This window comes from Micromonospora mangrovicola (assembly GCF_047200535.1).
In the GTDB taxonomy this organism is placed as follows: Bacteria; Actinomycetota; Actinomycetes; order Mycobacteriales; family Micromonosporaceae; genus Micromonospora.
In genome coordinates this window covers 1-57671 of record NZ_JBJZOG010000039.1, presented here as the reverse complement: position 1 = coordinate 57671, position 57671 = coordinate 1, and the positions used below count along the sequence as shown (strand labels likewise).

Here is a 57671-nt window from a genome sequence, read left to right as displayed (position 1 = left end):
GCCCGCCCCGGACGCCCCACCGGCGACCACCGCGAAGGCGCCGTCGGAGCGCGCCGCCAGCCCCCACACCCGGGCCGGCCGGTCCGTCCCCGCGCCGCCGAAGCCACCGCCGGCCCGCCAGCCGGCCGCTTCCCCCAGCCAGGCGCCCAGACCGTCACCGCGCCGGCCCACCGCCACCGTCCGCTCCCCCACCCGGACCACCCGCTGGAGATCCTCGAAGCCGTCCGCGGCGGAGAGCACCGCGCGCCGCCAGCCGCGCCCGTCCGTGGAGGTCCACACCACCGGATCCGACCCGGTACGCCCGGGCGGCAGCACCGAACCCACCATGAGCCAGCCCGCCGGCACCGCGGCGCCGTCCGCCACCCAGGGCCGCCCCGCCGCGTCGGCGGCCAGCTGCGGCAGCGCGCTGACCAGCTGGAAGTCCGTCCCGTCCGGGGACACCCAGGCCGCCGCCCCGGTGGCCCGGTTACCGGAGATCAACCACCCGCGCGGGCCGCCCGCGATCCGCCCCGCGTTCACCGCGTCCGGGCCGCCGAACACCTCGAACTCGGCCGGCACCTCCACCAGCGAGCCGTCCGCGACCTGGCGCCAGGTGCTGATCCGGGGATTGCCGTGCACCCCGCCGCTCTTGCCGCCCACCGCGGCCAGCCGGCCGTCCCGGCAGCCCGCCGCGGTCAGCAGGTTCTCCTCGCCGTAGGGGCTGCGCGGCACCGGACGCAGCGGGGTCCAGGTGACCGCGTCGGAGCTGCTCCAGGCGGCCGGACGGGTGGTGCCGGCTCCGTCCACCACCGCGCCCACCACGAACCAGCGGCCGTCACAGACGGTGACGTCCCGCAGCGCCGGCCGACCCGACGCACCGGGCGGGACGGGCAGGGTGACCGGCTGCCAGGCCGGACGCACCGGGGCGGGCGTGGGCGCCGGGTGGCCGGCCGAGCGGCAGCCGGCGAGCAGCACGACGAGCAGGCCGAGCACCGCCACGCCACGCCGCATGCCGGCGATCGTATCGACCACCGACGACACGTGGAACCCGTCGACGGGCGGGTCCGCGTCCGGCCCGCCGCGCGGCGCGGGCCACGGCGCCGTCCGGGGGGTCAGGAGGCCGGCTGCGCCACCTCGCCGCCGGCCGTCTCCGCGAGGATCCGCTCGGCGACCTCCTTCATGGTCATTCGGTGGTCCATCGCGGTGCGCTGGATCCACTTGAACGCCTGCGGCTCGGTCATCCCGTACGTGGTCATCAGCGCGCCCTTGGCCCGCTCCACGGTCTTGCGGATCTCCAGCCGGTCGTTGAGGCCGGCGACCTCCGCCTCCAGCGCGGCGATCTCCGAGTAGCGCGACAGCGCGATCTCCACCGCCGGCACCAGGTCGCTCTTCTGGAACGGTTTGACCAGGTACGCCATCGCGCCGGCCGCCCGCGCCCGCTCCACCAGGTCCCGCTGGCTGAACGCGGTGAGGATGATCACCGGGGCGATCCGGGCACCGGCGATCCGCTCGGCGGCGGCCAGGCCGTCCATGATCGGCATCTTGATGTCGAGGATGACCAGATCCGGTTTCAGCTCCTCGGCCAGCTTGACGGCGGTCTCGCCGTCGCCCGCCTCGCCGACCACCTCGTAGCCCTCTTCGACCAGCATCTCGGCCAGGTCCAGCCGGATGAGCGCCTCGTCCTCGGCGATCAGTACGCGCCTGCGCTCGGTCTCCGTCTCGGCCACGAGCCACTCCCACCAGTTTGAACCCGACACCCGCCGTGCCGGGTGTCGCCGCCCCTAGCCTAGTAGGTAACCTGATGGGGCCGAACTACAGAAGCCCCTGTAGCCCAACCGGCAGAGGCGCGATTCTCAAAAGATCGACAGTGTGGGTTCGAATCCCACCGGGGGCACCGGGAACGTCGTACGGGCGTTCGAGAATGCCGTCGTGCATCCACCTGAAACACGTGCTCAGGCGCGACGCCTGTACCTCGCCGGCGCGACCCTCGCCGAGGCCGCCCGCGCCGTCGGGGTCTCCTGTCCCACCGTCCGGCACTGGTGCAAAGCCCGGGCCGAGCCCAAGCGACAGCGCACGGCGCAGCGCTGCTTCCGGTGTCGCCCAGGCATCGCGGACCCGACAGATCTCGCTCCCTACGCCTACCTCCTCGGTGTCTGCCTGGGCGACGGACACCTGGTGACCACAGCCCGCGTGCCGGTCCTGAGGATCTCCTGCAGCAACAGTCGGCCCGGACTGATCGACGCCTGCGAGAGGGCCATGCGCGCCGTGCTGGCGGAAAAGGTGCAGCGCGTGCAGCAACAGGGTTGCGTCACTGTGCAGAGCTACGGCAAGCACTGGCCGTGCCTGTTTCCGCAGCACGGTCCGGGTATGAAGCACGAGCGCCCGATGGTCCTGACCGACTGGCAACGGAAGATCGCGGAGCAGCACGCCGGCGACTTCCTGCGGGGCCTCTTCCACTCCGACGGCTGCCGGTTCGCCAACCGGGTGACCGTCCGCGGCAAGTCGTACGTCTACCCGCGCTACCTGTTCACCAACGAGTCGTCGGACATCATGGGCCTCTGCCGGTGGGCGCTCGACCTGCTCGGCATCGCCTGGAGCATGAACCGCCGCAACTCGCTCTCCGTGGCCCGTCGCGACGCGGTGGCCGCGCTGGACCGGCACGTCGGCCCGAAGCCCTGAGGCCGATTCAGCCGCCGTGGTGCGCCAGGCCGGTCAGAGGACCGACAGCGCCTGCTCCAGGTCCGCTCGCAGGTCCTCCGGGTCCTCCAGGCCGACGGAGACACGCAGCAGCCCACCGCACGGCTTGGCCTCACCCTCGACCGGCCGGTGGGTGAGCGAGGCCGGGTGCTGGATCAGGGTGTCGACCCCGCCGAGGGAGACGGCGTGAGTGAGCAGCCGGCAGGCGCCGGCGACGGCGGCCGCGGCCGCGGCGCCGCCGCGTACCTCGAAGGCGAGCAGGCTGCCCGTCCCGGACATCTGCCGGCCGACCAGCCCGGCGGGGTCGTGCAGCGACGGGTGGTGGACCCGCTCGACAGCCGGGTGGCCGGCGAGCCAGGCGGCGATCTTCTCGGCGCCGGCCTGCTGGGCGCGGACCCGCAGGGGCAGGGTCTGCAGGCCGCGGTGCAGCAGGTACGCGCCGAGCGGGTGGAGGATGGCGCCGGTGACCGCGCGGACCTGGCGCAGCCGGGTCGCCCACTCGGTGTCGCAGGCGACGACGCCGGCGAGGACGTCGCCGTGGCCGCCGATGCTCTTGGTGGCGCTGTGCAGCACGAGCGCGGCGCCGTGCCGGGCCGGCCGCTGCAGTACCGGGGTGGCGACGGTGTTGTCGACGAGCAGCGGGACGTGGCCGGCGGCGTCGGCGAGGGCGGCGATGTCGACGAGGTCGAGGGTGGGGTTGGCCGGGGTCTCGACGACGACCAGGGCGGTGTCGGGGCGGACGGCGGCCGCCACCTCGTCGGGCCGGGCCCAGGTGACCTCGGTGCCGAGCAGGCCGGTGGCGAGCACGTGGTCGGTGCCGCCGTAGAGGGGACGGACGGCGACGACGTGACGCTTCCCGTCACGGGTGGCGGCGAGCAGGGTGGCGGTGAGGGCGGCCATGCCGCTGGCGAACGCGACGGCTTCGGCGGTGCCTTCGAGCTCGGCGAGGGCGGTCTCGAAGCGGGCCACGGTGGGGTTCCAGAGCCGCTGGTAGACCGCGCTGGCACCGGCGGGCAGGGTGCCGCCGGTGGCGAGGGTCTCGTACGCGTCGCCGCCGTCGTCGACCGACGGCAGCGGGTTGGTGGTGGAGAGATCGATGGGTGGCACGTGGACGCCGAGTCCGGCGAGGTCGTCGCGCCCGGCGTGCACGGCTCTGGTGTCCACGGCAGTCATGACCGGAAGCGTCGAATATGAGAGCACTGCGGGGCAAGAGAGACGAAGAAGATTCTGCTGTACACCCTTTCGATGTCAGCAAGTTCGGTGGAGGATGCTGGCATGCCCCTCGCACCGAATGATGTACGGCCGCCGTTCGCGGCCCTGGACGACATCGACCGCGCGATCCTGACCGAGTTGGCGTCGGACGGCCGGCTGCCGAACAACGCCCTTGCCGAACGGGTGGGGGTGGCCCCGTCGACGTGTCTGACCCGCACCCGGGCGCTGCGCGAGTGCGGGGCGATCCGCGGGTTCCACGCGGAGGTGGACCCGGCAGCGGTGGGCCTGCCGTTGCAGGCGCTGGTGTCCGTGCGGCTGACGGCGCACGAACGGGCGGCCGTGGACGCGTTCCGGGCGCGGTCGGTACGGCTGCCCGGGGTGGTGTCGGTGTTCCACGTGGCCGGCGCGGAGGACTACGTGCTGCACGTGCGGGCCGCGTCCGGGGACGCCCTGCGGGACTTCGTGCTGGACCACCTGGCGGTGGATCCGGCCGTGCAGCACACCCAGACGAGTCTGATCTTCGAGCAGGCGCGCGGCATGGGCTGAGCCAGCCGTGATCGACTCGGTGCGCGGCAAATCGCGGTGTCGACAGGGGTCCGACCGGCCGGTTTGCCGCACCCGGAGTGCCGGGGCAGGCGGGCCAGGCGGGGCAGCGGGGCGGGAACAAATCCGGCACGAAACGGGTTGGGCGTTCTCGTGATCGACGTACCGTTGTCTGTTCTTGATCTTGCACCGGTGGCCCGCGGCGCGTCCGCCGGTGAGGCGCTGGCACACACCACCGAGCTGGCCCGCCGCACCGAGGAGCTGGGCTACCGCCGGTTCTGGGTGGCCGAGCACCACAACATGCCGGCGATCGCCAGCTCCGCCCCGGCGGTGCTGCTCGCCCACCTGGCGGCGCACACCTCGACGATCCGGCTCGGTTCGGGCGGGGTGATGCTGCCCAACCACGCGCCGCTGGTGGTGGCCGAGCAGTTCGGCACGCTGGAGGCGCTGCACCCGGGCCGGATCGACCTGGGCATCGGCCGGGCGCCGGGCACCGACCAGGTCACCGCGCTGGCGTTGCGCCGGAGCATGGAGGGGCTGTCGGCGGAGCACTTCCCCCGCGAGCTGGCCGACCTGATGAACTACTTCAGCGGCGCCGAGCCCGGCCCGATCACCGCGACCCCCGGTAAGGGACAGTCGCCGGCGATCTGGCTGCTCGGGTCGAGCGGGTTCAGCGCCCAGCTCGCCGGGCTGCTCGGATTGCCCTTCTCCTTCGCGCACCACTTCAGCGCGCAGAACACGCTGCCCGCGCTCCAGCTCTACCGGCAGAGCTTCCGGCCGTCGCAGTGGCTGGACGAGCCGTACGCGATGGTGGCGGTCAACGCGGTCTGCGCCGAGACCGACGAGCGGGCGCAGTGGCTGGCCGGACCGGCCGGGTTGTCGTTCCTGAAGCTGCGCTCGGGGCGGCCGGAGCCCCTCGCCACGCCGGAGGAGGCGGCGGCCTACCCGTACTCGGAGCTGGAGCGGGAGTTCGTGGCCCAGCGTCGGGAGGGGCAGGCGACCGGTTCGCCGGAGACGGTGGCCCGGCAGCTCGGCGCGCTGCTGGAGCGCACCGGCGCGGACGAGCTGATGCTGACCACGATGGTGTACGACGGGGCCGACCGGGTCCGCTCGTTCGAGCTGATCGCCGAGCAGGTGGCCGGTGGCCTGCGCCGGAACGGCTGAAACACGCTCTTCATAGCCACGTCACCCCACCGTCGCGGAGCGCGCATAGCTTTGTCCCCGGTGGTGGTACGGCATTCCCGGTCGGGACGGGTCGGGAATGCTGCGGTGTGGTGCACCGGGTCGCCGGCGGAGCGGGTTCCGCGGCCGGCGACCCGGTGCCTGCTTTCCGGGCTGGTCGACAGACCGGCGTCGGCGAAGCGGGCCGGTCGACGGCGGCGGACGACGACCCGGCCCCGGGGCTGCCGGCCCAGGCGTCGTCGGAGACGCCCCGGCCGTTGTCCCCGTTCGACGCGGTCTGCCAGATGATCTGCCCGGTGCGCGCGTCGGCCATCCACAGGAGATGGGCCTGCTGCCGTCCTCGTCGACCTTGAAGACCTCCAGTCCGACCCGGGCCGGGTCGAGGTCGCCGACGTGCAGCGCGTCGCCGTGGCCGTTGCCGGTGGACCAGAGCAGCCGCCCGTCGTCGTCAATGGCGACCGCGCCGTACACGATCTCCTGCCGACCGTCGCTGTCGACGTCGGCCACCGCGAGGCTGTGGTTGCCCTGCCCGGCGGCGCCGTTGCCCGAGGCGTTGGAGTCGAAGGTCCAGCGCCTGGTCAGGGCGCCGTTGCGGAAGTCCCAGGCGGCGACGACCGCCCGGGTGTAGTGGCCACGCGCCATGATCAGTGAAAGGCGCTGCCCGTCGAGGTAGGCGGTGGCGGCGAGCAAGCGGTCGACCGGGTTGCCGTACGAGTCGCCCCAGGACGAGACGGTGCCGCGCGGCGGGTCGTAGTTCACGGTGGAGAGGGCGGCGCCGGTGCGGCCGTCGAACATGGTCAGGAACTCGGGTCCGGAGAGCACGTAGCCGCCGGAATTGCGGTAGTCGGCCGAGGTCGAGCCGATCACCTGGCCGGTGCCGGAGCGGGTGCCGACGCTGGCGTCGTTCGCGGAGTAGGTGTACGCCTCCCCGGTCGGGGTGGTGCCGCCCGGCGGGGCCTGGATCGGCACGTCCAGGTAGCCGCTCGCGAACTGGAGCGCCGGGGCGGACGCCGCCTGCTCGACGCCGTCGACCACCGGCCGCGCCGTGTAGGCCGTACCGGCGGCGGCGCCGTTGTCGAGGTAGCTGGTGGCGCCGGTGAGCGGGCTGCTGTTGACCTTGGTGGAGCCGCGGTACAGGTTGAACGACACCCCGGCGGTGTCGGTGCCGAGCAGCCGCCAGGAGACCAGGTTGCCGTTGCCGGAGCGGACGCTGATCAGACCCCGGTCGAGCTTCTCCATCTGCTTCGCACCGGGCGGCGGAATGGTGGGCGGCGGGGTGGTGGGCGGATCGGTGGTCGGCGACGCCGAGGTGGGCGTGGCGGTGGTCGGCGTGGTCGCGCCGGTGCAGGTGGTGCCGTTCAGCGCGAAGCTGGTCGGGTCCGGGTTGCTGACGTCGTTCCACGACCCGTTGAAGCCGAAGTTCGCGGTGCCGCCGGTGCCGATGGCGGCGTTCCAGCCGGCGTCGCGGGCACTGACCTGGGCGCCGGACTGGGTGACGGTGGCGTTCCACACCCGGGTGACCTGCTGGCCGGCGGGCCAGGCCCAGGTGGGTCCAGCCGTTCACCGGCTCGCCGAGGTTGGTGACGGTGACGTCGGCCCCGAAGCCGCCGCCGCACTGGTTGGTGACCCGGTAGTCGACCCGGCAGCCGAGGCGGCGACCGTGGTGAGGGCGCCGGCGACGAGGGTGGTCGCCGCGGCCGCGGCGAGCAGCGCGGTGCGGCGACGTGGGGTGATGGGGTGCACGAGGATGCCTTTCACGACAGGGCGGGCACGCGACGTGGCGCGCCGGCCTGCCCGGGCCGGCGGAGGAGGTACCGCGATGACGAGGGACGTTACTGATCGACGTCGGTGATTCGGCTGCGCGGGAGCAGCGTAGGACAACGCTTTCCTCCCGCACGACGCCCACACCCGTCGGGGCGGCCCGGCACGCCGAGCCCCATCGCCCGCGACTCGACCCGCCGGACGCCGGACCAGCCCGCCCACCCGGCCGGGCGGCGCGCGCCGGGTAGGGCGGGCGGGGGACGCCCCGGGCTCAGGAATCGACGGCGGCGGCGAGCCGGCGAGCGGCCGCCGGGGTGTCCGCGTCGGCCGGTGCGCCCGCGGACGCGCTGCCGGCGACCGGCGTGCCGCCGGGCGGCGTGGCGGCGAGGGCGGCCTGGGCGACGGCCCGGGCCCGGCGAACCCGGCGCAGTGCCCGGACGGCCAGCGCCAGCGCGACCAGCCAGCCGGCGCCGAGCACCGCGTAGACCACGGCCGGGACCGGGCCACCCAGCTCGCCGGCGCGCAGCAGGGTACGGGCGTTGGTCAGCACGATCACCCCGCCGATGGCGGCGCCGAGCAGTTGGGCGGGGACGCTCCGGACCAGCCAGGCAGCGATCGGAGCGGCGACCAGGCCACCGACCAGCAGCGCCGCCACGGTGCCGAGCAGGAAGCCCTCCGCGCCGAGGCCGATGAGGAACCCGGCGCTGGCGGCACCGGCGACCACGAACTCGGCGGCGTCGACCGAGCCGATGACCTTGCGCGGCTCCAGCCGGCCGGAGACCAGCAGCGCCGGGGTGGCCACCGGGCCCCAGCCCCCGCCGCCGGTGGCGTCGACGAAGCCGGCGACCAGCCCGAGCGGGGCGAGGAAGCGGCCGCGCAGGCGGCCGGCGGACCGGTTCGCGCGCAGCGGCCGGGAGAAGCGGACCAGGAGGTACGCGCCGAGGCTGAACAGGATGGCGGCCATCCACGGCGCGGCGGCCTCGGTGGAGATGGCGCTGAGGAGGGTGGCGCCGGCGAACGCGCCGACCGCGCCGGGCAGCGCGATCCGGGCGACCACCCGCCAGTCGATGTTGCCGAAGCGCCAGTGCGAGAGGCCGGCCGCGAGGGTGGTGCCGATCTCGGCCAGGTGCACCGAGGCGGACGCGGCGGCCGGCGCCACCCCGGCGAAGAGCAGCAGCGTCGAGGAGGTGAGTCCGTACGCCATGCCCAGCGCGCCGTCGACCAGCTGCGCGGCGAGCCCGACCAGGGCGAGGATCAGCAGCTTGCGCACGGGCGCCCCCCGACTTCTCGGCATCTCCTATCGACTTGGTCGACAATGCGGCACGGGGGTGCTCCGGGTCAATCCTCCATCCGACTGGTGGGACGCCGGGTGAGGTGAGGTGGGGCCCGCTGGCCGGGGCGGTCAGCTCCAGGCGGCCGGGTCGGCGGCCAGCTCGTTGACCCGGGCCGGCAGCGTCCCGCCGGCCACATCCGCGAGGGTGACCAGTTCGAGGATCTCCCGCTCACTGGCGCGCAGGGCGATCCACACGTCCTGCAGGGCGCGGGCGGCGCCCTGGTAGCCGAGCTGCTCGGGGCGCTGGCCCCGGATGTGCGCCAGTGGCCCGTCGATCACCCGGATCACCTCGGCCAGAGAGATCTCCGACGCCGGCCGGGCCAGCCAGTAGCCGCCCTCGGGACCGCGCTGGGCCTGCACGATGCCGCCCCGGCGCAGCTGGAGCAGGATGCTCTCCAGGAACTTCGGCGGGATCTCCTGGCTGCGGGCGATCTGCTCGGCGGTCACTGGACGGCTCCGTCCGGCCGCCGCGCCGTCGGCCACCGAGGCCAGCTCGGCGGACGCGCGGAGGGCGTAGTCGACCCGGGCGGAGAGACGCATGCCGGCAAGATTAGTCGGCGGCTCTGGTGCCGGGTTCCGCGCCCCGCGGCCGAACGGGCCCGCCCGCGCCGGTCAGGCGCCCACGCGACGCAGCAACCCCTCCTGCACGGCGCTGGCGATGTGCCGGCCGTCGGTGGTGAACATCCGGCCGGTGGCCAGGCCCCGCGCGCCGGAGGCGGACGGGCTCCAGCAGTCGTAGAGGAACCACTCGTCGGCGCGGAACGAGCGGTGGAACCACAACGCGTGGTCCAGGCTCGCGCCCACCACCCCGCCCGGACCCCAGACCTCGCCGTGCACGGACAGCACCGAGTCGAGCAGGGTCAGGTCGGAGGCGTACGTCAGGGCGCAGGCGTGCAGCAGCGGATCGTCCGGGAGCTTGCCGTCGAGACGCATCCAGACCCGCTGGTGCGGCTCGGCGGGACGGTCGCCGGGGCGTACCCAGCCGGGCTCGCCGAGATAGCGGACGTCCATCGGGCGCGGGATCTGACCCCAGATGCCCAGCCGCTCCGGGTAGCGGGAGAGCCGGTCGGCCATGGTCGGCACCTCGTCCGGACCGGGCACGTCGAGCGGGGCCGGCGCGTGGTGGTCGAGCCCCTCCTCCTGCCGCTGGAACGAGGCCGACATGAAGAAGATCGGCTTGTCGTGCTGGAGCGCGACCGAGCGGCGCACCGAGAAGGAGCGGCCGTCGCGGACGTTCTCCACCTGGTAGTCGATGGGCTCGGCCGGGTCGCCGGGCCGGACGAAGTAGCCGTGCAGGGAGTGCACGAAGCGCTCCGGGTCGACGGTGCGCCCGGCGGCGACCAGGGCCTGTCCGGCGACCTGGCCGCCGTATACCCGCTGCGGACCCACCGGGGGGCTGATCCCCCGGAAGCTCATCTCGCCCGTGTGCTCGAGGTCCAGCACCTCCAGCAGCTGGTCGACCGCGGCCTGGCCGGTCGCCGCCGGACGCCCGGTCACTGCGTCACCTCGATTCGCGCCTGCGGGGCTCGCCGGACCGGCGCACTCCGCGCGCTCACTGGAGGGCCCGCGCGGAGGCGGCGTCGACCAGCGAGCCGAGCTGGTGCACGCGCAGGGTGTTGGTGGAGCCGGGGGTGCCGGGCGGGGAACCCGCCACGATCACCACGTGGTCGCCGGGGTTGGCCCGGTTGAGGCCCAGCAGCGCCTGGTCGACCTGGCGGAACATGTCGTCGGTGTGCTCGACGAACGGCATCAGGAACGTCTCGACGCCCCAGGAGAGGGCGAGCTGGTTGCGCACCTCGGGCACCGGCGTGAAGGCCAGCAGCGGCAGGTCGCAGTGCAGCCGGGCGAGCCGCTTGACGGTGTCGCCGGTCTGCGAGAAGGCCACCAGGGCCTTCGCGCCGATGGCCCGGGCGATCGAGGACGCGCCGACGGTGAGGGCGCCGCCGTGCGTACGCGGGTCGTGCTGGAGCCGCGGGACGGCGATCGAGCCGGACTCGGTGGTCTGGATGATCTTGGCCATGGTGCTCACCGTGAGCACCGGGTACTTGCCGACGCTGGTCTCGCCGGAGAGCATCACCGCGTCCGCGCCGTCGAGCACCGCGTTGGCCACGTCCGAGGCCTCGGCGCGGGTGGGCCGCGAATTCTCGATCATGGAGTCGAGCATCTGGGTGGCCACGATGACCGGCTTGGCGTTCTCCCGGCAGAGCTGCACCGCGCGCTTCTGCACCAACGGGACCTGATCGAGCGGCAACTCGACGCCGAGGTCGCCGCGGGCGACCATGACGCCGTCGAAGGCGAGCACGATCGCCTCCAGGTGGTCGACCGCCTCCGGCTTCTCGACCTTGGCCAGCACCGGGCGGCGCACGCCCTCCTCGTCCATGATCGCGTGGACCAGCTTGATGTCCTCGGGCGAGCGGACGAAGGAGAGGGCGATCAGGTCGACACCCAGGCCCAGGGCGAAGCGCAGGTCCTCGGCATCCTTGTCGGACAGGGCCGGCACGCTGACCGCGACGTTCGGCAGCGAGACGCCCTTGTTGTTGGAGACCGGGCCGCCCTCGGTGACCAGGCAGCGGATGTCGTTGCCGGTGACGTCGCTGACCTCGACCGCCACCCGGCCGTCGTCGATCAGCAGCCGGTCCCCGGGCTTCACCTCCTGCGGCAGCTTCCGGTACGTGCAGGAGACCCGCTCCTTGGTGCCGAGGATGTCGTCGCCGGTGATCACGACGGAGTCGCCGGTGCGCCACTCGTGCGGGCCGTCGGCGAACCGGCCGAGCCGGATCTTCGGGCCCTGCAGGTCGGCGAGCACCGCGACCGGCCGGCCGGCGGCGTCGGCGGTCTCGCGGACCAGCCGGTACACCGCCTCGTGGTCGGCGTGACTGCCGTGGCTGAAGTTGAGCCTCGCCACGTTCATGCCCGCTTCGACCAGGCCCCGGATGCGCTCGGGGGAAGAGGTGGCGGGGCCGAGTGTGCAGACGATCTTCGCGCGGCGTGTCACGCCCATCAGGCTAGTCTCTCCTCCGGGTCGACCTGCCGGCCGACCCCTTTCGGACTGCGGAACATTGTCCGACGACGCGCGAAATCCGCGCAGCGGGCGGAACAACCGCACCGGAACGTCGTGAGCGGCGGGCAACGGCGACCGCGCGGCGGAAATGGTACCGCCCGCCCGCATCCCCCGACGCGGTGCTCCCGGGCCGCCTGCGGCCGGGGCCGGGCGCGCCGGTGCCGGCGCATCGACGAGGGCGACGGCCGGGACGGCGGGCGCGGCTCCGGTTCGGCCGCCCGGCAGGGGTCAGCTCTGCGTCTTGGCGAGGGGGAACTCCAGCGAACCGGCCGGGCAGAGGAAGGTCAGCACGTCCACCCGGTAGAGCCCGGCCTGCACCGCCGGGTCGGCCTCCATCACGCTGCGTACGTCGTCCACCGAGCCGGTACGGGCCAGGCCGAAGCCGATCGGCGGGTCCGGCTCGCGGGCCGGGCCGTCCACCGAGCCGTCGATCAGGATGACGCCCCGTCGCTGCAGCGCGCGCATGTGCTGGAGGTGCTCGGCCTGCAGGCGCTGCACCGTCTCCTCCGGCAGGGCCCGGCCGGACGGACCCGGGTAGAGCACGATGCACTCGTACGTGTCGAGCGCGAAGTCGACCCGCGGTGTCGCGGCCATGGCGCACCTCCAGACGTACGTCCCGCCTCCGGTTCAGCGTCGCACGGCGCACCCCGCCGTCGCGGTCGCTCGGCGCAACTGCCCGGCCGCCGGCCGGGTAGCCGACCCGCTGCGCCGTTTGTCCGCGCCCCGGGATCCCGGCAAGATCAAGAACCGCGCTGACCGCCGCCGCGCTGGTACGTTTCCGGGTACTGCCGACGCGCCCGATGCCGAGCGGAGGTCCCGGTGCACGACACCCCGCCGGACGGCCCCCGGTGGCTGGACATCCTCGCCACCGGCGGGGAGACGGGTGCCGCGATCGCCGCCCTCGACTGGTCCGGCACCCCGCTCGGCCCGATCGACTCCTGGCCGCAGAGCCTGCGGACCGCCGTGACCGTCTGCCTGCACTCCCCCGTGCCGATGCTGCTCTGGTGGGGTGAGGAGCTGCTGGTGCTCCACAACGACGCGTACCTGCCGCTCCTCGGCGGCCGGCACGGCGCGTTGGGCCGGCCGGCAGCCGAGGTGTGGCCGGAGCGGTGGGACGTCATCGGGCCGATGGTCACCGGCGTGCTGGCCGGCCGGGGCGCCACCTGGCACGAGGACCAGCCGCTGCTGCTCGACCGCTCCGGCTTCGTGGAGGAGTGCTGGTTCACCTACTCGTACAGCCCGGTCCTCGACGAGTCCGGCACCCCGGGCGGGGTCCTCACCACCGTCACCGAAACCACCGACCGAGTGGTCGGCGACCGCCGGCTGCGGCTGCTCACCACCCTCGTCGGAGCGCTGGTGGACGTGACCGAGCCGGACGAGGTGGGCCGGCGCACGGTCAAGGCCCTGGCCGGCAGCGCCTCGGTGCCGTTCGTCCGGCTCCATCTGGCCGGCGAGGCGGGCCCGCGGCTGGTCGCCGGCAGTGACGTCGAGCCCCCGCCGGGCGCCGCGGAGTCCTGGCCGATGGCCGAGGTGCTGGCGAGCGGGAAGCCGCGGGTGGTCCCCTTCGACCCGGCCGACGCGGACCGGCCGGGCGGGCCGAAGGTGGCCCTGGTGCCGGTGCCCGAGTCCGGCGGGGCCGCCCCGACAGCGGTCCTGGTCACCGGGTTCAACCCGCGCCGCCCGGTCGACGCCGACTACCTCTCGTTCATGGAGCTGCTGGCCGGGCATGTCGGCACCGCCCTCGCCGGGGCCCGGGCCTACCAGGCGGAGCACCGCCGGGCGGAGGCGCTGGCCGAACGGCGGCGGACCGACGCGATCAGCCGGGCGTTGCTGGACAGCGCCCCGGTCGGGTTCGGCCTGGTCGACACCGAGCTGCGCTACGTCCAGGTCAACCCGGCGCTCGCGCTGATGAACCACGCGCCGGCGGCGGCGCATCTGGGTCGGCGGCCGGCGGAAATGGTGCCGGAGCACGGTGCGCGGATCGAGGAGCTGATGCGCCGGGCCCTGGCGGACGGCCCGCTGGTCGGCGTCGAGTTCACCCACGGCCCCGCGGACGCGCCACGGCGCACGGTGGCCAGCTACTTCCCGATCCGGATCAGCGCCACCGACGAGCTGGTCGGGCTCGGCGTCAGCGTCGTGGACGTCACCGAACGTACCCGGCTGCTGGAGGCGCTGGGCACCGAGCGGGCCCGGTACGAACGGCTCGCCGCCACCGACGTGCTCGCCGTGTTCGGCGGCGAGGACGAGCGGATCACCGAGGCGAACGAGGCGTTCCTGGCGATGCTCGGCTACACCCCCGAGGACGTCGCCCGGGGGCGGCTGAGCTGGCCCGCGATCACGCCCCCCGGCTGGGAGGAGGCGGATGCGCGGGCCCTGGTCGAGCTGGCCGAGACCGGCCGGGCCCGGGCCTTCGACAAGGAGTACCTGCACGCCGCCGGGCACCGGGTGCCGGTGCAGATCGGCTTGGTGGCGTTGCACCGCGAGCCGCTGCGCTGGCTGGCGTACGCCCTGGACCTGAGCGCGGAGCGGGCCGCCCAGGCGGAGCTGCGGCTGTTCCAGGCGTTGGTGGAACGCTCCGCCGACTTCATCGCGGTGGCCACCCCCGACGGCCGGGCCGTCTACGTCAACCCGGCCGGCCGGGCGCTGGTCGGGCTCGGCGACGCCGACCGGGTGGACGGGCTCGCGTTGGTCGACTTCGCCGCCCCGGACGTCCGCGAGCTGTGGCGCACCGAGCTGATCCCGACCGCGCTGCGGGAGGGCCACCACCGGGCGGAGAGCCGGCTGCTCCGGCTGGACACCGGCGAGCAGCTCGACGTGGACCACCAGACCTTCACGGTGACCACCGGCGACGGGCGGGACACCACCGCCTTCGTGGCCACCGTGGCGCGGGACGTCAGCGATCGGCAGCGGGCGCTGCGGCAGGCGGAGGCCCTCGCACGGCTGGCCGGGGCGCTCAGCTCGGCCCGGGGGCGGCCGGCCATCGTGGACGTGATGACCACCGTGGCCCCGGCGGTGGTGGACGCCACGACGCTGCGGGTGGCGATCGCCCGGCCGGGCGTCACCGTGCTCGACCTGGCCGGCGGGGACTCCCCGGCCGGGCCGCTCCCGCTCGACGCCGACGAGCCGCTGGCCCGGGCCGTACGCGAGAACACCGCGCTTTCGCCGGCCGGCGGGGGTGACCGGACCACGGGCGTCTGCCTGCCCCTGCGGTACGGCGACGGCGGCGCGCTGGGCGCGCTGGAGGTGCGCTGGGCCCGGCCGGTCGACGACGACGAGGCGCTGCGCAACCTGCTGGACGCGGTGGCCGGGCTGTGCAGCCAGGCGTTGCAGCGCGCCGAGCTGACCGGCTCGGCGCAGGCGATGGCGGAGTTTGCGGCCCGGCTGAGCGTGACCCGGTCGACCGCGGAGGCGATCGACGTGATCCTCGACGCGGCGCCGACCGCGCTCGGGGCGGTGCTGCCCGGGCTGGCCATGCGGGACGAGGGCCGGCTGGTCCGGCTCTGGTACCACGACGTGCCGGAGAGCCTCTCCGCCACGTTCGACGACCTCACCATCGACGACCCGCGGCCGATCGTCCGGGCGCTGCGCGACGGCGAACGGATCGTCCTGCGCGACCGCGCCGAGTTCGCCGCCCGGTTCCCCGACCTGCCCGACCCGGTCGGCGCGCACGGCCTGGTCACCACGGTCGCGCTGCCGCTGTTCGACGCGCAGCGCCAGCCGATCGCCGGGCTGGCCTTCGGTTGGCTGCGGGAGCGGCCGCTGCGGGACAGCGACCTGGCGCTGCTGGACACCATCGCCGACCTGTGCGAGCAGACCCTGGAACGGGTCCGCCTCGCCGCCGCCGAGCACAACCTGGTGACCCGGCTGGCCGGGCGGCTGCGCAGCTCCGCCCTGACCACCCCGGACGGGCTGGAGATCGCCACCCGCTACCAGCCGGCCATGACCGGCCTGCACCTCGGTGGCGACTGGTACGACCTGGTCCGGCAGGACGACCACCGGCACGCCGTGGTGGTCGGTGACGTGGTCGGCCACCAGGTCGAGGCGGCCGCCGACATGGCGCAGCTGCGCACGGTGCTCAACACCCTGATCCGGCTGGGCGTCCCGCTGGAGGAGGTGTTCCTCCGGCTGACCGAGCTGCTCGGCGTCGGCTTCCTGGGCACCTGCCTCATCGTCGTGGTCGACCCGGCGAACCGGTCGGCGCACGTGCTGCGGGCCGGGCACCCGCACCCGGTGCTGGTGCCCGCCGGTCAGGAACCGCGGACCGTGCAGACGCCCAACGCGCGGCCGCTGGGCCTGGTCGACGCGCCGATGGCGGTGACCACCGTGCCGTTCGAACCCGGCGACCTGCTGGTGGCGTACACCGATGGGCTGGTGGAGCGGCGCGACAAGCCGTACGACGAGGGCGTGGCAGCGCTGCACCGGGCCCTGGTCGCGGTGCGCGACGAGCCGGTGGAGGCGATCGCCGACGCGCTGCTGCGGGACCTGCCGGCGGCGGACGACGACCGGGCCCTGGTGGTGCTCCGGCACACCGGGTGAGGCGTTCCGAGGGGCGTCCCGGCCCGCGTTCGGCGTCGGCGACGTTGAAGCCGACGATTCGCGGGAATGTCTCTCGATCGGTGGCGGGTCCGCCGCCGACGACGACGCACAGGAGGACCGGCATGGCGACCAGTGCCAGCACCCAGCCCGCGAAGGCCTCGGGCACCTACCGGATCGGGGGCGACCTCCAGGTCGACCGGCTCGGCTACGGGGCGATGCAGATCACCGGTCCGGGGGTCTGGGGCGACCCGAAGGATCCGGCGGAGGCGGTCCGGGTGCTGCGCCGGGCGTACGAGCTGGGGGTGACCTTCGTCGACACCGCCGACTCCTACGGGCCCTTTGTCAGCGAGATGCTGATCAAGGAGGCGTTGCACCCGTACGCCGACGACCTGGTCATCGCCACCAAGGCGGGCCTGACCCGGTCCGGCCCGGGCGACTGGCGGCCGGTCGGCCGTCCCGAGTACCTGCGCCAGCAGTGCGAGCTGAGCCTGCGCCACCTCGGCCTGGACTGCATCCCGCTCTACCAGCTGCACCGGATCGACGAGAAGGTGCCGCTGGACGACCAGCTCGGCGAGCTGGCCCTGCTCAAGCAGGAGGGGAAGGTCCGGCACATCGGCCTCTCCGAGGTGACCGTGGAGCAGATCGAGGCGGCCCGGCGGATCACCCCGATCGTCTCGGTGCAGAACCTCTACAACCTGGCCGACCGCAGCGCCGAGGCGGTGCTGGACCACTGCGAGCGCAACGACCTGGGGTTCATCCCGTGGTTCCCGATCGCCACCGGCAACCTGGCCCGGCCGGGCGGCCCGCTGGACGCGATCTCCGCCGAGCACGGCGCGACGCCCGCGCAGCTCGCCCTGGCCTGGCTGTTGCGCCGGTCGCCGGTCATGCTGCCGATCCCGGGTACGTCCTCGGTGGCGCACCTGGAGGAGAACGTGGCCGCCGCCGAGGTGCAGCTCACCGACGACGAGTTCGAGGCGCTCGCCAAGGCCGCCTGACCCGGGCACGCGCGGGACCGCCGACCGACGGGTCGGCGGCCCCGGCGCTGCTACAGGGCGAAGCAGTTGGGGTGGATGGCGGCGTCGGCGAGCGCCTGCCGGACGATGGTGTACGTGGTGCCGTCGAGCACCAGGCCGAGGTGGCCGACGATCCGCAGCGGGCACCATGCCTGCACCAGGACGTTGCTGGCGCCGTCGGCGAGGGCGGCGTTGCCCACCGGGCGGACCAACTCGTCCTGCCAGGTCCGGACGGTGGTCCAGCGGACCGCGCCGGGGGTGTCGTCGCCGCCGTTGAGGTCGGCGAGGAGGCTCGATCCGATGGACATCTGCTGGCAGGCGACGATGCCGGCGCAGCTGCCCAGGCCGAGGAAGTTGACGATGTTGGCGACGTACGTGCCGTACTGCGGGCTGCCGAGGCTGATGTAGTGGTCGACCTTGGCGGCGCCGCCGAGGAACTTCACGTACCAGCGGCTGACCAGGCCGCCCTCGGAGTGGGTGACGAGGTCCACCTTGGCCGCCCCGGTGGCGGCGCGGACCTGGTCCACGTAGGACGACAGGGACCGGGCGGAGTCCCGGATGTCGCCGAAGCCGAGGCCCGGCAGCTGGTAGATCGAGACCCGGTAGCCGTCGGCGCGCAGCCGGGCGGCGATCGGCTCGTACGCGATGGAGATTCCGATCAGGCCACCGACGACGACGACCGGGTTGGCGTCGGCGGCGGCGAGGGGCGCCGCGTCCGCCGTGGTGGCGGCGTCGACGGTGACGGTGGTGGCGCGTTGCGGGACGGCCTGGGCCGCGGTGGCGGGCACGAGCAGGGCGGCTGCGGCCGTGGTGGCGGCCAGGATCATTCGGGACAGCATGGCTGCACCTCCGATGGGAGGCACCCGGGAAAAGCCCGGGAGGGACGGGTGGGGGAATCCGATCGACCGTGGCACCGATGATGCGTGTCCGATTTCACACACGTCAATGAAAAGTTACGCGCTGGTAACCCGTTATCGCGCTGGAAGCGCAAACCGGCGAATCGGATCGCGGTCCGGACGGGACGGACGACGCCCGGGCGTCTCACGCTCACCGGTTGCCTCGGCTCGGCCACCCTGCCGCCGCCTCCGCTCCCGTGAGCTGTGATGAACTGCGCACGCCGAGGGTCGGCCCGTCACGAGTGCCCTGCCCTACGGTCGGGTCATGAGCACTGGCGTTGACCTGCGGGCCTGGCTGCGCGACCGAGGGGCCGAGCACATCGAACATCCCGGCGGCACCCTCTACGCCCACCTGTGTCGCGTGCGGCAACGCCTGGCCGAGCTGGGCCAGCAACCGGACGTCCAGTCAGCAGGTCTGGCGCACGCGGTCTACGGAACCGATGGTTTCGACCTCGCGTTGCTCGACTGGACCGACCGGGGCCGGCTGCGCGAGCTCATCGGGACCGACGCCGAGGCCCTGGTTTACCTGTACGGCGCGTGCGACCGGAAGCGTTCGTGGCCGCGGCTCGCGACAACCGGGGAGGTCCACGACCGGTTCACCGGACGGACCAGGACGGTCGGCCCCGAGCAGCTGACCCCGCTGGTCGATCTGAGCATCGTCAACGAGCTGGACGTCATCGCCCAGCTGCCCGCTCTGCTCGACCGGCATCGGGCCTACTTCAGCGAACTGTTCTCCGCCTGGGCGCCGGTCGCGTCCGCGGCCGTGCGCAGCGAGGTCGAACGCGTCCTCGGCGGGTAGCCGCCCTGCCTCAGCCGCCCGTCCCGACTCTCGTCACCGCCCTGGCCACGGCCGCCAGGATCGGGCCGTCGTGGTACTCCGGGTCGACCAGGACGTCGACCGCGAGGCCCGGCTCGACCAGCCAGAACGCCTCCCCCGCACCGATCAGGCCGGGGCCGTCGGGGTGCGGGAACGCGTCCCACTTCCCGCCGTCGGGCGCCCGCTCGTGGTACTCGCCGAGGAAGTCGCGCAGGGCGGCGAGATCGGCGATCCGGGCACCGCGCAGCACGTGCACCCGCAGGTCGACCCGGTAGCCCTCGTCGACGTGGCGCTCCCAGACCCGGGTGGCGAAGGTGACGTCGTCCCACTCGGTCGCGAAGTCGGTCACCTCCGCGCCCACGCCGGCCGGCAGGTGACCGACGCGGAAGCCGTCCAGCTCACCGCCGCCGACGGCGCCGGACCGGTCGTTGTCGCCCAACCGTGCTCAGCTCCCCAGCGCCTGGACCTTGGCGATCGTCTCCTGCACGTGCTGTCGCGCGGGATCGCCGCCCTGAGCGGCCTGGGCCAGCGCCTGCCGGTAGGCGTCGATCATGCCGAGCAACGGTCCGGCCGCCACGCCCTCCAGCGCGCCGGCCACCAACGCCCGCGCCTCGGCGGCGTCCTGGGCCGCGGCGGCCGTCCTCGCCTTCGCCTCGTCCAGCTTCTGCGCGGCCGCCGCCAGCCTGGCGATGATCTGAGCTGCGCTCACACACCCTCCCCGATGTCGCCTCGCGTCGCCCGACCCGCGCCACCGCACCGGCCACCGAGCAGCCTACGAGATCACCTCGCCGCCGGCGACAACACGACCACCGGGGCCGGGGCGCCCGCGCCCCTCGATCAGCGCAGCAGGCGGAAGGCGACCAGGTAGAGGCAGAACAGGCCGGAGGAGAGCAGGGCGCAGAGGACGAAGCCGAGCGGCACGTACCGCGACGGCGGGTTGCCACCCCCGATCACCGGCTTGCCCCAGCGGGCCAGCACCACCTGTCCGGCCAGGAAGGACAGCAGCGGCACGCCCGCACAGGCGGCCGCGGCCACGAGGTCCAGCCCGGACACCGGGACCGGCGAGCCGACCAGGGTGGCGAGCATCAGCAGCGAGCCGGCCAGCGCGCACGCGGCGTACACCGCGACCGCCCGGCCCAGCGGCGACCAGGTGGGCAGCAGCACGGGCCGGTGGGCGAGGGCCTCGGCCTGCTGGCCGCAGCGGTCGGCCTCGTCGGCGAGCTGCCGGACCGCGGCCAGCTCCGCCGTCGGGTCACCCGCCCGCTGGCCGGGCGCGGCCCCGCCCGGGTATGCCCCGACCCCGGGCGCGGCGGCCGTGCCACCCCCCACCCCCGTCCCGGACCCGGGCGGCGGGTCCGCCGGCGCCGCCGGAGCGGCATCCGACTGCCCGGCCACCGACGGCGGCCCGGTTGCGGCACCGACCGCGGTGGTCGGTGCGCCGACCGCCGTTGCGGTGTCGTCCGGGATCGGGGACACGCCGATGGCCCAGCCGAGCTGGTCGAGCCGCTGCCCCTGGGCGGCCAGCCGCCGGCCGAGCTCGTCGACGGCGGCCTGCAGGGTCCGGCGGCGCTGCGCCTCGGCGGCGACGGCCTGCTCCCCGCCGCGCTGCCGCGCGGCCAGTTCCCGGGCCACGGCCGCGTACTCCTCGAATCCGGTCACTGGTCGTCTCCGTCGGCCACGAAGGGCGCCATCAGCACGGTCCGCTGGTCGTGCCGGTCGACCAGCAGGGCCCGGCCGTCGCGGGGGGTGTAGCTGAGATCATGCGCGTTCAGGTGCAGGCCGAGGTCGGCGCCGGGCACGTTCAGCACGACCAGGCAGGCCACGTCGTCGCGGTGCTGCGTCCCGCCGAGGTCCTCACCGAGCCGGCGCAGCCCGCGCCACCAGCCGAGCAGGTGCACACCGTGCGCCGGGCCCTCCCGCAGCACGGCCCGCAGGTCGTCGTGTCCGGAGCGGAACGTCGCCGGGTCGGCGGCGGCCAGCGCGCCGGCCGCCGCGTCCATCCCGAACACCACCAGGTAGATCCGACCGCCGGGCCGGTCGGACCCGCCGGCCGCCTCGGCGAGGTGCGTGCGCAGCTCCGTCGCGTCGAGGCGGCGGACCGGGTGCCGGGCGGCGGCGAGGGTCATCGCCAGGTCGTCGGCGAGCACGGTGGTGCCCGGCGCGAGGGGGGCGAGCAGGAAGCGGGCCGTGCCGGGGGTGTGCTGCCGGGCCAGGCTCAGCGCGGCCGACCGGAGCACGTCCGCCCCGGCGGCGGCGGTACCGACCACGGCCAGGTGCCGGCCGGGAGCGGCGTCGAGGCGGAACGCGGCAGTGCTGCCGGACACGTCGACGGTGCGGCCCACCAGCGCGAGCGGCGGCTCGGCGCCGGGTCGCAGCCCGGCCCAGGTGAGGTCGTCGGCCAGCCGGGGCGTCTCGTACCCGCGGAAGACGGTCGGTGGCGGCGAGCCCGCCGGCCGGGCCTGGAACAGCTCGTGCCGCAGGGTGGCCAGGTCGGCCGTCGCGGCGTGCGCGTCGGGGAAGTGGACCACGGTGTCCGCGCCGGCCGCGCCGCCGGCGGTGTTCAGCACGGCCGTACCCACGGCCAGCGTCCTGGCGGCGTCGCCGGGCGCGTCCAGCACCGCCGCGCCGCCGGGCAGCGCGATCCGCAGCGGGAACTGGCCGAAGATGGCCTCGGCCCGGCCGTAGAGGGCCGCCACACCGGTGGTGCTCTGGCTGGCCAGCACCAGGTGCAGGCCGTACGAGCGACCCTTGCGGGCCAGCTCCTCCAACAGGTCGACGGCCTGCCGGGCGAGCGCGTCGTTGCCGGCGAAGAGCACGTGGAACTCGTCGACCACGGTGACGGTCCGGGGTGGCCGGACGTTCGGCGGCAGGTCGGCGAGCTTCGTGACGCCGTGCCGTTTCAGCAGGTCGGCGCGGCGGGTCAGCTCGTCGCGCAGCTCGCGCAGCACCGCGACACCGTACTCGCGGTCGGACTCGATGCCGACCGCCAGGGCGTGCGGCAGCCAGGACGGGTCGCGCTCGGTGGGGACGAACTCGGTGAAGCTGACCCCCTCCTTGAAGTCGAGCAGGAGCAGCTGCAGCTCGCTGGGGGCGTACCGGGCGGCCAGGCCGTAGAGCACGTCGAGCAGGAGGACCGTCTTGCCGGCGCCGGTGCGCCCGCCGACCAGCCAGTGCGGGGTGGCGTCGTCGAAGGCGACCGTGACCGGTTGTCGCCCGCCCCGGCCCAGCACGGTGCGCAGCCCCGTCTCGGACGACTCGGCCCAGCGCCGGTCCGGGAGCAGCTCGGCGAAGGTGACCGCCTCGGCCCGGCGGGTGGCCCCGGCGAGCCGGCGGGCCAGCCCGGTGACCGTGGCGTGCGACGGGTCGCCGTCCAGCACCACCGGGGCCGCCAGTCCACTGCCGTCCCCGCTGTACGGCCGCCCGGGCGGGTCGCCGATCAGCGCGTACCGCCCACCGAGCCGGAGCCGGGTGGTGGCGCCGAGCGGCGGCGGCGCCTCGCCCGGGCCGGCCGCCGGGTAGCCGGCCAGCAGCACGCAGACCGCGGCGGCCGGGCCGGCGTGGGTCAGCGCGGCCAGCCGGGCCAGCTCGCGGGGCGCCGGGGTGGACGCCGCGACGAGCAGCAGCAACTCCTGGTCGTCCCCGCCGGTGTGCTGGGCGGCCCGGGCGTGCCGTTCCGCCTCGTCCAGCAGGGCGGCCACCTCGGCGGCGGTGGTGGCGGTGGGGGCGAGCACGCCGGCGTCGAGCAGCGGGCGCAGCGGCAGGAAGGCGGCGCCGAAGGCGGCCGGGTCGATGCCGGCGACCCGGACCGTGCCCGGCGGGGCGGCGGCCAGCAACTGGGTCACCACGGCGCGCAGCAGCTCACCGACCCGGGGATCGCGCGCGTCGGCGTCGACCACGAGGTGGGTGCCGCCGGCCAGCGGGACCAGCGCCGGGAAGCCACCGTCGAAGGTGGTCGCCTCGCCGACCCGTACCGGGACGGGGGTGGTGGCGGGACGGGCGGTGCCGGGCGCGGGAGTGGCCAGCGCGGCCCCGAGGCGGGCCAGCCGGGCGACCAGCTCCGGGCTGCCGGGGGCGACCGGCTCGGCGGCCGCGAGGGACCGGCGCACGGCCTCCCAGCGCCGCAGCGCCTGCCGGTGCACGGCCAGCGCCTGCCCGTACGCCGTCGCGAGCCTGCCCACCGTCCGCCCTCCGACGCCGCCGCGGTCCCCGATCGAGGGAACCCTAACGGACGCGCGCCGACCCGGCACAGTACGCGGGCGCACCCGACGTTGACCCACTGTTCACCCGGCCGCAGTCGTTTTCACCGCCCGCCGTTCCCCCGGCCCGACTTGCCTGCTCGCCATAGGCAAGTGAACAGGAAGGCGACGACGTGACCTCCTCCCCCATCTCCCGCCGCTCGCTGCTGCGCACCGGCGCGGCCGGCGGCCTCGGCATCGTGGTGGCCGGCAGCCTGGAAGCGATCGCGGGGCCGGCGGCGGCCCGGGCGGCCTGCCGCCCCGCGGTCGGCTACGGCGAACTCGTCCCGGATCCGGCCGGCCTGCTGGCCCTGCCGCCCGGCTTCTCGTACACCATCGTGGCCCAGGCCGGCGAGACCCTGCTGGAGTCCGGCCAGCCGACCCCGAGCGACGCCGACGGCACCGGCTGCTTCCGCGGCCCGAACGGGTCCGTACTGGTCAACAACCACGAGATCGGTGGCGGTGAGCCGTACGGGGTGCCGGCGCTGGCGGGGCTGACCTACGACCCGGGTGCCCGGGGCGGCACCACCACCATCGAGGTGGACGGGCAGGGCCGGCGGCTGCGCGAGTACGTCAGCGTGGCCGGCACCCACAACAACTGCGCCGGCGGCATCACCCCGTGGGGCACCTGGCTGACCTGCGAGGAGACCGAGCAGAAGGCGGGCGGGCAGTACCTGAAGGACCACGGGTACGTGTTCGAGGTGGACCCGCACGACCGGGCCGCCAACCAGAACCCGGTGCCGCTGAAGTTCCTCGGCCGCTACGCGCACGAGGCGGTGGCGGTGGACCCGTACACCCACTCGATCTACCTGACCGAGGACGCGAGCGGCCCGCACGGGCTGTACTTCCGGTGGACGCCGCCGTCCGGCTTCGGGGGCGGCAAGGGCACGCTGCGCGCCCTCGCCGAGCGCCCCGACGGGGACACCGCGGGCCGCCTCCAGGCGATGCGGTGCCTGCGCGGCAGCCAGCACGTCGCCGACCTGTCCGAGGCCACCACCCCGGGCACCCGGTACAAGGTGGAGTGGGTGGACGTGCCGGACCGGGACGCGAAGACCGTGTCGGTGCGCAAGCAGTTCACCGACGAGCAGGTGACCCGCAGCCGCAAGCTGGAGGGCGCCTGGTGGGGCGACGGCGGCGCGTACTTCGTGGCCAGCTTCGCGCGGCACGACGACGGCAGCGTCAACGAGCACGACGGCCAGGTCTGGTTCTACGACCCGCGCACCGAGACGGTCACCCTGAAGACCATCTTCGGGGTGAACGCCGACCCGGAGGCGGACAACGGCAACTTCGACGGGCCGGACAACATCACCGTGTCGCCGTACGGCGGGGTGATCCTGGCCGAGGACGGCGAGGGCGTGTCGCACCTGGTCGGGGTGACCGAGCAGGGCAAGGCGTACCCGCTGGCCCGCAACGAGCTGAACGACAGCGAGTTCACCGGGCCGACGTTCAGCGCGGACGGGACGATCCTGTTCGCCAACATCCAGACCCCGGGCTACGTCTTCGCGATCACCGGCCCGTGGGGCCGGCCGAGCAACGCGGACGTCGCGGCGTCCTGAGTGGTCCGGGCGGCCGGCGGTCTCCCCGTGGGGAGCCGCCGGCCGTTCGTCTTTTCGGGGCGGGACGGCGCGCCCCGCGCGAGGTCAGCCGTGCGCGGCCGGCGAGCGCAGGCCGTCCAGGGCGATGGCCAGCACCCGGTCGCGCTGGGCCGGATCGGGGAACTGGTACGCCGTCACCCCGCTGATCAGCCGCACCACGTCGTCGAAGCCGGCGTCCGGCCGGGCCACCCCGGCGTCCTGGGCGCGCCGCAGCAACGGCTCGCCGGCGGCGTAGATCTCGGTGCGGCAGCTGCGGAACACCTCGGAATCGTGCACCAACTCCTCGGCGAGGGCCCGCTTGGTGGCGACGTACGCGACGAACCGGTTCAGCCAGCCGACCAGGGCGTCCCACGGCGGCAGGTCCACCAGGCCGGCGGCGGACCGGCTGAGCGCGCGCACCTCCTCGACGTAGACCGCCTCGAACAGGTCGCGCCGCTTGGGGAAGTTCCGGTAGAGGGTCCCGATGCCGACCCCGGCCCGCCGGGCGATCTCCTCCAGCGAGGCGCCCGCGCCGCACTCCCCGAACACCTCTCGGGCGGCGGCGATCAGCGCGTCGTAGTTGCGCTGGGCGTCGGCCCGTTTCGGGCGCCGTGCGAAGACCTTCCCCAGCTGGTCGTCGCTGGCCATGACGGGCGTCACTCCTCTCGCCTTGCAAGCGGAGGCACCCCTCCGCTACGTTAGTGGAGGCACCCCTCCGGAACCGACCGGAGCCATGCCTCCGGATAGCTTACCCCGGATCGCCGCCGATCCCACCTGCGCGATCGGCAGCTCGGACACCGGACCCAGGAGGTCCCACCATGCCCGCAGCCCGCTGACCAACCGGCAGCCCACCCGCCTCGACCGGCGCGGGGTTCGCCCCGGCCGCGTCCGCGCGCCAACCGTCGCCCGATCCGCGCGGGCGACCCCCGCCAGTCACTCCGGCCGCACATTCACCGTCGGCCTTGACAGACCCTTTCGTACCCGAACGGGAGTTTTCTCCGTGATCGAAACCGTCCGGCGCGACTCGCGCCGGTTGACCTTCCTCGTCCTCGCGGCCGGTGCCGGCTTCTTCGCGATGCTCCAGTCGCTGATCACCCCGGTGCTGCCCACCATCCAGCACGACCTGCACACCTCCCAGAACACCGTGACCTGGGTGCTGACCGCCTACCTGCTCTCCGCGTCGATCTTCACGCCGGTCCTCGGCCGGATCGGCGACATGGTCGGCAAGGAGCGGATGCTGATCGTCTCCCTCGGCGCGCTCGCGCTGGGCTGCCTGCTGGCGGCCGTCGCGCCCAACATCGGCGTGCTCATCGTCGCCCGGGTCGTCCAGGGCGTCGGCGGCGCGGTCTTTCCGCTCTCGTTCGGCATCATCCGGGACGAGTTCCCCGCCGCACGGGTGAGCTCGGCGGTCGCGGCGATCTCGGCGATCGTCGCCGCCGGCGGCGGCCTCGGCGTCGTGCTCGCCGGCCCGATCGTGGCCACCCTGGGCTACCGCTGGCTGTTCTGGATTCCGATGGTCGTCGTCGGGCTCACCGCGCTCGCGGCGCACCTGTTCGTGCCGGAGTCGCCGGTCCGCACGCCGGGCCGGGTCAACTGGGCGGCGACGCTGCTGCTCTCCGGCTGGCTGGTGGCGCTGCTGCTGCCGGTCAGCAAGGGCGCCGCGTGGGGCTGGAGCTCCGGCCGGGTGACCGGCCTGCTGGTGCTCGCCGGCGTGCTGCTGGTCGCCTGGCTGGTGGCCGAGACCCGCTCGGCGAACCCGCTGATCGACATGCGGATGATGCGCCTGCCGGCCGTCTGGACGACGAACCTGGTCGCCCTGCTCTACGGCGCCTCGATGTTCGCCGTCTACGCCTTCCTGCCGCAGTTCGTGCAGATCCCGCGCAGCGCCGGGTACGGCTTCGGCGCGAGCATCACGCAGGCCGGCCTGCTGATGCTGCCGATGCTGGTCGCCATGTTCGTGGCCGGGATCGTCGCCGGCCGGCTGGCGGCCCGGTTCAGCGCCAAGGCGCAACTGGCCACCGGCGCCGTGTTCAACGTGCTCGCCGCCGCGATGCTGACCGGCGCGCACGACACCCGCTGGGAGATCGGCGTGGCCGGCGCGCTGGTCGGGCTGGGCATCGGCCTGGCGTTCGCCTCGATGGCAAACCTGATCGTGGCCAACGTGCCGGCCCACCAGACCGGCGTGGCGACCGGCATGAACGCCAACATCCGCACCATCGGCGGCGCGATCGGCGCCGCGGTCGCCAGCAGCGTGATCACCGCTCACCCACAGGCCGGCGGGCTGCCCCGGGAGGCCGGCTTCACCATGGGCTTCCTGCTGCTCACCGGCATCTCGGTGGCCGCCGCGCTGGCCGCCCTGGCCGTGCCCTCCGGCCGGCGGGCGGTACGCGGACCGCGTGGTCCGCTGCCGAGCCGGGGCGCCGCGCCGGAGCCGGCCGCTGAACTCGCGACGGCGGGACGCTGAGCCACGGCGGCCGGCGGCCCGGGTCCACCCGGCGGCGGCCATCGACGGCACCACGGCGCACCCGGCGGCCGGCGGTCCATCCCGGACCGCCGGCCGTCGGGCCGTCAGCCGGGGCGGCAGCCCGGGTCCGGGCCGCCGTCGGCACCGCGCGGCGCAGCAGCCAGAGCAGCAGCTGCAAGGCGGGGCAGGCGGGCGAACAGGGCGAGGCTGCCCGCCGGGAGTCGCTCGCACCCCGGGTGGGGCCGCGGCCGGGTCACCGGTTCGCGCATGGTCACCTCCGCGTCACTCCAGGTATCGCGCCATTGTCGACGCCCGGCGCAACGCCGCGGGCGGCCGACGGCCCGCGGTGGGACCGTCGGCCGCCGGTCCGGGTCAGCCGATGGCGGCGGTCAACGCGGCCAGGTAGCCGCGGCGGTAGCCGTCGGCGTCCGGGTGGTACGCCTCGATCAACCCGCTGACGTCGTGGATCCACGGGTCGGCGGCGCAGACGCCGTGGCCGGCGAAGAAGGGCCGGGCGTCGACGTAGGTGGCGCCGGCCGCGCCGGCCCGACCGGCGATGACGCTGTCCAGCACGTCCGCGGCCTGGTTGAGGATGGTCCGCTTGTAGCTGCTCATCGCGAGCAGCCCGCACCAGCCGGTCTCGAACAGCCGCGGGTAGCCGAGCACCACCAGCCGGGCGTCGGGGGCCCGGTTCCGGATCGCGGCGTACGTGGCGTCGAGCCGTCCGGGCAGCGCGCCGGTGGCGAAGGCCTTGGCGCCGTTCACCGCGTTCTCACAGTCCGAGGTGCTGCCGAAGCGGCAGCTGGTCATGACGTCGGCGAAGCCGGCGTCGTTGCCACCGATGGTGATGGTGACCAGGGTGGTGCTGGCGCTCAGGGCGCCGACCTGGCCGTTGATGACGTCGGCGGTGACCGCGCCGCCGCAGGCGGGGAAGCGGAAGCTGGCGACCGAGTGGGCCGTGGCCCAGAGCGGGGCGTACGACTTCTCGCTGCGCAGGCAGGTGGAGAAGTCGTACGGGCCGGCGCCGACGCCGGAGGAGTAGGAGTCGCCGAGGGCGACGTAGTTGACGGTGGCCGCCTGGGCGACACCGGGGACGGCGACGGCGCCGAGGACGGCCGCGAGCAACGCGGTCAGCACGGTGCGGACGCGACGGGACATGGCAGGACCTCCACGAGGCAGGTGGTGGTGGAGCCCGTGGTCCGCGCGCGTGGCCAGGGGGTGGGTGGCTTGTTACTAGGCGGTAATGCTATCGAAATATTTCCACGAACTGAATAGCCGGAGCCCTCGGAACGGGGCAGATGCGTTCACAGCCATCGATTAGTTTGGCGGTGCGTACACCCTTGATGGAGGGAGTCCACCCCGTGCGACACCTTCGACATCTCGGTCTCCGTGCCCACCGGCGTCGAGGTGATCAGCAACGGGGTGCAGCCGCGCGCCCCGCGCCCTGAGGCCGGCAACCGCACCCGGTGGAGCTGACGCAGCACCAAGCCGGGCGCCACCTACCAGGCGTTCATCGCCATCGGTCAGTACGACATCGTCACCGACACCGCACCGAACGGCCAGCCGGTGGTCAACGCGTACAGCACCACCCTCGGCGACCGGGGCGGGGCGGCGCGGGCCAGCATCGAACGGACCGCCGAGGTCGTCGACTGGTGCAGCGGCGTGTTCGGGCCGTACCCGTTCGAGGCGCAGGGCGGGGTGGCCGGCCCGATCGACGGCATCGGCTTCGCCCTGGAGACGCAGACCCGCCCGGTGTACGGGCCCGGCTTCTGGCGGCGCGGGTCCAACCCGTACGTGGTGGTGCACGAGAACACGCACCAGTGGTTCGGCGACTCGGTCTCGGTGGCGGACTGGAGCCAGATCTGGCTGAACGAGGGCTTCGCCTCGTACGCCGAGTGGCTCTGGTCGGAGGAGCAGGGCGAAGGCAGCGCCCAGGAACTCTTCGACCTCACCTACGGCTACTATCCGGCCGACGCGGACTTCTGGCAGGTCCTTCCCGGTGACCCGGGCGCCGGCGACATCTTCCACGACGCGGTCTACGACCGGGGCGCGATGGCCCTGCACCAGCTCCGGCTGGCCGTCGGCGACGACGCGTTCTTCCGGATCCTGCCGGCCTGGACGGCCGAGCACGCCTACGGCAACGGCAGCATCGCCCAGTTCCAGGCGCTCGCCGAGCGAATCTCCGGCCAGGACCTGGACGAGCTCTTCACCACCTGGCTGTTCACCGCCGGGCGTCCCGAGCCGACCGCCGCCACGCGCACCGCCCTGGCGCCCGCGCAGCCGAGGTCGTGGGCGGGGATCCGGGCGGCGCACCAGTTGCTGGACCGCTGACCGGCGCCGGCCGGTGCCCCTCCACCAGCGGAGAGGCCCCGGCCGGGTCAGCCGGCGGCCGGCACCGGCATCGCCGTCGACGCCCGCGCCGCCTCGATTGCCCGGATGTGCCGGTAGGCGAACCAGAGCGGCGGGAACGCGCCGACGGCGAAGGAGAGGTCGACCAGCGTCCAGAACCAGGGAATGTCCCGCACCGGGCCGCAGATCAGCGCCAGCGGCACGATGCCGGCGCAGGCGATCATCCCGAGCTGGACCACCCAGACGTTGCGCACCGGGTCGCGCAACGGCCCCCAGAACGCCACCGCCAGCACCAGGTGGGCGAAGGCCAGCCAGTCGGTGCCGTACAGCATGAACGGATAGCGGTCGCCGGTCTCGACGAGTCCGGTGTGGACCCGGGCGATCCAGTCCACCAGCGCCGGGAACTGGCCGGCGAGCGGATCGAGCGCCCGCAACAGCCACCGCACCTCGATCTCCAGCGGGAACGCGGTCACCCCGCTGAGGAACAGCCCCACCACCACGACCCACAGCCAGCGGCGGATCCGCCGCAGGCGCTCCTCGACGTCCATACCCGCAGCGTAGTGATGATCTTCGCGCCGCTCGGCCCCACCGGCCTTGACGTCGCTCACCCACGGGCGGCCCGGCCGACTGCCGGCGACGGTCAGGCGCGGGGGCAGCCGTCCCGGTGAGCGGCGACCGGCCGGGGGGCACCGGTCAGCCGGGACCGACGGCGGGACCGGCGGGGCGCGCAGGCGGCGCAGTCCTGCCCCGCGCGGGCGGCCCGGCTCGACCGGAGCCGACCGGCGCCGGGACCCGCCGTGCCCGCGGGCCCGCCGGCCAGGACCGCCGGGAACGCACCCGACAGGGCACCCGGAGCGGCACCGGCCACCGCCGGGGACAGGGCGGGGCGGGGCAGCGACGCGTGGCGCGCGGCGCCGAGCCCCACGTCCGCCGGCCGTACGACGCGGGCGGCCGTGGCGGCGACCCGGCGGACCGGCAGCACGGCGCGACCGGCCAGCACCCGGGTGAGCCGGCGACGCAGCCGGCGCTCACGCAGCCGGTCCAGGGTCACCCCGGCCACGGCGGTGGCCAGCGCGGCGACCGTGCCGGCCAGCACCAGCGTCTGCCGGGGGCCGACGTGCTCGGAGAGCCAGCCGAGCAGCGGCGCGCCGACGGCGGCGGAGACCGAGCCGGTGACCGCGATCGCGGCCAGCACCCGGCCCCGCAACGCGTAGTCGGTGTCGAGCTGGGCCCGGGTGCCGACCGTGGTGTCGATCACGACCGCGGCGGCCGCCACGGGCAGGATCACCGCGGCGAAGCTCAGCGTTCCCGGGGCCAGGCCGGCGACGACCTGCAGGCTGCTGGCCAGCAGACCGGCACCCACCAGCACCCCGTAGCCCAACTCCCGGCGGCGGGCCGCGGCCAGCGCGCCGACCACCGTGCCGACGGCGAAGACCGTGGACAGGAAGCCGTAGCCGGAGGCGCCGCCGTGCAGCGGGCCCTCGCTCATCGCCGCCATGGTCACCTGGTAGTTGCGGCCCAGGCTGCCCAGCACGAACGACAACGCCAGGGCGACCAGTACCACCGGCTGACGCAGCAGGTAGCGGAAGCCGGCCCGGATGCCGCCGTCCGCCGGGGCCGGATCGGCCGACGCCGCCCCGCCGGCGTGCCGCTCCCCCTCGCGTACGGCGAACAGGGCGGCGACCACGGCGACGAAGCTGGCGGCGTTGGTCGCGAAGAGCAGGGCCGGGCCGACCGCGGCGACCACGACGGCGCCCAGGCTCATGCCGAGGATGCGGCCGGCCGAGTTGGTGAGCGAGCCCAGCGCCAGGGCATTGCCGAGGCTCTCCCGGTCCACCAGGGTCGAGGACCAGCGGCCCATGACCGGACCCTCGATCGCCGAGACCGCCCCGGTGACCAGGGAGATCGCGTAGATCGCCGGCAGCCCGCCGACGCCGGTGACGGCAACCGCCGCCAGGCCGGCCGCCAGGGCCGCGTGAGCCGCCTGGGCGACGATCAGCAGCGGCTTGGCCGGCAACCGGTCGGCCAGCGCGCCACCCCAGACGCTGAGCACCAGGGTGGGCAGCGCCTGGAGCAGGACGGTGAGCCCCATCGAGGTCGCCGAGCCGGTTTCGGACATGACGTACCAGTTGACCCCGAGTACCTGCATCCAGGTCCCGATGACCGATACGAAGCCGGCCCCGGCCCAGATCCGGTAGTTCCGGTGGCGTAGCGCGGCGAACGTGGCGCCGAGAGCCACGACAACCTCCCCGTCCAGACGGTGACACGACGAAGCCGGACCCGCGGTCCGGCCAGCGGCCAAGTCTGACGACACGCAAACCTCATGACTACAGATCGTGAGGGGGTTCACCCGGCCGACCGGGCGTCCGGCCCGACCCGGGCAGGAACCGGACCCGGAGCCGGCGGCACCCCGGTCCGGGCGGACCGGGGTGCCGTGGGCCGGGTGTGGTCAGCGGGCCGCGAGGGGCTGCCGGGCCGGGTCGACCGGCGCGGGCAGGGTGCCCACCCCGCCGAGGTACGCGTGGATGGCCGCGGCGGCGGCCCGCCCCTCGGCGATCGCCCAGACGATCAGCGATGCACCCCGGTGCATGTCACCGGCGACGAAGACCCCGTCGGCGGCGGTCCGCCAGTCGGGGCGGGCGTCGACCGCGCCCCGCGCGTTGCGGGTCACCCCGAGCTGGCGCAGCAGCGGCTGCTCCTCGGTGCCCTCGAAGCCGATGGCCAGCAGCACCAGGTCGGCCGGGAGCTCCCGCTCGGTGCCGGGCAGCGCGGTGACGATGCGCCGCCCGTCCCGCTTCTCCACCGTCACCTCGGCGATCCGCACCGCCTTTACCTGACCGGTGCCGTCGTCGACGAACTCCTGCACCGCCACGGCGAAGACCCGCTCGCCGCCCTCCTCGTGCGCCGGGTAGTCGCGCAGGACCCACGGCCAGGTGGGCCACGGGTCACGGCCGGCGTCCCGGCCGGTCGGGGGCTCCGGGTAGAGGTCGAGCTGGTGGACGCCGGCCGCGCCCTGCCGGTGGGCCACGCCGAGACAGTCGGCGGCGGTGTCGCCACCGCCGATGATCACCACGTGCTTGCCGGCCGCGTCGATCGGGGTGCCGTCCGCCAGGGCGGCCGCGGCGGGCCGGCCGGCCCCCGCCGCGGCGACCACGCGGTTCGCCGCGACCAGGTGCGCCATCGCCTGGTGCACGCCGCGCAGCGCCCGACCCGGCGTCTCCGGGGTGTCCCGGCCCGCCAGCGCGCCGCAGGCGAGCAGCACGGCGTCGTGCTCGGCGCGCAACTGCTCGGCGGTCACGTCGACGCCGACGTTCACCCCGGTACGGAAGCGCACCCCCTCGGCCTCGATCTGGGCCACCCGCCCGTCGACGTGGTGCTTCTCCAGCTTGAAGTCGGGGATGCCGTACCGGAGCAGGCCGCCGAGCGCGTCGTCCCGCTCGTACACGGTGACGGCGTGGCCGGCGCGGGCGAGCTGCTGCGCGGCGGCGAGCCCGGCGGGGCCGGAGCCGACCACGGCGACGGACTTCCCGGTCGGAGCCGGCGCCGGGCGGGGCCGCAGGCCGCCACGGGCCACCGCCGCGTCGGCGATCTCCACCTCGACCTGCTTGATGGTGACCGGCTGCTGCCCGCCGAGGCCGAGCACGCAGGCCGCCTCGCAGGGCGCCGGGCAGAGCCGGCCGGTGAACTCGGGAAAGTTGTTGGTGGCGTGCAGCGACTCCACCGCGGCGTCCCAGTTGCCGGTGCGGACCAGGTCGTTCCAGTCCGGGATGCGGTTGCCCAGCGGGCAGCCGTCGTGACAGAACGGGATGCCGCAGTCCATGCACCGGGTGGCCTGCTCGCGGATCAACTCCTCGCCGGCCGGCGGGTACACCTCCCGCCAGTCCATGATCCGCACCGGGACCGGGCGGCGGGCGGGCAGCCGCCGGTCGTAGCGCAGGAAACCGTTCGGGTCAGGCACGAGCCACCTCCTGGGCGACCGCCCGCGGGGCGGGCGGCACCGGCATGGACGAACCGGACGGCGCCGCGAGGGCGCTCATCACCGCGTCGTCGACGTCGTGGCCGGCGGCTTCGGCGGCCCGCATGATCTCCAGCACCCGGCGGTAGTCCCGGGGCACCACGGCGGTGAACTCCTCCACCGCCTCCGGCCAGCGCTTGAGCAGCTCCTCGGCGACCGCCGAGTCCGTCTCGGCGAAGTGCCGCTGGACGAGGTCGTGCAGCCGGTCCCGCTCCTCGTCGCGCAGCGCAGACAGGTCGACCAGCTCGGTGTTGACCAGCCGCCGGTCGAGGTTCCACACGTACGCCGTGCCACCGGACATGCCGGCGGCGAAGTTGCGCCCGCAGCCGCCGAGCACCACCACCGTGCCGCCGGTCATGTACTCGCAGCCGTGGTCGCCGACGCCCTCGACGACGGCCACCGCGCCGGAGTTGCGCACCGCGAACCGCTCGCCGACCCGGCCACGCAGGAACACCTCACCGCCGGTGGCCCCGTACAGGATGGTGTTGCCGGCGATGATCTGGTCCTCGGCCCGCTGCCCCGGCCCGGCCGCGTCGCCCACGAACGGCGCGGCCTCGTCCGGGCGGATGACGATCCGGCCGCCGGAGAGACCCTTGCCGACGTAGTCGTTGGCGTCGCCCTCCAGGCGCAGGGTGATCCCGTGCGGCAGGAACGCGCCGAACGACTGGCCGGCGGTGCCGTGCAGCAGGATCTCGATGGTGTCGGCGGGCAGGCCGGCACCGCCGAACCGGCGGGTCACCTCGCCGCCGAGCATGGCGCCGACGCTGCGGTGCTCGTTGCGGACCGTCAGCTCGATCCGGACCGGCGCGCCGTCCCGCAGCGCCGGCTCGGCCATCGCGACGAGCTGGTTGTCCAGGGCCCGCTCCAGACCGTGGTCCTGCGGCCGGACGCCGCGCAGGGCGGCCCCCTCGGGCAGCTCCGGCAGGTGCAGTACCCGGCTGAGGTCGAGCCCGTGGCCCTTCCAGTGGTCGATGGCCGGAACGACGTCGAGCAGCTCGGTGTGCCCGATGGCCTCCTCGATGCTGCGGAAGCCCAGCTCGGCCAGGTAGCCCCGGACCTCCTCGGCGAGGAAGAGGAAGAAGTTCTCCACGAACTCCGGCCTGCCGGTGAAGCGCTCGCGCAGCACCGGGTTCTGCGTGGCGATGCCGACCGGGCAGGTGTCCAGGTGGCAGACCCGCATCATCACGCAGCCCTCGACGATCAGCGGGGCGGTGGCGAAGCCGAACTCCTCCGCGCCCAGCAGCGCCGCGACCAGCACGTCGCGGCCGGTCTTGAGCTGGCCGTCGACCTGGACGGTGACCCGGTCGCGGAGCTTGTTGAGCAGCAGGGTCTGCTGCGCCTCGGCCAGGCCCAGCTCCCACGGGGTGCCGGCGTGCTTGAGCGAGTTGAGCGGGGACGCGCCGGTGCCGCCGTCGTGGCCGGAGATCAGGATGACGTCGGCCTTGAGCTTGGCGACACCCGCCGCGACGGTGCCGACGCCGACCTCGCTGACCAGCTTGACGTGCACCCGGGCGGCCGGGTTGACGCACTTGAGGTCGTGGACGAGCTGGGCCAGGTCCTCGATCGAGTAGATGTCGTGGTGCGGCGGCGGGGAGATCAGGCCGACGCCCGGCGTGGCGTGCCGGGTCCGGGCGATCCACGGCCAGACCTTGTTGCCGGGGAGCTGGCCGCCCTCGCCGGGCTTGGCGCCCTGGGCCATCTTGATCTGCAGGTCGTCGGCGTTGACCAGGTATTCGCTGGTCACGCCGAACCGGCCGCTGGCGATCTGCTTGACCGCCGAGCGACGCCGCGGGTCGTGCAGCCGCTCGACGTCCTCGCCGCCCTCGCCGGTGTTGGACCGGCCGCCCAGGCGGTTCATCGCGATGGCCAGGGTCTCGTGCGCCTCCGCCGAGATCGATCCGTACGACATGGCGCCGGTGGCGAACCGCTTGACGATCTCGCCGGCAGGCTCGACCTCGTCCAGCGGCACCGGCGGGCGTACGCCGGTGCGCAGGGTGAACAGGCCGCGCAGCGAGCCGGCCCGGGCGGCCAGCTCGTCGACCTTCGCGGTGTACTGCCGGAAGATGTCGTACTGGCGGCTGCGGGTGGCGTGCTGGAGCAGGAAGACCGTCTCCGGGTTGAACAGGTGCAGCTCGCCCTCGCGGCGCCACTGGTACTCGCCGCCGACCTCCAGCTGGTCGCTGTGCTGCGCGCCCGGGGCCGGCCAGGCCAGGGCGTGCCGGGCGGCCACCTCGGCGTGGATCTCCGCCAGCCCGATCCCGCCGATGGTGCTCGGGGTGCCCCGGAAGTAGCGCTCCACGAGGCGGGTGTCCAGGCCGACCGCCTCGAACACCTGCGCCCCGCAGTACGACGAGACCGTCGAGATGCCCATCTTGGACATGATCTTCAGGACGCCCTTGCCGAGCGCCTTGACGTAGTTGCGGACCGCCTTGGCGGCGTCCGCGCCGACCAGCGCTCCGGTGGAGATCATGTCCTCCACCGACTCGAAGGCCAGGTACGGGTTGACCGCCGCCGCGCCGTACCCGATCAGCACGGCCGCGTGGTGCACCTCGCGGCAGTCGCCGGACTCGACGATCAGCGCCACCTGGGTCCGCGTCTGCTCGCGGACGAGGTGCTGGTGCACCGCCGCGGTCAGCAGCAGCGACGGGATCGGGGCGAGGTCGGCGTTGGAGTCCCGGTCGGAGAGCACCAGGATCCGCACGCCGTCCTCGATCGCCTCGGAGACGTGCCGGCAGATCTCGGTGAGCCGGGCCTTGATGCCGGCCCCGCCGTCGCGGACCCGGTAGAGCCCGGAGACCCGGACCGCCTTGAAGCCGGGCAGGTCGCCGTCCTCGTCGATGGAGAGGATCTTGGCCAGCTCGTCGTTGTCGATCACCGGGTAGGGCAGCACGATCTGCCGGCAGCTCGCCGGGCCCGGGTCGAGCAGGTTGCCCTCCGGCCCGATGGTGGACGCCAGGCTGGTCACCAGCTCCTCCCGGATGGCGTCCAGCGGCGGGTTGGTGACCTGGGCGAAGAGCTGGTGGAAGTAGTCGTAGAGCAGCCGCGGCCGGGTGGACAGCGGGGCGATGGGGGTGTCGGTGCCCATCGAGCCGATCGGCTCCGCGCCGCTGCGGGCCATCGGCGCGAGCAGGATCTTCAGCTCCTCCTCGGTGTAGCCGAAGGTCTGCTGCCGGCGGCGGACCGAGTCGTGGGTGAAGACGATGTGCTCGCGCGGGGGCAGCTCGTCCAGCCCGATCAGGCCGGCGTGCAGCCACTCCTCGTACGGCTGGGCGGCGGCCAGCTCGGTCTTGATCTCGTCGTCGGAGGCGATCCGGCCGTTGACCGTGTCGACCAGGAACATCCGGCCGGGCTGGAGGCGACCCTTCGCCACCACGGTGGCCGGGTCGAGGTCGAGCACGCCCGCCTCGCTGCCCAGCACCACCAGGCCGTCGGCGGTGCGCCACCAGCGGCCGGGGCGCAGGCCGTTGCGGTCGAGCACCGCGCCGACGATCTCGCCGTCGGTGAAGGCGACCGAGGCGGGGCCGTCCCAGGGCTCCATCAGGCTGGCGTGGAACCGGTAGAAGGCGCGCTTGTCGGCGCGCATCTCCGGGTCGTTCTCCCAGGCCTCCGGGATCATCATGAGCACCGCGTGCGGCAGGCTCCGCCCGGCCAGGTGCAGCAGTTCCAGGACTTCGTCGAAGTTCGCCGAGTCGGAGGCGGCCGGGGTGCAGACCGGGAAGATCCGGCGGATGTTGCCCGGGATGTCCGGGGAGCGCAGCAACGCCTCGCGGGCCTGCATCCAGTTGCGGTTGCCGCGGATGGTGTTGATCTCGCCGTTGTGCGCGATGTACCGGTACGGGTGGGCGAGGGGCCAGGACGGGAAGGTGTTGGTGGAGAAGCGCGAGTGCACCAGGGCGATCGCGCTGACCACCCGGTCGTCGGTCAGCTCCGGGTAGAACGCCGGGAGCTGGTCCGGGGTGAGCATGCCCTTGAAGACCATGGTCCGGCCGGACAGCGACGGGAAGTACGCCGGCAGGCCCCGCTCGGTGGTCTCCCGCTCGACCTGCTTGCGCAGGCAGAACGCCACCCGGTCCAGGTCGAGCCCGGTCAGCGGGGAGCCGGCCGGGCCGGCGGGCGAGTCGGTGAGCCGGCGCGCGGCGATGAAGAGCTGCCGGACCCGGGGCATCGCCGCGAGGGCGGTCTCGCCGAGGCCGCTGGGGTCGGTGGGCACCTCCCGCCAGCCGAGCACGTCCGCCCCCTCGACCAGCGCGTACTTCTCCACCACCTGGCGGGCCCGGGCCTCGGCGGAGTCGTCGTCGGGGAGGAAGACCAGGCCGGTGGCGTACTGGCCGGCGGGCGGCAGCGGGAACTCGACCACCGCGCGGAGGAACGCGTCCGGCACCTGGATCATGATGCCGGCGCCGTCACCGGTGTTGTGCTCCGCGCCCCGCGCGCCACGGTGGTCCAGCCGGCAGAGCGCACCGAGACCGTTCGCGACGACCTCGTGCGATCGGCGTCCGTGCAGGTCGGCCACGAAGGCCACGCCGCACGCGTCGTGCTCGTTCGCGGGGTCGTACAGCCCCGTCGCCTGGGCGGCCGGCTGCGGGCTCAGAGGGTACGGAAAGGCCACCGGGCCTCCTGTCGTCACTCAGGTTGGATCATGGTCGGGACGACGTCGGCCCTACGTGGGTTTTATTGAGTCTACGTTAGGGCGGCGGGCGCAAGGCCAGTTCAGATTGATCACACTTCCAGAATCTGGGACATGTAGTCTCGCGCGGTGGATGTCGTACGCGCTGACGTGCTCGACCGGTTGGAGCGGTTCTACGACGCGGTGCCCCGGGACGCGGCCCGTGCGGAGGAATACGGTCCGCTGGTCCTCTTCGTCCGGGACGGCGCGGGTTGGCCGTTCTACGCCCGCCCCCGACCCGGCGCCACCGAGCCGGCCTCGCTCGCCGACGTGACCGCGATCCGGGCCCGGCAGCGGGAACTGGGCCTGCCGGAGGTGTTCGAGTGGGTGCACGAGGTCACCCCGGACCTGCTCGCCGTCGCCCGCTCGGCGGGGCTGTCCGTGCTGGAGGCGCCGCTGATGGTGCTGGATCCGGAGCGCCTGCCCGACCCGGCGACGCTCAGCGACGTACCGGTGCGGGTCCTCGACCCGGCGGATCCCGGCTTCGCCGCCGACGTGGCGGTCCGCCGCGCGGTCGCGTCGGTCGGCTTCTCCAACGGCGGCACCGCCCGGGGCGAGGCCGGGCCGGCCGACCGGGACGCCGCGGTCGCCCGGCTGGACGTCGCCGCGCTGGAGGAGGAGGCCGTCCGGATCGCCGACGGCCGGCGGATCTCCGTACTCGCCGGCACGCCCGAGGACGGGGCCCTCGCGAGCGGGATGGCGATGCGGGTCGGCGACGTCGCGGAGATCGCCGGGGTGGCCACCCTGCCGGTGGCCCGCCGCCGGGGCCTCGGCGCGGCGGTGACCGCCACCCTCGCCCACGAGCTGCGGACCGCCGGCACCGATCTGATCTTCCTCTCCGCCGGCAGCGAGGAGATCGCCCGGGTCTACCTGCGGGTCGGCTTCCGCCGGGTCGGCACCGCCTGCATCGCCGAGCCCGCCGCCGTCATCTGAGCCCCGCCGGGCCGGTCAGCTCGGCGGCTGCCAGGAGGCGGCCGCCGCCGCCGCGGTGCTGCGCAGCCGGGGGCTGATCGTGCCGAGGGCGGCGTCGCGGGCACGCAGCGCCAGCCGGCCCCGGGTCTGCAGAACCGCCGACATCCGGCGGGTCTGCCGCACCATCGTCGCCGCACGCGGCCGGCGCAGCCGGTCGTACGCGGTCACCGCGTCCGGGAGCCGGGACTCGCGCAGCAGGGCGGAGAGGGTGGCGGCGTCCTCGAAGGCGAGGCAGGCCCCCTGCCCGAGGTGCGGCGGCATGGCATGCGCGGCGTCACCGAGCAGCACCACCCCACCGGGGCCGGCCGGGAACCCGTACGCCCGGGGCAGCGGCCGCAGCTCGCGGATCTCCTGCTGCACCAGGTCCGCCGGGTCGGTGGCGTCGAGCAACTCGGCGATCGGCGCGGGCCAGCCCGCGAACCAGCGCTTGAGCAGGGCGAGCTGGGTCTCCGGCGGCTCTGGGCGGGGCGCGCCGGCCGCGGTGGCGACCCAGTAGACGCCGCCCCGGCTGGATCCGCCGGCGGCGCCCCGCTCGCCCAGCGAGGCGGCCACGAAGCGGTAGCCGGCGCCGAGGATCTCGCCGCCCACCTGCTGCTCGGCGGCGAGCCGGGGCACCCGGTACCAGGGGATCACCGCCCGCCAGGCGGCGCACCCGGAGCTGACCACCTGCGCCTCGGGGGCCAACTGCCGGCGGATCTCGCTGTCGATGCCGTCGGCGGCGACCACCAGATCCGCCTCGACGGTGTGCCGGCCGTCGCCGACCACCGGACGCTCCCCGGGGACCGCCCGGGCGGTCCGCACGGTCACCCCGGTGCGCAGCTCGACCTGGTCACCCAGCCCGGCGATGAGCGCGTCGTGCAGGTCCTCCCGGTGCACCACCACCGGCATCCGCTCGGCCGGGGTGGGGCGGGGCTGCACCAGCCAGTGCCCGTCGGGGCGGCGCACCCCGCCGTCGGCCAGCGGGGTGGCGATGGCGTCCAGGCCGGCGCCGAGCCCGAGGGCGCGCAGCGCGCGTACCCCGTTGGGCCAGAGCACCACGGCGGTCGGCTCCGGGCGGACTCGATCGGCGCGTTCCAGGAGGGTGACCCGCCAGCCGGAGCGGGCCAGCACGCCGGCCATCGCCAGCCCGCCGAGACCGGCGCCGACCACCACCGCGGTACGCATGACTCCCCGCTCAGCTGTCCCGGTCGGCGGGGCGGGAGCCGGTGGCGTCGGCGGCCCGCTCGTCGGTGGCCTGCGCGTCGGCCGCGTCGGTGCTCGCGTCACCGGACGGCGCGGAGCCGACCTCAGCCGGGCCCGCCGGGCGGGCGTCCAGGCCCGCCCCGGCGTCCGCGTCGGGACCGGTGGCGTCCGTCGGCGCCTCGGCGGCGTCGCCCGCCGCCGGCTCCTCGTCGGGCACCGCCCCGGTCTCCCGGTACGCACGGAACTGCTCCTCGGTCACCACCCGGTAGCCCTCGGGGGCGACCGGCTGCGCACCGGCTTCGCGGGCGGCGAGGTCGACCTGCGACACGTCCCCACCGGCGGGCGGAACCGGGGCGGCGGGGAACCCCACCGGGACCAGGTAGTCCCGGGGGCCGCGGACCCGGAGGAAGTAGGCCAGCGCGCCGAGGAACACCAGCAGCGCGGTCCACACGTTGAGCCGCAGGCCGAGGATGTGGTTGGCCTCGTCGGTGCGCATCAGCTCGATCCAGAACCGGCCGGCGGTGTAACCCATCACGTAGAGCGCGAAGGCCCGGCCCCGGCCGAGCCGCAGCCTGCGGTCGAGGACGTAGACCAGAGCGGCGACGCCGATGTTCCACAGCGCCTCGTAGAGGAAGGTCGGGTGGTAGAGCCCTGGTTGCAGGACCGCGTTGCCGGCGTCGTCGCGCAGCGCGTGCCCGGGGTTGTCCGGGTCCATCACGTGCACCTGGAGCCCCCAGGGCAGGTTGGTGCGACCGCCGTAGAGCTCGTTGTTGAACCAGTTGCCGAAGCGGCCGACCGCCTGGGCCAACGGCAGGCCGGGCGCCAGCGCGTCGGCCACCACGGTGAGCGGGATGCCGAGCTGCCGGGCCGCGATCCAGGCTCCGATCGCGCCACCGGCGACCGCGCCCCAGATGCCCAGGCCGCCCTCCCAGATGGCGAACGCCTTGAGCGGCTGGCCGTGCTCGCCGAAGTACTTCTCCGGCGAGGTGATCACGTGGTAGATCCGCGCGCCGACGATGCCGGTGGGCACCGCCCAGACCGCGATGTCGAGCACCGCGCCGGGGGCGACGCCGCGCTGACGGAGCCGATACTCGGTCACCACGCAGGCCAGCACGATACCGACGATGATGCAGAGCGCGTAGGCCCGGATCGGAACCGGTCCGAGCTGCCAGACGGCGGTGCTGGGGCTGGGCAGGGCCGCCAGTGGGGTCATCGGGGCGAGGGTCACGGGTGCACACGGTACCGGTGCGGACCGTGCTCGCGGCACCCCGGTCCGGTCGGGTTCACCGGCGGGATGACTTCTGGTTTGCACCGCCGTAGGCTCTTTGTCCATGAGCGCGCTCCGCTGGGCGGTCGCCGCGGTCGTCGTCGACCAGGCCGGTCGGGTGCTGCTCTGCCGCCGGTCCGGCGCCGGTCGGCGTTGGGCGCTGCCCGGCGGGCGGCTGCGCCACGACGAGAGCCCGCCGCAGGCCGCCCTGCGCGAGATCCGCGCCGAGACCGGCTGGGAGGTGGACCTCGTCGACCTGGTCGGCCTCTACCGGCTCGGCGCCCCGGACGCGCCCCCGCCGCCGGCCGGCCGCTGCGGCGCGCCGCCGGACGTGCTGGTCCACGTCTTCCGCGCCCGGGTATGCGGTGACCGCCCGGCCGGCACCCCGGGCGGCGACTGCCACCTCGACTGGCACCCGCCGGGCGCGCTCCCGGACGCGCTGACCCCGACCACCCGGGCCGCCCTCGCGGACGCCCTCGCCGGCCGTTCCGGTGTGGTGCGGGAGGCGCCACCGGAGCCGGAGCGTTCCGGACCGGCGGCACCCGGGCCGCGGGTTGAAGCGGACGGCAGCCCGGCCGCCCGGCACTGAGGGCGTGCTCCCGAACCGCCCCGCCGCCCGAACCGCCGCCGCCCGGCGGCCTCGTCGGCGGCCTCGTCCGTGGCCCAGGCGTAGCCAGCCGGACATGTAGGGCGGGAGCGCCTACGAACTTGATGTCACAGACGACTCGGGCCGCTGCGCTCCGGCATGGGACCACCGGCGCGGCGCAGGAAACCCGGCAACGCGGCCCGGGCAGCCGGGGGCAGCGCGGGGGGCCGCCGAGGCTGCGTCGGCGCGGGAATCTGAGTCGTCCACGACATCAAGTTGGTAGCGACCGGGACATCATGTGCCGGGGCGCCGACCCACAGCCGACGACAGCCCCACGACGACCCGCAACCGACGACAGCCGGACGCCGACCCGCAACCGAGGACAGCCGGACGCCGACCCGCCGCGGCGGCAACCGGACACCGGACCACGACGGGAGGACGGGAAGCCGTGGACGGGCCTCAGCGGACCGGGTTGCGGACGCCCTCGGCCAGTTCGGCGGAGAGCGTGCGCAGCGCGGCCAGGCCGGCGGCGTCGCCGGGAGCGTCCAGCAGGCAGCGGATCAGCGCGCTGCCGACGATGACGCCGTCGGCGTACCCGGCGACGGTGCCGGCCTGCGCGCCGGTGCCCACGCCGAGGCCGACGCCGACCGGCAGGTCGGTGACCTCGCGCAGCCGGGAAACCAGGACCGGGGCCGCCTGGGAGGTCTGCGCCCGAGCCCCGGTCACCCCCATGATCGCGGTGGCGTAGACGAAGCCGCGGCAGTGCCCGGCGGTCATCCGCAGCCGCGCGTCGGTCGACGACGGGGAGACCAGGAACGTCCGGTCCAGGCCGTGCGCGTCCGATGCCGCCAACCACTCGTCGGCCTCGTCGGGAATCAGGTCCGGAGTGATCAGACCGGTGCCCCCGGCGGCGGCCAGGTCGCGGGCGAAGGCGTCCACGCCGTACTGCTCGATCGGGTTCCAGTAGGTCATGGTGACCACCGGCGCGCCGGTGGCCGCGACCGCCTCGACGATGCGCAGCGTGTCCGCGGTGCGTACGCCGCCCGCCAGGGCGATGTCGCTGGCCTTCTGGATGACCGGGCCGTCCATCACCGGGTCGGAGTACGGGATCTCCACCTCGATGACGTCCACGCCCGCCTCGACCATCGCCGTCATGGCGGCGATGCTGCCCTCGACGGTCGGGAACCCGGCCGGCATGCAGCCGACCAGCACGGCCCGCCCGTCGGCGCGCGCCTTGTCGAAGGCGACCCCGATCCGGCTCACGATCTCACTGCTCCTTGTCGAGGATGCCGAAGTACGCACCGGCGGTGTGCACGTCCTTGTCGCCCCGACCGGAGAGGTTGACCACGATGACCGGCTCCCGGCCCAGCTCGGCGGCGAGCTTCGGGGCGATCTTGCGGGCGCCGGCGAGCGCGTGCGCGCTCTCGATCGCCGGGATGATCCCCTCGGTGCGGCAGAGCAGCTCAAACGCGGCCATCGCCTCGTCGTCGTCGATCGGCAGGTAGGTCGCCCGGCCGCTGTCGTGCAGCCAGGCGTGCTCCGGCCCGACGCCCGGGTAGTCCAGCCCGGCCGAGATCGAGTGCGACTCGACCGTCTGGCCGTCCGCGTCCTGCAGCACGTACGTCCGGGTGCCGTGCAGGACGCCCGGGCGGCCGCCGGTGATGCTGGCCGCGTGCCGGCCGGTCGCCACCCCCTCGCCGCCGGGCTCGAAGCCGTACAGCCGCACGCCGGCGTCCGGGACGAAGGCGTGGAAGATGCCGAGCGCGTTGGAGCCGCCGCCCACGCAGGCCGCGACCGCGTCCGGCAGGCCGCCGGTCAGGTCGAGGCACTGCCGGCGGGCCTCCTCGCCGATGCCGCGGACGAAGTCCCGGACCATCTCCGGGAACGGGTGCGGGCCGGCGGCGGTGCCGATCAGGTAGTGGGTGGTGTCGACGTTGGCCACCCAGTCCCGCATCGCCTCGTTCATCGCGTCCTTGAGGGTCCGCGAGCCGGTGGTGACCGGGACGACGGTGGCCCCGAGCATCCGCATCCGGGCCACGTTGAGCGCCTGCCGTTCGGTGTCCACCTCGCCCATGTAGACCACGCACTCGAGGTCGAACAGGGCGGCCAGGGTGGCGGTGGCCACCCCGTGCTGGCCGGCGCCGGTCTCGGCGATCACCCGGGTCTTGCCCATCCGCCTGGTGAGCAGGGCCTGGCCCAGCGCGTTGCGTACCTTGTGCGCGCCGGTGTGGTTCAGGTCCTCCCGCTTGAGCAGCACGCGCGCCCCGACCTCGGCGGAGAACCGCCGCGCCTCGGACAGCCGCGAGGGGCCACCCACGTAGTCGCGCAGCAGGGCGGCGAACTCGGCGAGGAAAGCCTCGTCGGTCATCGCCTTGCGGTACGCCGCGTCCAACTCGTCGAGCGCCGCGACCAGCGCCTCGGGGACGAACCGGCCGCCGAACCGGCCGAAGTGACCGGCGGCGTCGGGGACCTGGCCGACGGGAGCCGCGGCGTCAGCGCTCATCGCGGGTGTCCTCTCGCTGCGTGTCGGACCCGGCGGCGGGTCAGCGCACCGGGCGGGGCGTGGCCGGGTGGTTGCCGGCGTTGACCAGCTCGGCGACCGCCTCGCGGGGGCTCTTCTGGGTGACCAGACCCTCGCCGACCAGAACCGCGTCGGCGCCCGCCGAGGCGTACCGGATGAGGTCGTGCGGGCCGCGCACGCCGGACTCGGCGATCTTGACGACGCTGCTCGGCAGGCCGGGCGCGATCCGCTCGAACACCGAGCGGTCGACCTCCAGGGTACGCAGGTCACGGGCGTTGACCCCGATCACCTGCGCGCCGGCCTCCATGGCCCGGTCGGCCTCCTCCTCGGTGTGCACCTCGACCAGCGCGGTCATGCCGAGCGACTCGATCCGCTCCAGCAGCCCGACGAGGGCGTTCTGCTCCAGCGCGGCGACGATCAGCAGCACCAGGTCGGCGCCGTGGGCCCGGGCCTCGTGCACCTGGTAGCTGGAGACCACGAAGTCCTTGCGGAGCACCGGCACCCGCACCGCGGCCCGCACGGCGGCCAGATCGTCCAGCGAACCGCCGAACCAGCGGCCCTCGGTGAGCACGCTGATCGCCCGGGCACCCCCGGCGGCGTACTCGCCGGCCAGGTCGGCGGGGTCGGCGATCTCGGCCAGCCGGCCCTTCGACGGCGAGGAGCGCTTCGCCTCGGCGATCACGGCCACGCCAGGCCGGCGCAGGGCCGCGTACGCGTCCAGCGGCGGCGGCGCGGCGGCGGCCAGTTCCCGGATCCGCTCCAGCGGAACCTGCTCCTGTCGCCGCGCCACGTCCTCGCGGACGCCGGCCAGGATCTCGTCGAGCACGCTTGCGGACGCCGCCGACCCGGCGTCGTCCCCCTCCGCGTGCGCATGCTCAGCAGTCACCAACGGACTCCCCTCTCCGGGTGTCATGGGCCGATGCTAGGTGGCGCCACCTGGAGACAAGTCCCGGGGGGTATGGCGCTCCTCACGAAATGGGCTGTGGCATGATGGCCGACCTCGGGTGAACGCGGTGTCACGCAACGCCACCGCGCCTGCCGGCGCGCCACCCGGTCGTGTCCGGCACCGCCGGCCGTCGCATCGACTGCCGCCCATGCCCTATCTCATCACGACCGCCCCGGTCCCGCAGGACGGCGACGTTCCTCGATGTTGTGAGCAAGCTCAAGGACGAACGGCCCTGCCCAGGTCGGGCCCGCTGCCGCACAGTTGACCTGGGTTTCACGGTGGCGAAACGTGAGCCCGGCAGCATCGTCCTCGGGCAGACTCGACGAGGCGCCTGCCAACCGTCGCCAACGATCTCGTACGGGGTGACCATGACCACCAACGGGCCGAACCAGACCATCGGACTCACCACCATCTCCCGGACCGTCGCGTCGCTCGCCGTCGGCGTGGTGCACACCCTCGAACGCGCCGTGGCCGGCGACGGCCGGATGCGGACCGCCCGGGGCAACGCCTGGGAGGCCGTCTGCGCCGACCGGGCCCGTGCGGCCCAGCGCCGCGAGCTGGACCGCCTGGTGGCCGAGCTGGCCGCCGCCCGGGCCGCGGTCCGGGAACGCCGCGACGCGCGGGACACGCAGCCGGTCAGCTGACCGTCGGGTCCTCGCCCCGGTCGAGCGCCTCCCAGGCGTCCCGGGTGCCGCGCTCGACCGCCGGCCGGTCCGGACCCGCCGGCGCCGCCGACCGGGCCGGCCGCTCGTACCGGGTGCCCATCGCCGGCCAGCCGCCGCCGCGCGCCCCGGTGAACGCGCCGCCGGCCGCCGCGACCAGCCCGCCGACCAGCACCAGCGCCGGCCACTGCCGGCTCACCCCGCTCTCGGCCAGGCCGTAGCCGCCGCCGGCCGCCATGGCCAGGCCGGCCAGCACCAGCAGGCCGCCCAGCAGCCGCCGGACCCGGCCCCGGGTGGCCAGCACGGCACCCCCACCGGCCAGCCCGACCAGCGCCAGCGCGGAGACCCACGGAAGCAGCTCCGCGCCCGTGCGGGCGTGCCGCGTCGGCGGCAGCGACCCGCGGGCGGTCAGCTCGACCGACCAGGTCCGGGTCACCGCCCAGAAGGCCAGGCCCGCGCCGGCCAGGCAGAGCAGCACCGCGTACGTCAGCTCGCGCCGGCCCCGCGCGGGGGGCGACGTCGCCGCGGGGGCGCCGGTGGTGGGCTCGTTCATCGGGCGGGCCGGAGGGTCTCGGCGGCGGCGATGGCGGCGAGCACGGCGGCGGCCTTGTTACGGGTCTCCTGGTCCTCGGCGGCCGGATCGGAATCGGCCACCACCCCGGCACCGGCCTGGACGTAGGCCCGGCCGGCACGGATCAGCGCGGTCCGGATGGCGATCGCCATGTCCAGGTCGCCACCGAAGCCGAAGTAGCCGACCGTGCCGCCGTAGAGGCCGCGCCGGACCGGCTCCAACTCCTCGATGATCTCCATGGCCCGCACCTTGGGCGCCCCGGAGAGGGTGCCCGCGGGGAAGGTCGCGGCGAGCGCGTCGAAGGCGGTGCGGTCCTCGCGCAGTTCCCCGACCACGGTGGAGACGATGTGCATGACGTGGCTGTACCGCTCGATGGTGGCGAACTCGGGCACCTCGACCGTGCCCGGACGGCAGACCCGGCCCAGGTCGTTGCGGCCCAGGTCGACCAGCATGACGTGCTCGGCACGCTCCTTCGGGTCGGCGAGCAGCTCGGCGGCGAGCCGGGTGTCGGCCTCCGGGGAGCCGCCGCGCGGCCGGGTGCCGGCGATCGGGTGCAGCAGGGCCCGCCGCCGCCCGTCCGGGCCGGTGCTGACCTTGAGGTGCGCCTCCGGCGAGGAGCCGACGATGTCGAACCCGTCGAAGCGCAGCAGGTACATGTACGGGCTGGGGTTGGTGGTGCGCAGCACCCGGTAGACGTCGAGCGGGTCGGCGTGGGTGGGCCGCTCGAAGCGCTGGCTGAGCACGATCTGGAAGCACTCGCCGGCCCGGATCGCCTCCTTGGCCGCCTCCACCGCCTTCGGGTAGCCGCCGTCGGGCGTCCGGCTGACCACGTCGCCGACCGGGGGTCGGGCGACCGTCGAGATCATGGGCGGAATCGGTCGGGACAGGGCGGTCGTCATCGCGTCCAGCCGCCCCACCGCGTGGTGGTACGCCGCCGCGACGAGGTCCGCCCGGTCGGGCGCGTCGAGCGGGGGCAGGACCGCGTTGGCGACCAGGATCGCCGAGCCGTCGTAGTGGTCGAGCACCACCAGGTCGGTGGCGAGCATCATGCCCAGCTCGGGCACGTCCAGCTCGTCCTCGGTCAGCTCGGGCAGCCGCTCGAAGCGGCGAACCAGGTCGTACCCCAGAAAGCCGACCATGCCCCCGGTGAGCGGCGGCATCCCGTTGGCCGGGTCCCAGCCCGGGCCGGCCAGGGCGGCGACGGTCTCCCGGAGCACCGCCACCGGGTCGCCGGAGGCCGGTACGCCGGCCGGCGGCTCGCCGGCCCAGACCGCCGTGCCGTCCCGCTCGGTGAGCGTGGCGGCGCTGCGGACGCCGACGAACGAGTAGCGCGACCAGGCCATTCCGGCTGAACCGACGCCCTGCTCGGCGGACTCCAGCAGGAAGGTGCCGGGACCACCGGCGAGTTTGCGGTAGACGCCGACCGGGGTTTCCGCGTCGGCGAGCAGCCGGCGGGTGACCGGCACCACCCGCCAGCGGTCCGCCAGGTCGGCGAACGCGGCCTGGTCCGGGCTGACCGTGCCGTTCGTCATGACGTCGCCTCCGGAGAGCTGACCGGCAGCTCGGTGAAGAAGCAGGTGCGCTGCCCGGTGTGGCAGGCCGCGCCGACCTGGTCGACGCTGACCAGCAGCGCGTCGCCGTCGCAGTCCAGGGCTACCGAGCGGACGTACTGGTGGTGGCCCGAGGTGGCGCCCTTGACCCAGTATTCCTGCCGGCTGCGCGACCAGTAGGTGGCCCGGCCGGTGGTCAGGGTGCGGTGCAGCGCCTCGTCGTCCATCCAGGCGACCATCAGCACCTCGCCCGAGTCGTGCTGACGGACCACCGCGGCGACCAGGCCGTCGGGGGTACGCCGGAGCCGGGCAGCGATCTCCGGGTCGAGCCGGGAGGGGCGGGCCGGGCCGGGGGCCGCGGCGCCGCCGGGGCTGGTGGAGGCGCCGGTCACCGGCGCGTCAGAGGCGGGCACGGTTGACCATTCTCCCGCACGCGGCGCCGGCACCGCCGCCGTGTCCCGGGAGGCGGGCGCCGGAGCACCCAGGGCCCGGCCCAGTTGCGCCAGGTAGCGGTCCAGCCGGCCGTTGATCAGGGCGTCCGCCAGGTCCGCGCCTGCCCCGGCGGCGATCTCCTCGGCGTACGGGCGGATCAGCGGGACGATCCCGCTGACCAGCCGGCCGGCGGCGGCGGCCACCTCGGCGGCGGCGGCGGGGTGCAGCCCGAGGCAGAGCAGCATGTCGTCGCGGTAGCCGGGCGGGGCGACCGGCAGGTCCAGCGCGGCGGCCAGCGCGGCCCGGCGGGACGTCACCCGCACCGACGGGTTGGCCAGTCGCAGCACGGACGGGCAGAGCCGGGCCAGGTCGGCGGCGGCGAGCCGGACGCCGACCGGGTCGTCGGCCCACCGGGCGCCGGCGACCTTGCCGAGGGTGGCGATCAACTCCTCCAGCCGGGGCTCGTCGGCCGGTTGGCAGAGCACCGGCAGGTCGATCCGGCGCCGCCACTCCGGCACCGCCCAGATCAGCCGCGCTGGGGCGGTGACGGGCAGCCCGAACGCCCAGTCCGCCGGCTGCCCGAGTCGGCGCACCCAGGACCGCACGTCCCGGGCGGCCACCGAGACGTGCACGAGGCGGCCGGCGAACTCCGCCAGGTAGGCCCGCCGGGCCGCGTACGGGCTGCCGGGCGCGGGCGGGACCGCCGTCGCCGGATGCGGGGCCGCGGGCCGCCGCGGCTCGTCGGCGGTTTGCCCGTCCTCGGTCGCGACCAGCACGTCGACGTCGACGTCGCTGTGCTCGGTGGCGGCCCGCCGGGCGTGGCTGCCCCGCAGCATGATGCCGACGACGGGACGGTCGGCGGTCTGCCGCAGTCGGGCGGCCCACTCCTCGAGGAATGCGCCCTCCGGCAGCGGAGCGTGATCCACCGCGTCATCTTGCCGGACGTCCCATGAGTGCGCAATGACCGATGCCGCACCCGGTGTCCGGTGCGGCGTCTAGTGCCCGACCGTTCGCATTCCTGCCTCGGTGTACCTTTCCCCGGCCACCGCCCCGGCCGGAACCGCCTCGCGCAGCCGGCTCCGCTGCTCCGGGGTCAGCCGGACGTCGACCGCAGCCACGTTCTCCTCCAGGTAGCGGACCCGCTTGGTGCCCGGGATCGCCAGCACGTCCTCGCCCTGCGCGAGCACCCAGGCCAGCGCGGCCTGGGCCGGGGTGCAGCCGATCTCGGCCGCCACCTCGCGGACCGCCTCGACCAGTTTGAGGTTGGCGTCGAAGTTGCCGTCGGCAAAGCGCGGCACGGCGCGGCGCCAGTCGTCGTCGGCCAACTGCGCCCGGCTGGTGATCGCGCCGGTGAGCAACCCTCGCCCGACCGGCGAGTACGCCACCAGGGACACTCCCAGTTCGCGGCAGGTGGCCAGCATCTCCCCCTCCACGTCCCGGGTGAACAGGGAGTACTCCATCTGCACCGCGGAGATCGGGTGCACGGCGTGCGCCGCGCGCAGGGTCTGCGGGCTCACCTCGGACAGGCCGAGCAGCCGCACCTTGCCGGCCCGGACCAGCTCGGCCATCGCGCCGACGGTCTCCTCGATCGGCGTGGCCGGGTTGCGTCGGTGCAGGTAGTACAGGTCGATGGTCTCGACCCCGAGCCGGCCCAGCGAGGCGTCGCAGGCCGCCCGGGTCCAGGCCGCGCTGCTGTCCACGTACGCGCCGGGGGTGCCGGCGCCGCCGAAGCTGTCACCGGAGGCGCGGTTGCCGAACTTGGTGGCGAGGAAGACCTCGTCCCGCCGGGCCCGCACCACCGGGGCGAGCAGCCGCTCGTTCGCGCCGAAGCCGTACATGTCGGCGGTGTCGAGGTGGTCCACCCCGAGGTCGAGGGCCCGGTGCAGGGTCCGCGTCGACTCGGTGTCGTCGGCGCCGCCGTACGCGAAGCTCATGCCCATGCAGCCCAGGCCGATCGCCGAGACCTCCGGGCCGGTCGCGCCCACGCGTCGCTTGATCATTACAGCTCCTTCTCCGCCCTGCGGTACGCGTCGATCTTGTGGTCGAGCACCTTGAGGTCCTCCTCCAGCTCGGCCATCCGGGCCAGCACCCGGGCGCGGTGCGCCTCGAACAGCGCCCGCCGCGCGCCGAGCGTCCGGTCGCCCTGCCGGGCCAGCTCGGCGTAGCGGCGCATGTCCCGGACCGGCATGCCGGTCCGGCGCAGCCGGGTGAGCAGGAACAGCCAGTTGACGTCGGACTCGGTGTAGCGCCGGCGGCCGGAGGAGTCGCGGCCGACCGGAGCGACCAGGCCCTCCTGCTCGTACCAGCGCAGGGTGTAGGTGGTCAGGCCGACCCGTTCCGCCGCCTCACCGACGGTGAGGCTCATTTCCCGCGTGCTGATGTCCACGTCCTCCAGGCTTCCAGTTCGAGAGCACTCGAAGTCAACCGTTGCGCGCGGGGGCGTAACTCATCTAGCGTTGAGTTCAACAGATGATGAGTTTTTTTGGGGGGGCGGGGCATGGACGACACGGTGTCGGTCCGTGACCTGGTGGTCGACCGGGGTGGGCGGCGGGTGCTCCAGGGCATCTCCTGCACCGTGCCCCGCGGCGCGGTCACCGGGCTGCTGGGGCCGAGTGGCAGCGGCAAGACCACGTTGATGCGGGCGATCGTCGGGGTGCAGACGGTCGCCTCGGGCACGGTCACCGTGCTCGGCCGACCAGCCGGCGCCGCCGAGCTGCGCCGCCGGGTCGGCTACCTCACCCAGGCGCCCAGCGTCTACGCCGACCTGACCGTGCGGGAGAACGCCCGCTACTTCGCGGTCCTTCAGGGCCGGGGGCGGGCCGAGGCGGACCGCGCGGTGGCCGACGTCGGCCTGGCGCAGGCCGCCGACCAACTGGTCGGCACCCTCTCCGGTGGGCAGCGCAGCCGGGCCTCGCTCGCCTGCGCCCTGGTCGGCGACCCGGAGCTGGTCATCCTCGACGAACCCACCGTGGGCCAGGACCCGGTGCTCCGGGCCGACCTGTGGGCCCGGTTCCACGAGATGGCCGCGGCCGGCACCACGCTGCTGGTGTCCAGTCACGTGATGGACGAGGCGGCCCGCTGCGACCGGCTGCTGCTGATCCGGGAGGGCCGGCTGGTCGCCGACGACACCCCGGACGCGGTCCGCGCCGCCACCGGCGTGAACGACCTGGAGGAGGCGTTCCTCCGGCTGATCCGATCCAGCGAGCAGGAGACCCAGTCGTGAACCCCCGTATCCTGGCCGCCACCACCGGGCGGATCCTGCGCCAGCTCCGGCACGACAAGCGGACCGTGGCGCTGCTCGTCGTGGTCCCCACCGTGCTGCTCACGCTGGTCTACTTCATGTACGTCGACCAGCCCACCCCGCCGGGACAGCCGACGGTCTTCGACCGGGTCGCGCTGATCATGCTGGGCTTCTTCCCGTTCATCATCATGTTCCTGGTGACCAGCATCGCCATGCTGCGGGAACGCACCACCGGCACCCTGGAGCGGCTGCTCACCACGCCACTGGGCAAGCTCGATCTGCTCTTCGGCTACGGCATCGCGTTCGGGCTGGCCGGCGTTCTCCAGTCCACCGTCGCGTCGCTGGTGGCGTACCAGTTGTTCGGGATGGAGACCGCGGGCAGCGCCTGGCTGGTCATCATGATCGCCGGAGTCAACGCGGTGCTGGCGGTGGCGCTCGGGTTGTTCTGCTCCGCATTCGCCCGCACCGAGTTCCAGGCCGTGCAGTTCATGCCCGTGGTGGTGGCGCCGCAGCTGCTGCTCTGCGGGCTGTTCGTGCCCCGGGGCGAGATGGCCGGCTGGCTCCAGGCGATCAGCGACGCGCTGCCCCTGTCGTACGCCGTCGAGGCGCTCCAGGAGGTCGGTGCGCACGCCGATCCGACCGGGACGATGTGGCGGGACGTGGCGATCGTCGCCGGAGCGGCGGTGGCCGCCCTGGTGCTCGCCGCCGCGACGCTGCGTCGCCGCAGCGGGTGATGGCCCGGCGCACCGGCCGCCGGCCCGGCAAACCGGACACCCGGGAGGCCATCCTCGCGGCGGCGCGGGCGGCGTTCGCCGAGCGCGGCTTCGACGCCGCCTCGATCCGGACGATCGCCGGGGCCGCCGGGGTGGACCCGGCGCTGGTGCACCACTACTTCGGCACCAAGGAGGAGCTGTTCCGGGCCACCGTGGCGATCCCGATCGACCCGGCCGAGCTGCTGCCCGGCGTGCTGGCCGGCGGCCCGGACGGGGTCGGCGAGCGGCTGGTCCGCACCTTCCTGTCGGTCTGGGACTCCCCGGTCGGTACCGCCGCGGTGGCCCTGTTCCGCTCCGCGGTCAGCAACGAGTGGACCGCCCGGCTGTTGCGGGAATTCCTGGCCACCCAGGTGCTGCGGCGGGTGCTCGACCAGCTCGACGTCGACCCGGCGGAGCTGCCGCTGCGCGGCGCGCTGGTGGGCACCCAGATGGCCGGCCTGGCCATGATGCGGTACGTGATCCGCCTCGAACCGGTCGCCTCCGCCGACCGGGAGACCCTGGTCGCCGCCATCGGCCCCACCATCCAGCGCTACCTCACCGGCCCGCTCGGCACCACGTGACGCTGCGGGCTTGCTGCGGGCCGCTGCGGGCGGCCGCCGCCCGGGGCCGCGACCGGGACGCCGGACCCGGGAACCCGGGAGGCGGGCACCCGGCCATCACGTCCACCTGCCTACGAACTTGATGACCTGAACGAGTCAGGGCCCCCGCCAGCCCTGTTCACCTGCGACATCACGTTCCTGGCCGGTGGCAGGCGCCGGGGCGGCCCGGCGCGAGCGGCGGGGAAGGCGGCCGCCGGCGAGCGGCAGGGCTACCGGGTCTGCTCCAGCCAGGAGGCGTAGAGCAGGCCGTAGACCGATTCCGGATCCTTGACCAGCTGGTCGTGCGGGCCGCGCTGCACGATCCGGCCCCGGTCCACCACGATCACCTCGTCGGCAGCCTGGGCGGTGGAGAGCCGGTGGGCGATGGCGAGCGTGGTCCGGCCCCGGGTCACCGCGTCCAGGGTGCGCGACAGGCGCACCTCGGTGGCCGGGTCGACGGCGCTGGTCGCCTCGTCGAGCACCAGCAGGTCCGGGTCCGCGACGTACGCCCGGGCCAGCGCGACGAGCTGCCGCTCGCCGACGCTGAGCGCCTCACCGCGCTCCCCGACCGGGGTGTCCAACCCGGCCGGCAGCCCGTCCAGCCAGTCGGCCAGGCCCAGCTCGGTGAAGGCGGCGGTGAGCTGCGCGTCGGTCAGTTCCGGCCGGGCGAAGCGGACGTTCTCCCCGAGCGTGTTGTCGAAGAGGAAGCCGTCCTGCGGCACCATCACCACCCGCGAGCGCAGCGAGTCGAAGCGCAGCTGGCGCAGCGACACGCCGGAGAGCAGCACCTCGCCCTCGGTGGGGTCCATCAGCCGGGTGAGCAGCTTGGCGAAGGTGGTCTTGCCGCTGCCGGTCTCGCCGACCACGGCCACCCGGCTCTTCGCCGGGATCTCCAGGGTCACGTCGTGCAGCACCGGCGGCCCACCCGGATACGCGAAGGTCACCCCGGCGAACCGGATGTCCAGCGGGCCGGGCGGCAGTTCCCGCCCCTGCTTCCCCGGGTCGGCCACGTCCGGCGCGACGTCCAGCACGTCCAGCACCCGGCGCCAGCCGGCGATCGCGTTCTGCGCCTCGTTGAGCACCTCGGTGGCGATCTGCACCGGCTGGATGAAGAGCGTCACCAGGAACAGGAACGCGGTCAGCTGACCGATGGTCAGCGTGCGGTCCACGCCGAGGTTCACCCCGACCACCACCACGCCGGCCAGGGCCAGGCCCGCCGCCAGCTCCCCCACCGAGCTGCCCATGATGCTGATCCGGATGGCCTTCTGCTGGGCCTGCCGCTGCCCCTCGATCGCCGTGTCGAGCCGCCGGGCGGTCCGCCCGGCGATCCCGTACGCCCGGATCACCGGGGCACCCACCACGCTCTCGCCGATGGCGCCGAGCAGGGTGCCCATCCGCTGCCGGACCAGGCCGTACGCGCCGGCGAGCCGGCGCTGCAGCAGCCGGATCACCAGCACCGCCGGGGTGAACGCGGCGAGCACCACCAGGGTGAGCTGCCAGGAGTAGGCGAGCATCACCGCGGTGGTGACCACCAGCTGGCCCAGGTTGACGATGAGGATCACGCCGCCCCACTGGAGGAACTGGGTGATCTGGTCGACGTCGCTGGTGACCCGGGAGACCAGCGAGCCGCGCCGCTCCGACTGCTGGTGCAGCATCGACAGGTCGTGCACGTGCCGGAACGCCCGGGTGCGCACGCCCGCCAGCGCCGTCTCGCTGACCGTGAAGAGCCTGCGCATCATCAGGTAGCCGCAGGTGGTGGTGACCACCAGCACGGCGGCGGTGACGATCACCGTCAGCGAGACCACGTCCAGGTCCAGGCCGCCGACGATGCCGTGGTCGATGCCGCGCTGCACGGCCACCGGCACGGCGACCCGGCCGACCATGTAGACCAGCGCCAGGCCGAGCGTGCCGGCCAGCCCGGTCTTCAACTCGGGCGAGAGCGCGAGCCCGCGCCGCAGCGTCCGCCAGGTCGACTCGGTCGCCTCGGGCGTGGTCGTACTCGCGCTCACCGGTCAACCTCGACTTCCAGGCCGGAGGTCAGCGGGGTGACCTCGTCGTACGTGCGGGTCTGCTTCCGTTCCTGCTCGGCCTGCTCGTACGCGGTGACCAGGTCGGCGTAGCCGGGCACGGTGGCCAGCAGCTCCGGGTGCGTGCCCCGGGCGAGCACCCGCCCCTGCTCGACGTAGATCACCTCGTCGGCGAGCGCGATGGTGGCCCGCCGGTAGGCGACCACCAGGATCGACGCGGGTGCGCCACCGTCGGCCGGAGCGCGCAGCCCGGCCAGGATCGCCGCCTCGACCCGGGGGTCGACGGCGCTGGTGGCGTCGTCGAGTACCAGCAGCCGGGGCCGGCCGGCGAGCGCCCGGGCGAGGGTGAGCCGCTGCCGCTGGCCGCCCGACAGCGAGGTGCCCCGCTCCCCGACCATGGTGTCCAGCCCGTCCGGCAGGGCGGCGACGAAGCCGTCCGCCTCGGCCAGTCGCAGCGCCGCCCAGACCTCCTCGTCGCCGATTCCGGGCCGGTCCAGCGTGATGTTGGCCCGGACGGTGTCGTCGAAGATGAACGGCACCTGGGCGACCAGGGCCACCGTCGACGGGAGCGAGGCGGCGGTCAGCTCGCGGACGTCGACGCCGTCCAGGGTGACGGTGCCGGCGCGCGGGTCGACCAGCCGCACCGCGAGGGAGGTGATGGTGGACTTGCCGGCCCCGGTCGGCCCGACCAGGGCGACCGTCCTGCCGGCCGGCACGGTGAAGGTGACCTCGCCGAGGACCTCGGTGCCGGGCAGGTGCGCCTCGGCCGGCTCGTAGCCGAAGTGGACGTCGTGGAAGGCGAGGGTGGCCGGCGTCCGCGTGGCCGGGTCCAGGGTCGTCGCGCCGTACGGCATCTCGCCGGTGGCGTCGAGGACCCGGCGCACCCGGTCCCAGCCGGCCACGCTGCGCGGCAGCTCGGCCAGCACCCAGCCGATGGCCCGCACCGGGAACGCCAGCACGGTGAACAGGAAGGCGACGCTGACCAGCTCGGACACGCTGATCGCGCCCTGCTGCAACCGGATCGCGCCGACCACCAGCACGGCCAGGGTGCCGAGGCTGGGCAGGGTCTCCAGCATCGGGTCGAAGACGCCGCGCAGCTTGCCGACCGCGATCAGCGCGTCGCGCAGCTCGCCGGCGCGGGCGGCGAACCGGGCCGTCTCCTGCGCCTCGCGGCCCATCGTCTTGACCACCAGCGCGCCGTCGAAGCTCTCGTGGGCGATGCCGCTGACCTCGGCCCGCAGCCGCTGGGCGCGGGCCTGTCGGGGGGCCATCCGGCGGGAGTAGACCACGTTGAGCGCGAAGAGCCCCGGGAAGACCGCGAGGCCGACCAGCGCGAGGGCCCAGTCGGTGAGGAAGAGCGAGACCACCGCGCCGACCAGCATCACCAGCGTGCCGACCGCGAAGGGCAGCGGCGCGATCGGGTACCAGGCGGCCTCCACGTCCGAGTTGGCGTTGGAGAGCAGGGTGCCGGTGGCGTTGCGGTGGTGCCAGGCCAGCGGCAGGTCGAGGTAGCGGCGGGTGACCCGGCGGCGGTAGGCGGCCTGCAGCCGGTACTGCATGTAGCCGGCGCCGAGCCGGCGGCCGAAGATGCCGACCACCCGCACCACGCTGATGCCGAGCAGGGCGGCGGCGGCCAGCGCGAGCGCGCCACGGGCCACCGAACCCCGGGAGATGGCCGGGACGACCACCTTGCCGACCACCCCGCCGACGACGTACGCGCTGGCGATGACCATGAGGCCGAACAGCACGCTGCCGGCCACCGCGACGGCGAAGATCCTCGGCTGTTCCCGGACGGCCCGGCCGAGCACCCGCAATCCTTGACCGACGACGTCCCGACTTGTCCCGCTCGCCACCGTTCTCCCCCGCCGTAAGCCGCAATTTTCTCCCTCATCCTTACCGCTCGACGCAGGCTCCGCCGACCCGGCACGGATATGTCCACCGTCACTTCTGCCGGCCGGCCGCTCTGACCAGGGCGGTTCGCCGCCCGACGATCCGGCCGGGTTCCGGGGGGGGGGGGGGGGGGGAGGGGG

Annotated in this window: 46 protein-coding genes, 1 tRNA gene and 3 pseudogenes (1 of these 50 running past the window's edge); 17 read left to right on the top strand and 33 right to left on the bottom strand. The window is 74.5% G+C overall.

Translation table 11 applies throughout. The features are described from left to right. Together ACL02O_RS17650 and ACL02O_RS17645 are read right to left on the bottom strand one after the other, a co-directional pair. Positions 1–990, bottom strand: partial view of a hypothetical protein gene (locus tag ACL02O_RS17650; protein WP_412819173.1) — the 5' portion only. It extends 174 nt beyond the left edge of the window; 990 of the gene's 1164 nt are visible here — the first part of the coding sequence; the start codon lies at positions 988–990; its stop codon lies off the left edge, out of view. Positions 991–1091: 101 nt separating this feature from the next. Beyond that, positions 1092–1706: an ANTAR domain-containing response regulator gene (locus tag ACL02O_RS17645; protein ID WP_412819172.1), complete on the bottom strand. Its 615-nt coding sequence runs from the start codon at positions 1704–1706 to the stop codon at positions 1092–1094. 93 nt (positions 1707–1799) lie between these two features. Between ACL02O_RS17645 and ACL02O_RS17640 the strand changes: the two genes are divergently transcribed. From ACL02O_RS17640 to ACL02O_RS17630, 3 genes and pseudogenes are all read left to right on the top strand, one after another. Then, positions 1800–1873: transfer RNA gene (locus ACL02O_RS17640), tRNA-Leu, on the top strand. Further along, positions 1849–2016: pseudogene (locus tag ACL02O_RS17635) on the top strand (hypothetical protein); the annotation flags it as partial. The gene ACL02O_RS17640 and the pseudogene ACL02O_RS17635, both read left to right, overlap by 25 nt. Positions 2017–2346: 330 nt before the next feature. After that, a complete protein-coding gene (locus tag ACL02O_RS17630; protein WP_412819178.1) occupies positions 2347–2658 on the top strand; it encodes a hypothetical protein in 312 nt (103 codons plus the stop codon). Positions 2659–2691: 33 nt separating this feature from the next. On the opposite strand, the gene ACL02O_RS17625 is transcribed toward ACL02O_RS17630, so the two are convergent. Next, positions 2692–3849 (bottom strand): trans-sulfuration enzyme family protein, encoded by a 1158-nt coding sequence (locus tag ACL02O_RS17625; RefSeq protein ID WP_412819171.1) that lies wholly within the window; start codon positions 3847–3849, stop codon positions 2692–2694. Between the two features lie 102 nt (positions 3850–3951). Between ACL02O_RS17625 and ACL02O_RS17620 the strand changes: the two genes are divergently transcribed. Both ACL02O_RS17620 and ACL02O_RS17615 read left to right on the top strand, forming a co-directional pair. Beyond that, positions 3952–4434 carry an Lrp/AsnC family transcriptional regulator gene (locus tag ACL02O_RS17620; RefSeq protein WP_412819170.1) on the top strand — a complete coding sequence of 161 codons (483 nt, stop codon included), beginning with the start codon at positions 3952–3954 and terminating at the stop codon, positions 4432–4434. A gap of 138 nt (positions 4435–4572) precedes the next feature. Continuing rightward, the gene (locus tag ACL02O_RS17615) at positions 4573–5595 is read left to right on the top strand and encodes an LLM class flavin-dependent oxidoreductase (RefSeq protein WP_412819169.1); all 1023 of its coding nucleotides are present in this window, start codon (positions 4573–4575) and stop codon (positions 5593–5595) included. Between the two features lie 205 nt (positions 5596–5800). Here the strand turns inward: ACL02O_RS17615 and ACL02O_RS17610 are convergent. The 6 genes and pseudogenes from ACL02O_RS17610 to ACL02O_RS17585 all read right to left on the bottom strand — a co-directional run. Further along, positions 5801–7356 (bottom strand): annotated as a pseudogene (locus ACL02O_RS17610) (rhamnogalacturonan lyase family protein); the annotation flags it as partial. A 289-nt stretch (positions 7357–7645) separates the two neighbouring features. Next, positions 7646–8644, bottom strand: a complete 999-nt coding sequence (locus ACL02O_RS17605; protein ID WP_412819168.1) for a sulfite exporter TauE/SafE family protein — start codon at positions 8642–8644, stop codon at positions 7646–7648. 132 nt (positions 8645–8776) lie between these two features. After that, positions 8777–9247, bottom strand: coding sequence for an RrF2 family transcriptional regulator (locus tag ACL02O_RS17600; protein WP_412819167.1), 471 nt, complete (start codon positions 9245–9247; stop codon positions 8777–8779). Between the two features lie 72 nt (positions 9248–9319). After that, positions 9320–10204 carry an acyl-CoA thioesterase gene (locus tag ACL02O_RS17595; protein ID WP_412819166.1) on the bottom strand — a complete coding sequence of 295 codons (885 nt, stop codon included), beginning with the start codon at positions 10202–10204 and terminating at the stop codon, positions 9320–9322. Between the two features lie 55 nt (positions 10205–10259). Beyond that, entirely contained in the window at positions 10260–11708 is a 1449-nt protein-coding gene (pyk, locus tag ACL02O_RS17590) for a pyruvate kinase (protein WP_412819165.1), read from the bottom strand. Positions 11709–11996: 288 nt separating this feature from the next. Next, positions 11997–12362: a YciI family protein gene (locus ACL02O_RS17585; RefSeq protein WP_412819164.1), complete on the bottom strand. Its 366-nt coding sequence runs from the start codon at positions 12360–12362 to the stop codon at positions 11997–11999. A 225-nt stretch (positions 12363–12587) separates the two neighbouring features. On the opposite strand from ACL02O_RS17585, the gene ACL02O_RS17580 reads away from it, so the two are divergent. After that, positions 12588–16304: a SpoIIE family protein phosphatase gene (locus tag ACL02O_RS17580; RefSeq protein ID WP_412819163.1), complete on the top strand. Its 3717-nt coding sequence runs from the start codon at positions 12588–12590 to the stop codon at positions 16302–16304. A gap of 122 nt (positions 16305–16426) precedes the next feature. Next, entirely contained in the window at positions 16427–17299 is an 873-nt protein-coding gene (locus ACL02O_RS17575) for an aldo/keto reductase (protein ID WP_412819162.1), read from the top strand. Positions 17300–17349: 50 nt separating this feature from the next. Here the strand turns inward: ACL02O_RS17575 and ACL02O_RS17570 are convergent, their stop codons facing one another. Then, positions 17350–18156 (bottom strand): lipase family alpha/beta hydrolase, encoded by an 807-nt coding sequence (locus tag ACL02O_RS17570; protein ID WP_412819161.1) that lies wholly within the window; start codon positions 18154–18156, stop codon positions 17350–17352. Positions 18157–18478: 322 nt separating this feature from the next. Between ACL02O_RS17570 and ACL02O_RS17565 the strand changes: the two genes are divergently transcribed. Beyond that, positions 18479–19012: a DUF6817 domain-containing protein gene (locus ACL02O_RS17565; protein WP_412819160.1), complete on the top strand. Its 534-nt coding sequence runs from the start codon at positions 18479–18481 to the stop codon at positions 19010–19012. A 10-nt stretch (positions 19013–19022) separates the two neighbouring features. Here ACL02O_RS17565 and ACL02O_RS17560 read toward each other — a convergent pair whose 3' ends face one another. The 4 genes from ACL02O_RS17560 to ACL02O_RS17545 all read right to left on the bottom strand — a co-directional run bounded on the left by ACL02O_RS17560 (position 19023) and on the right by ACL02O_RS17545 (position 23208). Next, positions 19023–19469, bottom strand: a complete 447-nt coding sequence (locus tag ACL02O_RS17560; protein WP_412819159.1) for a hypothetical protein — start codon at positions 19467–19469, stop codon at positions 19023–19025. A 6-nt stretch (positions 19470–19475) separates the two neighbouring features. Then, entirely contained in the window at positions 19476–19739 is a 264-nt protein-coding gene (locus ACL02O_RS17555; RefSeq protein ID WP_412819158.1) for a DUF6244 family protein, read from the bottom strand. A 128-nt stretch (positions 19740–19867) separates the two neighbouring features. Then, a complete protein-coding gene (locus ACL02O_RS17550; RefSeq protein WP_412819157.1) occupies positions 19868–20689 on the bottom strand; it encodes a hypothetical protein in 822 nt (273 codons plus the stop codon). After that, the gene (locus tag ACL02O_RS17545; RefSeq protein WP_412819156.1) at positions 20686–23208 is read right to left on the bottom strand and encodes an FtsK/SpoIIIE domain-containing protein; all 2523 of its coding nucleotides are present in this window, start codon (positions 23206–23208) and stop codon (positions 20686–20688) included. Before ACL02O_RS17545 ends, ACL02O_RS17550 begins: the two co-directional genes overlap by 4 nt. A 191-nt stretch (positions 23209–23399) precedes the next feature. Between ACL02O_RS17545 and ACL02O_RS17540 the strand changes: the two genes are divergently transcribed. After that, on the top strand, positions 23400–24821 hold the full coding sequence (locus ACL02O_RS17540) for an alkaline phosphatase PhoX (protein ID WP_412819155.1): 1422 nt from the start codon (positions 23400–23402) through the stop codon (positions 24819–24821). Positions 24822–24905: 84 nt separating this feature from the next. Here the strand turns inward: ACL02O_RS17540 and ACL02O_RS17535 are convergent, their stop codons facing one another. Then, positions 24906–25487 (bottom strand): TetR/AcrR family transcriptional regulator, encoded by a 582-nt coding sequence (locus ACL02O_RS17535; RefSeq protein ID WP_412819154.1) that lies wholly within the window; start codon positions 25485–25487, stop codon positions 24906–24908. A gap of 352 nt (positions 25488–25839) precedes the next feature. Between ACL02O_RS17535 and ACL02O_RS17530 the strand changes: the two genes are divergently transcribed. Then, a complete protein-coding gene (locus tag ACL02O_RS17530) occupies positions 25840–27303 on the top strand; it encodes an MFS transporter (RefSeq protein WP_412819153.1) in 1464 nt (487 codons plus the stop codon). A gap of 372 nt (positions 27304–27675) precedes the next feature. Here the strand turns inward: ACL02O_RS17530 and ACL02O_RS17525 are convergent, their stop codons facing one another. Continuing rightward, entirely contained in the window at positions 27676–28461 is a 786-nt protein-coding gene (locus ACL02O_RS17525; RefSeq protein ID WP_412819152.1) for an SGNH/GDSL hydrolase family protein, read from the bottom strand. A gap of 408 nt (positions 28462–28869) precedes the next feature. Here ACL02O_RS17525 and ACL02O_RS17520 point away from each other — a divergent pair, with 408 nt between their 5' ends. Further along, positions 28870–29634, top strand: a complete 765-nt coding sequence (locus ACL02O_RS17520; protein ID WP_412819151.1) for a M1 family aminopeptidase — start codon at positions 28870–28872, stop codon at positions 29632–29634. Positions 29635–29681: 47 nt separating this feature from the next. On the opposite strand, the gene ACL02O_RS17515 is transcribed toward ACL02O_RS17520, so the two are convergent. From ACL02O_RS17515 to gltB, 4 genes are all read right to left on the bottom strand, one after another. Next, positions 29682–30200, bottom strand: a complete 519-nt coding sequence (locus ACL02O_RS17515; protein WP_412819150.1) for a hypothetical protein — start codon at positions 30198–30200, stop codon at positions 29682–29684. A 92-nt stretch (positions 30201–30292) separates the two neighbouring features. After that, positions 30293–31891: an MFS transporter gene (locus ACL02O_RS17510; RefSeq protein ID WP_412819149.1), complete on the bottom strand. Its 1599-nt coding sequence runs from the start codon at positions 31889–31891 to the stop codon at positions 30293–30295. A gap of 210 nt (positions 31892–32101) precedes the next feature. Then, a complete protein-coding gene (locus ACL02O_RS17505; RefSeq protein ID WP_412819148.1) occupies positions 32102–33610 on the bottom strand; it encodes a glutamate synthase subunit beta in 1509 nt (502 codons plus the stop codon). After that, a complete protein-coding gene (gene gltB / locus ACL02O_RS17500) occupies positions 33603–38276 on the bottom strand; it encodes a glutamate synthase large subunit (protein ID WP_412819147.1) in 4674 nt (1557 codons plus the stop codon). Before gltB ends, ACL02O_RS17505 begins: the two co-directional genes overlap by 8 nt. Before the next feature lie 147 nt (positions 38277–38423). Between gltB and ACL02O_RS17495 the strand changes: the two genes are divergently transcribed. Continuing rightward, a complete protein-coding gene (locus tag ACL02O_RS17495) occupies positions 38424–39266 on the top strand; it encodes a GNAT family N-acetyltransferase (protein ID WP_412819146.1) in 843 nt (280 codons plus the stop codon). 15 nt (positions 39267–39281) lie between these two features. On the opposite strand, the gene ACL02O_RS17490 is transcribed toward ACL02O_RS17495, so the two are convergent. Both ACL02O_RS17490 and lgt read right to left on the bottom strand, forming a co-directional pair. Then, complete coding sequence (locus ACL02O_RS17490; protein ID WP_412819145.1) at positions 39282–40469, bottom strand: FAD-dependent oxidoreductase; 1188 nt, start codon at positions 40467–40469, stop codon at positions 39282–39284. Positions 40470–40479: 10 nt separating this feature from the next. Then, the gene (lgt, locus tag ACL02O_RS17485) at positions 40480–41715 is read right to left on the bottom strand and encodes a prolipoprotein diacylglyceryl transferase (RefSeq protein ID WP_412819144.1); all 1236 of its coding nucleotides are present in this window, start codon (positions 41713–41715) and stop codon (positions 40480–40482) included. A 103-nt stretch (positions 41716–41818) separates the two neighbouring features. Between lgt and ACL02O_RS17480 the strand changes: the two genes are divergently transcribed. Next, entirely contained in the window at positions 41819–42343 is a 525-nt protein-coding gene (locus tag ACL02O_RS17480; RefSeq protein WP_412819143.1) for an NUDIX hydrolase, read from the top strand. A gap of 456 nt (positions 42344–42799) precedes the next feature. Here ACL02O_RS17480 and trpA read toward each other — a convergent pair whose 3' ends face one another. Genes trpA through trpC form a run of 3 tightly spaced genes read right to left on the bottom strand, consistent with a single transcriptional unit; the run spans position 42800 to position 45687 of the window. Further along, positions 42800–43603: a tryptophan synthase subunit alpha gene (trpA, locus tag ACL02O_RS17475; RefSeq protein WP_412819142.1), complete on the bottom strand. Its 804-nt coding sequence runs from the start codon at positions 43601–43603 to the stop codon at positions 42800–42802. Between the two features lie 4 nt (positions 43604–43607). Then, positions 43608–44843, bottom strand: coding sequence for a tryptophan synthase subunit beta (gene trpB / locus ACL02O_RS17470; RefSeq protein WP_412819141.1), 1236 nt, complete (start codon positions 44841–44843; stop codon positions 43608–43610). Between the two features lie 40 nt (positions 44844–44883). Beyond that, positions 44884–45687, bottom strand: coding sequence for an indole-3-glycerol phosphate synthase TrpC (gene trpC, locus ACL02O_RS17465; RefSeq protein WP_412819177.1), 804 nt, complete (start codon positions 45685–45687; stop codon positions 44884–44886). A gap of 488 nt (positions 45688–46175) precedes the next feature. On the opposite strand from trpC, the gene ACL02O_RS17460 reads away from it, so the two are divergent. Next, on the top strand, positions 46176–46451 hold the full coding sequence (locus ACL02O_RS17460) for a hypothetical protein (RefSeq protein WP_412819176.1): 276 nt from the start codon (positions 46176–46178) through the stop codon (positions 46449–46451). On the opposite strand, the gene ACL02O_RS17455 is transcribed toward ACL02O_RS17460, so the two are convergent. The 6 genes and pseudogenes from ACL02O_RS17455 to ACL02O_RS17430 all read right to left on the bottom strand — a co-directional run bounded on the left by ACL02O_RS17455 (position 46444) and on the right by ACL02O_RS17430 (position 51408). Then, positions 46444–47022 (bottom strand): Trp biosynthesis-associated membrane protein, encoded by a 579-nt coding sequence (locus tag ACL02O_RS17455; RefSeq protein ID WP_412819140.1) that lies wholly within the window; start codon positions 47020–47022, stop codon positions 46444–46446. The two genes, ACL02O_RS17460 and ACL02O_RS17455, sit on opposite strands and share 8 nt — an antisense overlap. Next, complete coding sequence (locus ACL02O_RS17450; RefSeq protein WP_412819139.1) at positions 47019–48572, bottom strand: anthranilate synthase component I; 1554 nt, start codon at positions 48570–48572, stop codon at positions 47019–47021. Before ACL02O_RS17450 ends, ACL02O_RS17455 begins: the two co-directional genes overlap by 4 nt. Beyond that, positions 48569–49003, bottom strand: a complete 435-nt coding sequence (gene hisI, locus ACL02O_RS17445) for a phosphoribosyl-AMP cyclohydrolase (protein ID WP_412819175.1) — start codon at positions 49001–49003, stop codon at positions 48569–48571. Before hisI ends, ACL02O_RS17450 begins: the two co-directional genes overlap by 4 nt. Before the next feature lie 180 nt (positions 49004–49183). Continuing rightward, positions 49184–49858 (bottom strand): annotated as a pseudogene (locus ACL02O_RS17440) (phosphoribosyl-AMP cyclohydrolase); the annotation flags it as partial. A gap of 159 nt (positions 49859–50017) precedes the next feature. Next, positions 50018–51022: an aldo/keto reductase gene (locus ACL02O_RS17435; protein WP_412819138.1), complete on the bottom strand. Its 1005-nt coding sequence runs from the start codon at positions 51020–51022 to the stop codon at positions 50018–50020. Further along, positions 51022–51408: a MerR family transcriptional regulator gene (locus ACL02O_RS17430; protein WP_412819137.1), complete on the bottom strand. Its 387-nt coding sequence runs from the start codon at positions 51406–51408 to the stop codon at positions 51022–51024. Before ACL02O_RS17430 ends, ACL02O_RS17435 begins: the two co-directional genes overlap by 1 nt. 111 nt (positions 51409–51519) lie before the next feature. Between ACL02O_RS17430 and ACL02O_RS17425 the strand changes: the two genes are divergently transcribed. Genes ACL02O_RS17425 through ACL02O_RS17415 form a run of 3 tightly spaced genes read left to right on the top strand, consistent with a single transcriptional unit; the run spans position 51520 to position 53596 of the window. Next, entirely contained in the window at positions 51520–52245 is a 726-nt protein-coding gene (locus tag ACL02O_RS17425) for an ABC transporter ATP-binding protein (RefSeq protein ID WP_412819136.1), read from the top strand. Next, complete coding sequence (locus tag ACL02O_RS17420; protein WP_412819135.1) at positions 52242–52997, top strand: ABC transporter permease; 756 nt, start codon at positions 52242–52244, stop codon at positions 52995–52997. The genes ACL02O_RS17425 and ACL02O_RS17420 overlap by 4 nt, the downstream gene beginning before the upstream one ends. Then, a complete protein-coding gene (locus ACL02O_RS17415; protein ID WP_412819134.1) occupies positions 52997–53596 on the top strand; it encodes a TetR/AcrR family transcriptional regulator in 600 nt (199 codons plus the stop codon). Before ACL02O_RS17420 ends, ACL02O_RS17415 begins: the two co-directional genes overlap by 1 nt. A 248-nt stretch (positions 53597–53844) precedes the next feature. On the opposite strand, the gene ACL02O_RS17410 is transcribed toward ACL02O_RS17415, so the two are convergent. Both ACL02O_RS17410 and ACL02O_RS17405 read right to left on the bottom strand, forming a co-directional pair. Further along, the gene (locus ACL02O_RS17410) at positions 53845–55623 is read right to left on the bottom strand and encodes an ABC transporter ATP-binding protein (protein WP_412819133.1); all 1779 of its coding nucleotides are present in this window, start codon (positions 55621–55623) and stop codon (positions 53845–53847) included. Continuing rightward, on the bottom strand, positions 55620–57494 hold the full coding sequence (locus tag ACL02O_RS17405; protein WP_412819132.1) for an ABC transporter ATP-binding protein: 1875 nt from the start codon (positions 57492–57494) through the stop codon (positions 55620–55622). Before ACL02O_RS17405 ends, ACL02O_RS17410 begins: the two co-directional genes overlap by 4 nt. Between the last annotated feature and the right edge of the window lie 177 nt (positions 57495–57671).

What these genes read in the sequence shown, in the direction of transcription:
- ACL02O_RS17630 (WP_412819178.1), top strand. Translation starts at nt 2,347, where the DNA reads ATGAAGCACGAGCGCCCGATGGTCCTGACCGACTGGCAACGGAAGATC.
- ACL02O_RS17625 (WP_412819171.1), bottom strand. Translation starts at nt 3,849, where the DNA reads ATGACTGCCGTGGACACCAGAGCCGTGCACGCCGGGCGCGACGACCTC.
- ACL02O_RS17620 (WP_412819170.1), top strand. Translation starts at nt 3,952, where the DNA reads ATGCCCCTCGCACCGAATGATGTACGGCCGCCGTTCGCGGCCCTGGAC.
- ACL02O_RS17600 (WP_412819167.1), bottom strand. Translation starts at nt 9,247, where the DNA reads ATGCGTCTCTCCGCCCGGGTCGACTACGCCCTCCGCGCGTCCGCCGAG.
- pyk (WP_412819165.1), bottom strand. Translation starts at nt 11,708, where the DNA reads ATGGGCGTGACACGCCGCGCGAAGATCGTCTGCACACTCGGCCCCGCC.
- ACL02O_RS17585 (WP_412819164.1), bottom strand. Translation starts at nt 12,362, where the DNA reads ATGGCCGCGACACCGCGGGTCGACTTCGCGCTCGACACGTACGAGTGC.
- ACL02O_RS17575 (WP_412819162.1), top strand. Translation starts at nt 16,427, where the DNA reads ATGGCGACCAGTGCCAGCACCCAGCCCGCGAAGGCCTCGGGCACCTAC.
- ACL02O_RS17570 (WP_412819161.1), bottom strand. Translation starts at nt 18,156, where the DNA reads ATGCTGTCCCGAATGATCCTGGCCGCCACCACGGCCGCAGCCGCCCTG.
- ACL02O_RS17565 (WP_412819160.1), top strand. Translation starts at nt 18,479, where the DNA reads ATGAGCACTGGCGTTGACCTGCGGGCCTGGCTGCGCGACCGAGGGGCC.
- ACL02O_RS17535 (WP_412819154.1), bottom strand. Translation starts at nt 25,487, where the DNA reads ATGGCCAGCGACGACCAGCTGGGGAAGGTCTTCGCACGGCGCCCGAAA.
- ACL02O_RS17525 (WP_412819152.1), bottom strand. Translation starts at nt 28,461, where the DNA reads ATGTCCCGTCGCGTCCGCACCGTGCTGACCGCGTTGCTCGCGGCCGTC.
- ACL02O_RS17515 (WP_412819150.1), bottom strand. Translation starts at nt 30,200, where the DNA reads ATGGACGTCGAGGAGCGCCTGCGGCGGATCCGCCGCTGGCTGTGGGTC.
- ACL02O_RS17490 (WP_412819145.1), bottom strand. Translation starts at nt 40,469, where the DNA reads ATGCGTACCGCGGTGGTGGTCGGCGCCGGTCTCGGCGGGCTGGCGATG.
- ACL02O_RS17480 (WP_412819143.1), top strand. Translation starts at nt 41,819, where the DNA reads ATGAGCGCGCTCCGCTGGGCGGTCGCCGCGGTCGTCGTCGACCAGGCC.
- trpB (WP_412819141.1), bottom strand. Translation starts at nt 44,843, where the DNA reads ATGAGCGCTGACGCCGCGGCTCCCGTCGGCCAGGTCCCCGACGCCGCC.
- ACL02O_RS17460 (WP_412819176.1), top strand. Translation starts at nt 46,176, where the DNA reads ATGACCACCAACGGGCCGAACCAGACCATCGGACTCACCACCATCTCC.
- ACL02O_RS17455 (WP_412819140.1), bottom strand. Translation starts at nt 47,022, where the DNA reads ATGAACGAGCCCACCACCGGCGCCCCCGCGGCGACGTCGCCCCCCGCG.
- ACL02O_RS17450 (WP_412819139.1), bottom strand. Translation starts at nt 48,572, where the DNA reads ATGACGAACGGCACGGTCAGCCCGGACCAGGCCGCGTTCGCCGACCTG.
- ACL02O_RS17435 (WP_412819138.1), bottom strand. Translation starts at nt 51,022, where the DNA reads ATGATCAAGCGACGCGTGGGCGCGACCGGCCCGGAGGTCTCGGCGATC.
- ACL02O_RS17425 (WP_412819136.1), top strand. Translation starts at nt 51,520, where the DNA reads ATGGACGACACGGTGTCGGTCCGTGACCTGGTGGTCGACCGGGGTGGG.
- ACL02O_RS17415 (WP_412819134.1), top strand. Translation starts at nt 52,997, where the DNA reads ATGGCCCGGCGCACCGGCCGCCGGCCCGGCAAACCGGACACCCGGGAG.